43 protein-coding genes and 1 tRNA gene (1 of these 44 only partly in view) are annotated in these 41,892 nt (G+C 67.0%); 21 read left to right on the top strand and 23 right to left on the bottom strand.

Going from position 1 to position 41,892, the window contains the following annotated elements:
* Window positions 1-7: 7 nt before the first annotated feature.
* Both CEX88_RS08160 and CEX88_RS08155 read right to left on the bottom strand, forming a co-directional pair.
* Window positions 8-487 carry a DUF1707 SHOCT-like domain-containing protein gene (locus CEX88_RS08160; protein ID WP_094293080.1) on the bottom strand — a complete coding sequence of 160 codons (480 nt, stop codon included), beginning with the start codon at window positions 485-487 and terminating at the stop codon, window positions 8-10.
* Between the two features lie 93 nt (window positions 488-580).
* A complete protein-coding gene (locus tag CEX88_RS08155; RefSeq protein ID WP_094293079.1) occupies window positions 581-1,342 on the bottom strand; it encodes an SDR family oxidoreductase in 762 nt (253 codons plus the stop codon).
* Window positions 1,343-1,459: 117 nt separating this feature from the next.
* On the opposite strand from CEX88_RS08155, the gene CEX88_RS08150 reads away from it, so the two are divergent.
* Complete coding sequence (locus tag CEX88_RS08150; RefSeq protein ID WP_126315821.1) at window positions 1,460-2,035, top strand: hypothetical protein; 576 nt, start codon at window positions 1,460-1,462, stop codon at window positions 2,033-2,035.
* The gene (locus tag CEX88_RS08145) at window positions 2,032-3,000 is read left to right on the top strand and encodes an HTTM domain-containing protein (protein WP_094293077.1); all 969 of its coding nucleotides are present in this window, start codon (window positions 2,032-2,034) and stop codon (window positions 2,998-3,000) included. The genes CEX88_RS08150 and CEX88_RS08145 overlap by 4 nt, the downstream gene beginning before the upstream one ends.
* Here the strand turns inward: CEX88_RS08145 and CEX88_RS08140 are convergent.
* The 6 genes from CEX88_RS08140 to CEX88_RS08115 form a co-directional block, all read right to left on the bottom strand.
* Window positions 2,997-3,776, bottom strand: coding sequence for an enoyl-CoA hydratase family protein (locus tag CEX88_RS08140; protein WP_094293076.1), 780 nt, complete (start codon window positions 3,774-3,776; stop codon window positions 2,997-2,999). The two genes, CEX88_RS08145 and CEX88_RS08140, sit on opposite strands and share 4 nt — an antisense overlap.
* A 13-nt stretch (window positions 3,777-3,789) precedes the next feature.
* On the bottom strand, window positions 3,790-4,974 hold the full coding sequence (locus tag CEX88_RS08135; RefSeq protein WP_274381094.1) for an acyl-CoA dehydrogenase family protein: 1,185 nt from the start codon (window positions 4,972-4,974) through the stop codon (window positions 3,790-3,792).
* Window positions 4,956-6,893 (bottom strand): acetyl/propionyl/methylcrotonyl-CoA carboxylase subunit alpha, encoded by a 1,938-nt coding sequence (locus CEX88_RS08130; RefSeq protein WP_094293074.1) that lies wholly within the window; start codon window positions 6,891-6,893, stop codon window positions 4,956-4,958. The genes CEX88_RS08135 and CEX88_RS08130 overlap by 19 nt, the downstream gene beginning before the upstream one ends.
* A 91-nt stretch (window positions 6,894-6,984) precedes the next feature.
* Window positions 6,985-8,580 carry an acyl-CoA carboxylase subunit beta gene (locus CEX88_RS08125; RefSeq protein ID WP_094293073.1) on the bottom strand — a complete coding sequence of 532 codons (1,596 nt, stop codon included), beginning with the start codon at window positions 8,578-8,580 and terminating at the stop codon, window positions 6,985-6,987.
* Window positions 8,577-9,725, bottom strand: coding sequence for an acyl-CoA dehydrogenase family protein (locus CEX88_RS08120; RefSeq protein WP_094293072.1), 1,149 nt, complete (start codon window positions 9,723-9,725; stop codon window positions 8,577-8,579). Before CEX88_RS08120 ends, CEX88_RS08125 begins: the two co-directional genes overlap by 4 nt.
* Window positions 9,722-11,437, bottom strand: a complete 1,716-nt coding sequence (locus tag CEX88_RS08115) for an acyclic terpene utilization AtuA family protein (protein WP_274381093.1) — start codon at window positions 11,435-11,437, stop codon at window positions 9,722-9,724. The genes CEX88_RS08120 and CEX88_RS08115 overlap by 4 nt, the downstream gene beginning before the upstream one ends.
* Window positions 11,438-11,637: 200 nt before the next feature.
* Between CEX88_RS08115 and rpmF the strand changes: the two genes are divergently transcribed.
* The 7 genes from rpmF (at window position 11,638) to CEX88_RS08080 (ending at window position 18,547) form a co-directional block, all read left to right on the top strand.
* Window positions 11,638-11,811: a 50S ribosomal protein L32 gene (gene rpmF, locus CEX88_RS08110; RefSeq protein ID WP_064350598.1), complete on the top strand. Its 174-nt coding sequence runs from the start codon at window positions 11,638-11,640 to the stop codon at window positions 11,809-11,811.
* 72 nt (window positions 11,812-11,883) lie between these two features.
* Window positions 11,884-12,570: a response regulator transcription factor gene (locus CEX88_RS08105; protein ID WP_064399516.1), complete on the top strand. Its 687-nt coding sequence runs from the start codon at window positions 11,884-11,886 to the stop codon at window positions 12,568-12,570.
* Window positions 12,570-14,039 (top strand): HAMP domain-containing sensor histidine kinase, encoded by a 1,470-nt coding sequence (locus CEX88_RS08100; protein ID WP_094293070.1) that lies wholly within the window; start codon window positions 12,570-12,572, stop codon window positions 14,037-14,039. The genes CEX88_RS08105 and CEX88_RS08100 overlap by 1 nt, the downstream gene beginning before the upstream one ends.
* Window positions 14,040-14,224: 185 nt before the next feature.
* Window positions 14,225-15,595, top strand: a complete 1,371-nt coding sequence (locus CEX88_RS08095; protein WP_094293069.1) for a trypsin-like peptidase domain-containing protein — start codon at window positions 14,225-14,227, stop codon at window positions 15,593-15,595.
* Between the two features lie 23 nt (window positions 15,596-15,618).
* Window positions 15,619-16,164, top strand: coding sequence for a MogA/MoaB family molybdenum cofactor biosynthesis protein (locus tag CEX88_RS08090; protein WP_094293126.1), 546 nt, complete (start codon window positions 15,619-15,621; stop codon window positions 16,162-16,164).
* Window positions 16,165-16,733: 569 nt separating this feature from the next.
* A complete protein-coding gene (locus CEX88_RS08085) occupies window positions 16,734-17,378 on the top strand; it encodes a porin MspA (protein WP_066841601.1) in 645 nt (214 codons plus the stop codon).
* A 524-nt stretch (window positions 17,379-17,902) separates the two neighbouring features.
* Window positions 17,903-18,547 (top strand): porin MspA, encoded by a 645-nt coding sequence (locus CEX88_RS08080; protein WP_094293068.1) that lies wholly within the window; start codon window positions 17,903-17,905, stop codon window positions 18,545-18,547.
* A gap of 60 nt (window positions 18,548-18,607) precedes the next feature.
* Here CEX88_RS08080 and mscL read toward each other — a convergent pair whose 3' ends face one another.
* The 4 genes from mscL to CEX88_RS08060 all read right to left on the bottom strand — a co-directional run bounded on the left by mscL (window position 18,608) and on the right by CEX88_RS08060 (window position 20,915).
* The gene (gene mscL, locus CEX88_RS08075; protein WP_066841603.1) at window positions 18,608-19,066 is read right to left on the bottom strand and encodes a large-conductance mechanosensitive channel protein MscL; all 459 of its coding nucleotides are present in this window, start codon (window positions 19,064-19,066) and stop codon (window positions 18,608-18,610) included.
* A 101-nt stretch (window positions 19,067-19,167) separates the two neighbouring features.
* Window positions 19,168-19,818: an SAF domain-containing protein gene (locus tag CEX88_RS08070; RefSeq protein WP_066841604.1), complete on the bottom strand. Its 651-nt coding sequence runs from the start codon at window positions 19,816-19,818 to the stop codon at window positions 19,168-19,170.
* 69 nt (window positions 19,819-19,887) lie between these two features.
* Window positions 19,888-20,241, bottom strand: a complete 354-nt coding sequence (locus CEX88_RS08065) for an FmdB family zinc ribbon protein (protein ID WP_082961573.1) — start codon at window positions 20,239-20,241, stop codon at window positions 19,888-19,890.
* 59 nt (window positions 20,242-20,300) lie between these two features.
* Entirely contained in the window at window positions 20,301-20,915 is a 615-nt protein-coding gene (locus tag CEX88_RS08060; protein ID WP_066841606.1) for a 5-formyltetrahydrofolate cyclo-ligase, read from the bottom strand.
* Window positions 20,916-20,991: 76 nt separating this feature from the next.
* Here CEX88_RS08060 and CEX88_RS08055 point away from each other — a divergent pair, with 76 nt between their 5' ends.
* The 5 genes from CEX88_RS08055 to CEX88_RS08035 all read left to right on the top strand — a co-directional run bounded on the left by CEX88_RS08055 (window position 20,992) and on the right by CEX88_RS08035 (window position 25,245).
* Window positions 20,992-21,903: a UTP--glucose-1-phosphate uridylyltransferase gene (locus CEX88_RS08055; RefSeq protein ID WP_066841607.1), complete on the top strand. Its 912-nt coding sequence runs from the start codon at window positions 20,992-20,994 to the stop codon at window positions 21,901-21,903.
* A 28-nt stretch (window positions 21,904-21,931) separates the two neighbouring features.
* Window positions 21,932-23,197, top strand: coding sequence for a molybdotransferase-like divisome protein Glp (gene glp / locus CEX88_RS08050; protein ID WP_094293067.1), 1,266 nt, complete (start codon window positions 21,932-21,934; stop codon window positions 23,195-23,197).
* Between the two features lie 17 nt (window positions 23,198-23,214).
* On the top strand, window positions 23,215-23,868 hold the full coding sequence (locus CEX88_RS08045; protein WP_094293066.1) for a GNAT family N-acetyltransferase: 654 nt from the start codon (window positions 23,215-23,217) through the stop codon (window positions 23,866-23,868).
* A gap of 221 nt (window positions 23,869-24,089) precedes the next feature.
* Window positions 24,090-25,100, top strand: a complete 1,011-nt coding sequence (gene sepX, locus CEX88_RS08040) for a divisome protein SepX/GlpR (RefSeq protein ID WP_094293065.1) — start codon at window positions 24,090-24,092, stop codon at window positions 25,098-25,100.
* A 72-nt stretch (window positions 25,101-25,172) separates the two neighbouring features.
* Window positions 25,173-25,245: transfer RNA gene (locus CEX88_RS08035), tRNA-Ala, on the top strand.
* Between the two features lie 252 nt (window positions 25,246-25,497).
* On the opposite strand, the gene CEX88_RS08030 is transcribed toward CEX88_RS08035, so the two are convergent.
* Both CEX88_RS08030 and CEX88_RS08025 read right to left on the bottom strand, forming a co-directional pair.
* Window positions 25,498-26,298, bottom strand: coding sequence for an SDR family oxidoreductase (locus tag CEX88_RS08030; protein ID WP_066846024.1), 801 nt, complete (start codon window positions 26,296-26,298; stop codon window positions 25,498-25,500).
* A gap of 54 nt (window positions 26,299-26,352) precedes the next feature.
* Window positions 26,353-26,973 carry a superoxide dismutase gene (locus tag CEX88_RS08025; protein WP_094293064.1) on the bottom strand — a complete coding sequence of 207 codons (621 nt, stop codon included), beginning with the start codon at window positions 26,971-26,973 and terminating at the stop codon, window positions 26,353-26,355.
* A 355-nt stretch (window positions 26,974-27,328) separates the two neighbouring features.
* On the opposite strand from CEX88_RS08025, the gene CEX88_RS08020 reads away from it, so the two are divergent.
* Together CEX88_RS08020 and CEX88_RS08015 are read left to right on the top strand one after the other, a co-directional pair.
* Window positions 27,329-28,327, top strand: coding sequence for a GNAT family N-acetyltransferase (locus CEX88_RS08020; protein WP_094293063.1), 999 nt, complete (start codon window positions 27,329-27,331; stop codon window positions 28,325-28,327).
* Window positions 28,327-29,145 (top strand): shikimate 5-dehydrogenase, encoded by an 819-nt coding sequence (locus tag CEX88_RS08015; RefSeq protein ID WP_202931401.1) that lies wholly within the window; start codon window positions 28,327-28,329, stop codon window positions 29,143-29,145. Before CEX88_RS08020 ends, CEX88_RS08015 begins: the two co-directional genes overlap by 1 nt.
* Window position 29,146: 1 nt before the next feature.
* On the opposite strand, the gene lpqN is transcribed toward CEX88_RS08015, so the two are convergent.
* Window positions 29,147-29,851, bottom strand: coding sequence for an envelope biogenesis lipoprotein LpqN (lpqN, locus tag CEX88_RS08010; RefSeq protein WP_094293061.1), 705 nt, complete (start codon window positions 29,849-29,851; stop codon window positions 29,147-29,149).
* Between the two features lie 188 nt (window positions 29,852-30,039).
* Here lpqN and CEX88_RS08005 point away from each other — a divergent pair, with 188 nt between their 5' ends.
* Window positions 30,040-31,806: a PE-PPE domain-containing protein gene (locus CEX88_RS08005; protein WP_238381992.1), complete on the top strand. Its 1,767-nt coding sequence runs from the start codon at window positions 30,040-30,042 to the stop codon at window positions 31,804-31,806.
* Window positions 31,807-31,811: 5 nt separating this feature from the next.
* Here CEX88_RS08005 and CEX88_RS08000 read toward each other — a convergent pair whose 3' ends face one another.
* Window positions 31,812-32,123, bottom strand: coding sequence for a hypothetical protein (locus CEX88_RS08000; protein WP_066846004.1), 312 nt, complete (start codon window positions 32,121-32,123; stop codon window positions 31,812-31,814).
* 24 nt (window positions 32,124-32,147) lie between these two features.
* Here CEX88_RS08000 and CEX88_RS07995 point away from each other — a divergent pair, with 24 nt between their 5' ends.
* Together CEX88_RS07995 and CEX88_RS07990 are read left to right on the top strand one after the other, a co-directional pair.
* Entirely contained in the window at window positions 32,148-32,837 is a 690-nt protein-coding gene (locus tag CEX88_RS07995; protein ID WP_238381991.1) for a DUF5642 family protein, read from the top strand.
* A 29-nt stretch (window positions 32,838-32,866) separates the two neighbouring features.
* Window positions 32,867-33,529 (top strand): DUF5642 family protein, encoded by a 663-nt coding sequence (locus CEX88_RS07990; RefSeq protein ID WP_094293060.1) that lies wholly within the window; start codon window positions 32,867-32,869, stop codon window positions 33,527-33,529.
* On the opposite strand, the gene CEX88_RS07985 is transcribed toward CEX88_RS07990, so the two are convergent.
* Complete coding sequence (locus CEX88_RS07985) at window positions 33,526-34,122, bottom strand: alpha-ketoglutarate-dependent dioxygenase AlkB (RefSeq protein ID WP_094293059.1); 597 nt, start codon at window positions 34,120-34,122, stop codon at window positions 33,526-33,528. The genes CEX88_RS07990 and CEX88_RS07985 overlap by 4 nt on opposite strands.
* A 33-nt stretch (window positions 34,123-34,155) precedes the next feature.
* Window positions 34,156-34,590: a redox-sensitive transcriptional activator SoxR gene (gene soxR, locus CEX88_RS07980; RefSeq protein ID WP_094293058.1), complete on the bottom strand. Its 435-nt coding sequence runs from the start codon at window positions 34,588-34,590 to the stop codon at window positions 34,156-34,158.
* A gap of 37 nt (window positions 34,591-34,627) precedes the next feature.
* Between soxR and arcA the strand changes: the two genes are divergently transcribed.
* Window positions 34,628-35,839 (top strand): arginine deiminase, encoded by a 1,212-nt coding sequence (arcA, locus tag CEX88_RS07975; RefSeq protein ID WP_094293057.1) that lies wholly within the window; start codon window positions 34,628-34,630, stop codon window positions 35,837-35,839.
* 49 nt (window positions 35,840-35,888) lie between these two features.
* On the opposite strand, the gene CEX88_RS07970 is transcribed toward arcA, so the two are convergent.
* Together CEX88_RS07970 and CEX88_RS07965 are read right to left on the bottom strand one after the other, a co-directional pair.
* Window positions 35,889-36,752 carry a type IV toxin-antitoxin system AbiEi family antitoxin gene (locus CEX88_RS07970; RefSeq protein ID WP_094293056.1) on the bottom strand — a complete coding sequence of 288 codons (864 nt, stop codon included), beginning with the start codon at window positions 36,750-36,752 and terminating at the stop codon, window positions 35,889-35,891.
* Between the two features lie 156 nt (window positions 36,753-36,908).
* Window positions 36,909-38,450: a dolichyl-phosphate-mannose--protein mannosyltransferase gene (locus CEX88_RS07965; protein WP_094293055.1), complete on the bottom strand. Its 1,542-nt coding sequence runs from the start codon at window positions 38,448-38,450 to the stop codon at window positions 36,909-36,911.
* Between the two features lie 23 nt (window positions 38,451-38,473).
* On the opposite strand from CEX88_RS07965, the gene rsmI reads away from it, so the two are divergent.
* Entirely contained in the window at window positions 38,474-39,310 is an 837-nt protein-coding gene (gene rsmI / locus CEX88_RS07960; RefSeq protein WP_094293054.1) for a 16S rRNA (cytidine(1402)-2'-O)-methyltransferase, read from the top strand.
* Here the strand turns inward: rsmI and CEX88_RS07955 are convergent.
* The 3 genes in view from CEX88_RS07955 to CEX88_RS07945 are tightly spaced (at most 12 nt apart) and all read right to left on the bottom strand, a layout consistent with a single transcriptional unit that may run on beyond the window.
* The gene (locus CEX88_RS07955) at window positions 39,266-40,519 is read right to left on the bottom strand and encodes an aminodeoxychorismate synthase component I (protein WP_094293053.1); all 1,254 of its coding nucleotides are present in this window, start codon (window positions 40,517-40,519) and stop codon (window positions 39,266-39,268) included. The genes rsmI and CEX88_RS07955 overlap by 45 nt on opposite strands.
* 12 nt (window positions 40,520-40,531) lie before the next feature.
* Window positions 40,532-41,434: an RNA polymerase sigma-70 factor gene (locus CEX88_RS07950; protein WP_066845980.1), complete on the bottom strand. Its 903-nt coding sequence runs from the start codon at window positions 41,432-41,434 to the stop codon at window positions 40,532-40,534.
* Window positions 41,431-41,892, bottom strand: partial view of an NAD(P)/FAD-dependent oxidoreductase gene (locus CEX88_RS07945; RefSeq protein WP_094293052.1) — the end only. It continues 714 nt past the right edge of the window; only the last 462 of its 1,176 coding nucleotides appear in the window; its start codon lies off the right edge, out of view — the gene reads right to left on this strand; its stop codon occupies window positions 41,431-41,433. The genes CEX88_RS07950 and CEX88_RS07945 overlap by 4 nt, the downstream gene beginning before the upstream one ends.

Genomic DNA, 41,892 nt, shown 5'->3' with positions numbered 1-41,892 from the left:
GAGCAAATCACGTGCCGTCAACGACACCCCGAGCGAACAGGAGGCCACGCCGGCGGCACTGACCGCCTGAACCATCACCTCGAAGAATCACCCGACGACGTCGTACACCACGTCCCTGGACTTGACCGAAGTCGGCGTACCGCAAATCCACCACTCCGCCGCCGAAGAGGGCGAACGTGGTCATCCGCCTCGGCACGTTCCAGCGACCGCGGCGCTCGAAGCCGCTCATGATCGCCAGCAGCATCGTCGACGGCGCAGGCCGGCACGGGCCGCCGCTGCGCCCCCGGGTGATCGCGCCGGGCAGGTCAGCCGACAAACGGTCCAGCTCGTCGTACGTCTGCGCGGCATACGCCCTGGTCAGACGGTCCTCGTACTCATTGAGTTGAAGTCGGCCCTGGGCGGCGGCATCAGTGAGCAGCTGTGCCACCTGAATTCGATCGGTGTCAGCAGCACGCATCGGACCGCTCCGCGACGCTGGATTGCTCATCGGATACGAGCGTACGACGAACCGTGGCACATGCAAGCAAGTAGGCCAAACTGTGGCCTGACTCGCGAGGGCGAAGAATCTAGATGGGCGAACTTATTGCCCGGCTGCCAGAAATTCGGCGAACCCGAGCACGCCCGTCCGGTTCTGCGGAACCAGGTTGGCGCCCGACCGCAATGCGTTCCCGATTCGTCCAGGCACGGGCACCGCTAGGGTCCGGCGCCGGCTCGCCGTGGCCTCGAGATACATGCGCGCCAACTCCGGGTGGGTGTGCACCTCGGGCCCACCGACGTCGGGCGCCCGGCCCGCCGGTTCGGTGCCGACCAGTTCCACCAGCCGAGCCGCGACGTCGGCGGTGTCGATGGGCTGAAACCGAACCCCGCGAAACGTCCACATCACGGGGGAGTACCGCTGCAGCGCGAAGATCGTGTGGATCAGGTCGTGGAACTGTGTCGCCCGCAGCACCGTGTGGCCGACGCCGGACGCCTCGAGGACCTGTTCGGCGCGCAGCTTCGTGCGGTAGTACGGCAGCGGAATGCGGTCGATGCCGACGATCGACACGTGCACGATGTGCGCGACGCCGGCCCGGCGGGCCGATGCGACGAGGTTGCGCATCGCCGTGACGTCCTTGTCGCCGATTGGTTGCGTCGCGCAGTTGACCACGACCTCGATACCGTCGACCGCCGCGTCTAGGCCCGCACCCGTCAGCAGGTCGGCCTGGGCCCAGTGCACGCCGGTGTATCCCACATGGCTTTTGCGGCTCAGCGCCCGAACGTCGTGGCCGGCGTCGATCGCCTCCGGTACCACGCGGTGGCCCAGTGTGCCCGTTGCCCCGGTGACGAGAACCGTACGTGACATCAGCCTCACACTATGCCCGCGGTCAAGCCCTTCGGGGACGCCGAGTTCTGCGCAGACGCGCCGACACAGCGAGAATCACACGGTGAATTAGGGTGTTCCCGACGAGAGGCGAGAACCGTGACGCCAGACCAGCAGGAGCAGCAGGAGCGCAGCTCTCGCCTTGGCGGCTTGAACACTCTGCAACAGCGGTTCGAGAGCTCGCCCGTGGGCAGGGTGGTCATCAGTGTCGGCATCGTGGTCTTCGTGGTCGTCGGAATCGTATGCAACCTGCCCGACTCGCCGATCAAGCGTGAACTGCTTCCCGTCGTCGAGCCGATCGCGGTGCCCGCCGCGCTCGACCAGAGTTGGGCGATGTATGCCAACCCGAGCAGGCGCCAAGACTCCGTCGAGGTGCAGGTGCGCTTCGCTGACGGTCAGACCCGGGTGTGGACGTTCGAGCCTGGCGCCAGCGGCGTCGGGTGGTGGGACCGTTGGCTGCTGCTCAGGTATGCCGCCCTTCTGGACTCCGACTTCCGGCGGCAGCTGGCCCACTGGGTGGTCCGCGAGGTGAGTCGGCCGAACGACAAGGCCGTCGGCGTCACGATGCTGCTGCACACCGAGACGTTGACGGCGCCGGGTGAGGAGTCGGCCGAGACCCGGCGTCCCGTCGCCTCCAAACTCCTCTACCAAGAGGTTCTGGTGGGCGCGCGATGACCGCCGGGGATCGAGTCCGGTCGGCGTGGGGTTCCGCCGCCGACCGCTGGAACGCCTTTTTCTTCACCGCTCGGCCCGCCTACCCGCTGGGTCTCGTGCGGATCGGGTTCGGTCTCGTCATCGTCGCCTGGTGCCTGACGCTGATCCCAGATCTTCTCGGCGTCTTCGGAAGTCAAGGGGTGGAGCCCGAGCATCCCCGGGTGAACTTCCAGTGGAGCGTCTTCCAGATATGGCCGGGCGACAATGCGCTTCTCGTCGGGTGGGTGGTGCTGCTGGTGGCCGCCGTCGCGATGACTGTCGGTTGGCACAGCCGGGTGGCGGCGGTCCTCGTTTTCGTTCTGCTGCAGTCGTTTCTGCGACGCGGTGAGCATTTCTTCAACGCCGGGGACTCGATCCTCACCGTCACCGCATTGGTTCTGGCGCTTTCCTCGTGCGGTGCGGCGTTGTCGCTGGACCAGCGACGGCTCGCCGGTGCGTTCTGGTCTGCGCAGACCAGGGCGGTATGGCCGGTTCGGCTGCTGCAGATCCAGCTGTCGATCATCTACCTGGTGACCGTCCAGGCGAAGCTGGCGAACAAGAGCTGGGTGGACGGCTCCGCGGTCTTCTACGCATGGGGGACCGACGGCCGATGGGCGCTGTTGCCTGCTCCGGAGTGGTTGGCGGCCAACGCGATTCTGGTGAACCTCATCGCGTGGGGCACCCTGTTGATCGAAGTGGCGCTGGCGATCCTCGTCTGGAGCAGACGCTGGCGGTACTGGGTGCTGGGGGCGGGCGTGGTGATGCACCTGGCGATCATGGTCAACCTGAACGTCGCGTTCTTCAGCGTCGCGATGTTCGTGCTGTACTTGGCGTTCGTTCCCGGCGAGGCGATCGAGCGGCTCCCGACGCGGTGGAAAGCCAAGCGCGACAACCGCTTGTCAGATCAGCCGCCGCCACCGCCGTCCGAACAGTCGGCGGTGCCCTAGGACTCGGCGGAGCTGGCCCACCTCGGCTGGCGCTTCTCGAGGAAAGCGAGCATGCCTTCGCGGGCCTCCTCGGAGACGAACAACTGGGCGCTCTGCGCGGTGAGCTCTTCGGCGCGACGGTCGAAGGATTCCAGGATGGGCGCTGTGACCAACGCCTTCGAGGTCGCCAACCCCTGCGGCGACGCCTTGCCGATCGCGGCGGTCAGTTCGGCGACGGTGGCATCGACATCGTCGGAGGCGATCGTGATCAGCCCCATGTCGGCCGCCTCCGCGGCTCCGAACTTCTCGCCGGTGACGAAGTAGCGGCTCGCCGCGCGACTGGTCATCCTGGGTAGCAGGGTCAGCGAGATGATCGAGGGCGCGACACCGATGCGTGCTTCGGTCAGCGCGAACGTGCTTCGGCGGCCGGCCACCACGATGTCGCATGCGCCGACCAGCCCGAGCCCGCCGGCGCGGACGTGCCCGTCGATGGCGCCCACCACCGGGACCGGCAGCTCGAGGATGCGGCGCAGCAGCCGGGTCATCTCACGGGCTCGGTCGACGGCCAGGTCACCCGGGTCCCGCCCCGCGGCTTCACTGAGATCGGCTCCCGCACAGAATGTCCCGCCGGTATGACCCAGTACGACGACCCGCACGTCGGCATCGGCGACGGCGTCGGTGAAGCCCTGGTGCAGCTGTTCGACCAGCGCGGTCGACAAGGCGTTGCGGTTGTCCGGTGAATCGAGGGTGAGTTGGGCGACGGCCCCGTCGACCGCATAACCGACCAGTGCGCTCATCAGTGCGGCCCCATCAGTAGGAACGGGGCAGCCCGAGCGAGGTCTGCGCGATGAAGTTCAGGATCATCTCCCGGCTGACCGGCGCGATGCGGGCGAGCTTCGACGCCGTGACCGCGGCGGCGATGCCGTACTCCTTGGTCAGGCCGTTGCCGCCCATCGACTGCACCGCTTGATCGACCGCGCGCACCGAGGCCTCACCTGCGGCGTACTTGGCCATGTTCGCCGCCTCGGCGGCACCGACGTCGTCTCCCGCGTCGTAGAGCGATGCCGCCTTCTGCATCATCAGCTTCGCCAGTTCGATCTCGATATGGTTCTGCGCCAACGGGTGTGACAGCCCCTGGTGAGCGCCGATCGGTGTCTTCCAGACTTGACGGGTCTTGACGTAGTCGACGGCTTTGTTGATCGCGAACCGGCCCATGCCGACCGCGCTCGCGGCGCCCATGATGCGCTCGGGGTTCAAGCCGGCGAACAGCTGCGCGATCGCGGCGTCCTCGGAGCCGACCAACGCGTCGGCGGGCAGCCGGACCTCGTCGAGGAAGAGCTGGAACTGGTTCTCCGGGCTGACCAGTTCCATCTCGATCTTGGTCGCGCTCAACCCTTTTGTGTCGGTCGGCACGATGAACAGCGCCGGGCGAAGAGATTCGGATTTGTGGGCTCCCTCTTTATAGGCACGGCCGACGACGAGCACCGCCTGCGCTTGATCGACGCCGGAGATGTACACCTTCTGGCCGGACAGGATCCAGTCGGCGCCGTCGCGGCGCGCGGTGGTGGTGATGCGGTGGCTGTTGGAGCCGGCGTCGGGTTCGGTGATCGCGAACGCCATAGTGATCGACCCGTCGGCGATGCCGGGCAGCCAACGCTTCTTCTGGTCGTCGGTGCCGAACTTGGCGATGATGGTGCCGTTGATCGCGGGCGAAACGACCATCAGCAACAGCGGGCAGCCCGCCGCCGACATCTCCTCCATCACGATCGACAGCTCATACATGCCTGCGCCGCCGCCACCGTACTCTTCGGGCAAGTTCACCCCGATGAACCCGAGTTTACCTGCCTCCAACCATAACTCGTCGGTGTGTTCGTCGGCGCGCGCCTTCTCCAGGTAGTAGTCCTGGCCGAAGTTCGCGGCCATCGCGGCGACCGACTTGCGTAACGCCTGCTGCTCTTCGGTCTCGACGAAACTGCTCACTGTTCTCCTTCGGATCGGGCGACGACTCGGGCGATGACGAAGCCGACGTCGACTTGCTGACCGGGTTCGACGTTGAGTTCGGCGACCACACCGTCGCTGGGTGCGGTGACGGTGTGCTCCATCTTCATGGCTTCCAGCCACACCAGCGGTTGGCCTGCGGTGACGGTGTCGCCGGCCGCGGCGCCGACGCGCAGCACCGAACCGGGCATCGGCGCCAACAACGAGCCGTGTGCGACGGCGTCGTCGGGGTCCCCGAACCGCGGTCTGGCGATGAGATGCACCGGGCCCGAGGGTGAGTCGACGAACATGTCCTGGCCGTAGCGCGCCACTTCGAACGGTCGGTCCACGCCCGCCACGGTCAGCACGACCCGCGTCGGTGATGCCGAAAGGAGCGACACGTCGTCGTGGCCGGGCAACTCGAGACCCGAGCGGGTGAACCGGTATCGGACGTCGTGCTCGGTGCCGCCGGTGTCCGCGTACCGCTTGATCTGGTGGCCCGACACCAGATTTCGCCAACCGCTGGGGGCGGCCGCGAATGCCGTCGCAGCGCTGCGGTTCGCGGCCGCATCGGCCAGGGCGGCGGCAACTGCCGACAACGCCACCGTGCGGTCGTCGGTGAGCGGTGCCGACAATGCTCCCAGCCCGTGGGTGTCGAAGAACGCGGTGTCGGTGGCGCCGTCGAGGAACGCCGGATGACGAAGCACGTTGACCAGCAGATCGCGGTTGGTGCGCACGCCGTGAATGCGACTGCGCGACAGTGCATCGGCGAGGATGGTGGCCGCCTGGCGACGGTGAGGCGCATAGGAGATCACCTTGGCCAGCATCGGGTCGTAGAAGATCGACACCACCGATCCGTCGACCACCCCGGAATCCACCCGGACGTTGGCCGGGACCTCGAACCGGTGCACGGTGCCCGCCTGCGGCTGCCAGCCCTTCGCCGGATCCTCGGCGTAGAGGCGCGCCTCGATGGCATGGCCCCGTGACGGCGGCGGTTCGGCGTCGAGCCTGCCCCCGTCGGCGACAAGCAATTGCAGCTCGACCAGATCCAGGCCGGTGGTCTCTTCGGTCACCGGGTGTTCGACCTGCAGCCGGGTGTTCATCTCGAGGAAGTAGAAGTCGCCGAACGCGTCGGCCATGAACTCCACGGTGCCCGCTCCGGTATAGCCGATCGCGGTCGCGGCCAGCCGCGCGGCATCGAACAGCTTGGCGCGCATGCCTGGTGTGCGCTCGACGAGTGGCGAGGGCGCCTCTTCGATGATTTTCTGGTGGCGCCGCTGGATCGAGCACTCGCGTTCACCGACCGCCCAGACGGTGCCGTGTTGGTCAGCGAGCACCTGGACCTCGACATGGTGGCCGCTGGCCAGGTAGCGCTCGCAGAACACCGTCGGGTCACCGAATGCGGATGCCGCCTCCCTGCGGGCGGCTTCGACTTGGCCCGGCAACTCCGACAACTCACGCACCACGCGCATACCGCGGCCCCCGCCGCCCGCCGAAGCCTTGATCAACACGGGTAATTGGTCGGAGGTCACGCCGTCGGGGTCCAGCTCGTCGAGTACGGGGACACCCGCGGCGGCCATCATCTTCTTCGCCTCGATCTTGCTGCCCATCGCGGCCACCGCTGCGGGTGGCGGCCCGATCCACGTCAGACCCGCCTCACCTACCGCGCGCGCGAATTCGGCGTTCTCCGACAAGAATCCGTATCCGGGGTGGACGGCGTCGGCGCCTGAAGCCGCAGCCGCGGCGATCAGCTGATCGGCGTCGAGGTATCCGGTGCGGCCGCTCAGGCGTACCCGCGCGTCGGCCTCGCCGACATGCGGGGAGTGCTCGTCGGGGTCGGTGTAGACGGCGACCGTGCCGATGCCGAGTCTCGTGCATGTCGCGAACACCCGACGGGCGATCTCACCGCGGTTGGCGACCAGAACTCGAGTGATCATGTGCTTCTCCCGCGCCGAGTCTGAGGATGTGATCGAGACATCCGGGAGATATAGCGCATAAGTTCAGTTTCGGGGGACGAGGACATCGCGCTCACATCCGGAAGACGCCGAAGTTCGACGTCCCCTCGATCGGGCCAGTGGCAATGGCGGACAGACACATTCCAAGGACGGTGCGCGTGTCGCGGGGATCGATCACTCCGTCGTCGTAGAGCCTGCCCGACAGGAACATCGGAAGCGACTCGGCGTCGATCTGCGCTTCGACCGCGGCCCGCAGCGCGGCATCGGCGTCCTCGTCCACGGCCTGGCCGCGGGCCTCGGCGGCAGCGCGGCTGACGATCGACAGCACTCCCGCCAGCTGTGTTCCGCCCATCACCGCGGATTTGGCGCTGGGCCAGGCGAACAGGAACCGCGGGTCGTACGCGCGGCCGCACATTCCGTAGTGACCCGCGCCGTACGAGGCTCCGATCAGCAGCGAGATGTGCGGCACGGTCGAGTTTGATACGGCGTTGATCATCATCGAGCCGTGCTTGATCATGCCGCCTTCCTCGTACTTGCGGCCGACCATGTATCCGGTCGTGTTGTGCAGGAACAACAGTGGGGTGTTCGAGCGGTTCGCCAACTGGATGAACTGAGTGGCCTTCTGCGACTCCTCGCTGAACAAGACGCCGCGCGCGTTGGCCAGGATGCCGATCGGGTAGCCGTAGAGCCTGGCCCACCCTGTCACCAGTGACGAGCCGTACATCGGCTTGAACTCGTCGAATTCCGACCCGTCGACGACGCGGGCGATCACATCGCGCGGATCGAACGGGATGCGCAGATCCGGGGGCACGATGCCGACCAGTTCTTCGGCGTCGTAGAGGGGTTCGACGACCGGTGCGGGCTTCGGGCCTCGCTTGTCCCAGTTCAGCCGGGCGACGACGCGCCGTCCGATGCGGATGGCGTCGGCCTCGTCGAGCGCGAAGTAGTCGGCCAGACCCGAGGTGCGGGCATGCATTTCGGCTCCACCGAGAGACTCGTCGTCGGCTTCTTCGCCGGTGGCCATCTTCACCAACGGCGGCCCGGCCAGAAACACCTTGGACCGCTCCTTGATCATCACGACGTGGTCGGACATGCCGGGGATGTAGGCTCCACCTGCGGTCGAGTTGCCGAACACCAGGGCGACGGTCGGAATGCCGGCCGCGGACAACCTGGTCAGGTCGCGGAACATCTGCCCGCCGGGGATGAAGATCTCCTTCTGTGTCGGCAGGTCCGCCCCACCGGACTCCACCAGAGAGATCAGCGGCAGCCGGTTCTGTAACGCAATCTGGTTGGCGCGCAGGATCTTCTTCAGCGTCCACGGGTTGCTGGTGCCGCCCTTGACGGTGGGATCGTTGGCGACGAGCAAGCATTCGACGCCCTCGACCGCGCCGATGCCGGTGACCACGCTGGCGCCGACGGTGAAGTCGCTGCCCCACGCGGCGAGCGGGCTCAACTCCAGAAACGGTGAGTCGGGGTCGATCAGCAGCTCGATGCGCTCGCGGGCGGTCAGCTTGCCGCGGTCGTGGTGCCGCTGCACATACTTCTCGCCGCCGCCTGCCAGCGCTTTGGCGTGTTCGGTGTCGAGCTCGGCGATCTTGGCGGTCATCGCGGCCGCCGCCTCACCGAACGTGGGCGACGCGGCGTCGAGCGTGGATCGAAGAGCGGTCATGATTGGAATCCCAACGTCTTGGCGGCCAGGGAGGTGAGTATTTCGGTTGTGCCGCCACCGATCCCGAGGATCCGCATGTCGCGGTACTGACGTTCGACCTCGGACTCGGCCATGTAGCCCATGCCGCCGAACAGTTGGACGGCCTGGTTGGCCACCCATTCGCCGGCCTCGACGGCGGTGTTCTTGGCGAAGCACACTTCGGCGATCAGGTTGGTCTCGCCATGAATCTGCCGTTCGACGACGTGGCGGGTGTACACCCGTGCCACGTCGATCCGCCGCGCCATCTCGGCCAGCGTGTTTTGGACCTGCTGTCGTGAGATCAGCGGGCGGCCGAAGGTTTCCCGGTTTCGGCACCACTCGACGGTGAGGTCGAGGCAGCGTTGCGCGCCGGCGTAGGCCTGCGCGGCGAGTCCGACCCGTTCGGAGACGAACGCCGCCGCGATCTGCAGGAAGCCCGAGTTCTCCGAGCCGACGAGGTTGGCGGCGGGGACCCGAACGTCGGTGTAGGACAGTTCGGCGGTATCCGAGGAGCGCCAGCCCATCTTGTCGAGCTTGCGGGTGACTTGAAATCCGGGAGTCCCCTTGTCCACGACAATCAACGAGATTCCAGCCGCGCCCGGCCCGCCGGTGCGCACCGCGGTCACGACGTAGTCGGCGCGCACACCCGACGTGATGTACGTCTTGGCGCCGTTGATGATGTAGTCCTCGCCGTCGCGATCTGCGCGGGTGGTCAGGTGTCCGACGTCCGAGCCGCCGCCCGGTTCGGTGATGGCGAGGCTGCCGATCTTCTCACCAAGCAGAGTGGGCCGCACATACGTGTCGATGAACCGCTCGTCGCCCGAAGCGATCATGTGCGGCACCGCAATTCCCGAGGTAAACAGCGAGGCGAACACTCCACCGGGTGAGCCGGCGTAGTGCATCTCCTCGCAGATCACCACCGCGTCGACCCCGTCGCCGCCGCCCCCGCCGACCGCCTCGGGGAAACCGGCGCCCAGCAGGCCGGCCTGGCCGGCCTTGAGGTGCAGGTCGCGCGGCAGTTCACCACGGCTTTCCCACTCGTCGACGTGGGGGAGCACCGCACGCTCGACGAACGTCCGCACGGTCTTGCGCAGTTGTTCGCGTTCGGGAGTGTGCCAAATGCTCACGCCAACAGCTCCTCTGGGATATCGACGATCCTGCTGCGCAGCCATTCGCCGAGCCCCTTCGCCTGCGGATCGAACCGTGCCTGGTAGGCGACACCCTCGCCGAGGATGTCTTCGATGACGAAGTTGACCGCGCGGAGGTTGGGCAGCACGTAGCGCGAGACCGGCAGATCCGCTGTCTCGGGCAGGAGTTCGCGCAACTTGTCGATAGTCAGCATGTGCGAGAGCCACCGCCACTGCCGGTCGGTCCTCACCCACACGCCGATGTTCGCGCTGCCGCCCTTGTCCCCGCTGCGGGCGCCGGCAATGAGGCCGAGAGGCTCGCGTCTCGTCTCGCCGAACGGAGTCGGCTCGGGGAGGGCGGCCGGCGGCACGGGCGCCAGATCCAGAGTTTCCCCCGCGGGCGGTATGTCGACACGGGAACCGTCGGCGTGCACCGCGACGTGGGGCACCTCGGCGGCAGCGACGTAGGCCGGCTTGAACACGCCGTAGACCTGCCCTTGCGAGGGCGGGCTGGTGGCGTGGAAGCCCGGATAGCTCGCCAACGCGAGTTCGACTGCCGCGGAGGAGAACTGGCGACCCACGTTTTCAGGATCGGGGTCACGGACCACGCAGCGCAACAGGGCGCTCGCGGCTTCTTCCGTGTCCGCGTCGAGGTGGTCGGTGCGCGCCAGGGTCCACTCGAGCTGGGCCGGTTTGACCGTCAGGGCCGCCTCGAGTTGGCGCCGTACCAACGCCGCCTTGGCCTCGATGTCGAGGCCCGTCAGCACGAGCGTCATCTCGTTGCGGAATCCGCCGATGCTGTTGAGCGAGACCTTCAGCGTGGGCGGCGGCGGCTCACCGCGCACACCGGAGATCCGCACCCGGTCCGGTCCGTCGCCGGACAGCTCGATGTTGTCGACGCGCAGCGTCGCGTCGGGGTTGGCGTAGCGCGCCCCGCCGATCTCGTACAGCAGTTGTGCTGTGACGGTGTCGACGGTGACCGCGCCGTCGGTGCCCGGGTGTTTGGTGATGACCGAGGAGCCGTCCGAATGGATCTCGGCGAGCGGAAACCCCGGCCGGGTCAAAGCGCCGAGATCGGGAAAGTCGCGGACGAAGAACGCGTAGTTGCCGCCGGTGGCCTGGGCGCCGCATTCGATGACATGTCCGGCCGCGACCGCGCCGGCGAGCCGGTCGTAGTCGGTGCGATCCCACCCGTGGTGTGCGGCGGCCGGCCCGACGGTCACGGATGCGTCGGTCACGCGCCCGGTAACCACCACGTCGGCGCCGGAGTCGAGGCACTCGGCGATGCCCCAGGCGCCCAGGTAAGCATTAGCCGCCAGGACCGAGCCGAAGCCGAACTCGTCCGCGCGCCCGAGCAGGTCGTCACCCTCGACGTGTGCCACGTTGACCGTCAATCCCAACCGGTCTGCGAGCGCCCGCACCGCGTCGGCGAGCCCGGCCGGGTTGAGCCCGCCGGCGTTGGTGACGATGCGCACACCCCGGTCGAGTGCCAGACCGAGGCACTCCTCGAGTTGGGCCAGGAACGTCTTGGCGTAGCCGCGGTCAGCCGACTTGGCGCGGTCGCGCGCCAGGATCAGCATCGTCAGCTCGGCGAGATAATCGCCGGTCAGGTAGTCGAGATCGCCGCCGGTGAGCATTTCGCGCATGGCCGCGAGCCGGTCGCCGTAGAACCCCGAGCAGTTGCCGATCCGGACCGGACCACGTGCAGAGATCACGCGGGCTCCCTTCGTCGCGGACGCTGCCAACCAACCGGTAGGTTAACGATGACCAGCGGTACCGCGTCAAGGTTCGGGGCATCGACTTCCGCTGTTTTGGAGGCTACGCAGGTCGTTGGCTATCCTGAAAGACACTTGCCGGGCGCCTCACCGCGCGCGCGGCGCCAGACTTACCCCCTCAAGAGGAGATCTCGACCATGGCTGTGCCCAAGCGCAGGATGTCGCGCGCGAACACCCGTAGCCGGCGCGCGCAGTGGAAGGCCAAGCGCACGGAGCTCGTGGGCGTCAACGTCGCCGGTCAGCAGCACAAAGTGCCGCGCCGGCTGCTCAAGGCCGCCCGCCTCGGCCTGATCGACCTCGACCGCCGCTAACCCGGCGCCGGGCGCACCGGGTCCCGGCGCGCCTCTCAGGTCACTCTCAGACAGGGGGTTGACACTGTGGCTGTGCGCATACTTGTCGTCGACGACGATCGCGCGGTGCGCGAGTCGTTGCGCCGTTCGCTCTCATTCAACGGATACTCAGTAGAACTGGCCGGGGACGGCGTCGAGGCGCTGGAACGAATCGCCAGCGATCGGCCCGATGCCCTGGTGCTCGATGTGATGATGCCGCGCCTGGACGGCCTCGAGGTGTGCCGTCAGCTCCGCAGCACCGGTGACGACCTGCCGATCCTCGTGCTGACGGCGCGCGATTCGGTTTCCGAACGGGTCGCGGGTCTCGACGCCGGAGCCGACGACTACCTGCCCAAGCCGTTCGCGCTCGAAGAGTTGTTGGCCCGGATGCGGGCGCTGTTGCGTCGCACCGGCCCCGACGACGGCGTGGAGTCGGCCGCGATGACCTTCTCCGATCTGACGCTCGATCCTGTCACCCGCGAGGTCACCAGGGGGCAACGCCAGATCAGCCTGACCCGCACCGAATTCGCGCTTCTCGAGATGCTGATCGCCAATCCGCGCCGGGTGCTGACGCGCAGTCGCATCCTCGAAGAGGTGTGGGGCTTCGACTTTCCGACGTCCGGTAATGCCCTCGAGGTGTACGTCGGTTACCTGCGCCGCAAAACCGAAGCCGAAGGAGAGCCGCGACTGATCCACACCGTACGCGGAGTGGGTTATGTGCTGCGCGAAACACCTCCCTGATGTCTGTTCCGAATTACGGGGCTGTGCCCCAACCCGAATCGCCTCGACCGCCGTCGAGAACCAGTTCGGTGTCGCTGCGGTGGCGCGTGATGCTGCTGGCGATGTCGATGGTGGCGATGGTCGTCGTCCTCACCACGGTGGCGGTCTGGGCGGTGGTGTCGCGCGCGTTGTACGACGACGTCGACAACCAACTGCGCAACCGGGCGCGGTTGCTCATGGAAAGCGGCTCGCTGCAAGCCGATCCGAGTAAGGCCATCGAGGGCACCGCGTACTCGGACGTCAACGCGATGCTGGTGATCCCCGGCCGAGCGATCTTCACGGCCAACCAACAGGGGCAGACGCTGCCGCTGGGCGAGCCCGAAAAGGCCGTCCTGCGAGGGGATCTGATCATGTCGCTGCGCACCGTCGATCATCAGCGGGTGCTCGCGATGCACCTGTCCAACGACAGCTCGCTGTTGATCTCCAAGAGCATGGTTCCCACCGCCGCGCTGCTCCGACGGTTGAGCACCGTGCTGATCATCGTCGGCGGGATCGGGGTTGCGGTTGCCGCGATCGCGGGTGGTGCCGTCGCGCGTGCGGGCCTACGTCCTGTGGCGCGGTTGACCCAGGCCGCCGAGCGCGTCGCGCGCACCGATGACCTGCGGCCTATACCGGTGTTCGGCAGCGACGAACTCGCCCGTCTCACCGAGGCGTTCAACATGATGTTGCGCGCGCTGGCGGAGTCGCGCGAACGCCAGGCCCGCCTCGTGACGGATGCCGGCCATGAGCTGCGCACCCCGCTGACGTCATTGCGCACGAACGTCGAACTGTTGATGGCGTCGATGGCACCCGGTGCGCCGCGGTTGCCGGAGGACGAGATGGCCGAACTGCGGGCCGACGTGATCGCCCAGATCGAGGAATTGTCCACACTGGTGGGTGATCTGGTGGACCTGACGCGCGACGACGCGGGTGTCACCGTGCACGAGACCGTCGACGTCGCCGAGATCGTGGACCGGTCGCTGGAACGAGTTCGCCGCCGCCGCAACGACATCGAGTTCGAGGCGACGACCACACCATGGCTGGTTTACGGCGACTCGGCTGGCTTGGCGCGCGCCGTGCTCAACCTGCTCGACAATGCCGCGAAATGGAGCCCTCCCGGCGGCCTGGTGACGGTCCGACTGATGCAGATCGACGCGATGAACGCCGAGTTGGTGGTCTCCGACTACGGCCCCGGCATTCCTCCCCAGGAGCGTCCGCTCGTGTTCGAGCGGTTCTACCGGTCCGCAACGGCCCGGGCGATGTCGGGCTCGGGCCTCGGATTGGCGATCGTGAAGCAGGTCGTGCTCAAACACGGCGGTTCGCTGCGAATCGAAGACACCGTTGGGGGCGGGCAACCACCCGGTACATCGATGCATGTGGTACTGCCGGGGCGGTCCGCGCATGAGCACGCCGCCGAGTGGGTCGTTCCCCGACACGCCCCTGCCGAGTAGCCCGGCGCGGGGACCAATGTCAACGATGATTGTCAGCGGCGGGAATGGGGGAGCGAGGTTTGGGTATCAACCGAACGTTCTCTAAGTGGATTCTCAGCCCGGCGGGGCACTGTTGACCTGAGTCGAACGTTGTCCATTTGGTCGGAACACGCAAAGAACGAGGGAAAAGGAAGAGCCCGAGCGACATGACGAACCACCCGAGGTATTCGCCGCCCCCGCCGCCCGGCCGCCGGCCGATGGGCGCTGAGCATGGGACGCCCGGCTACCCTGGTGGCGCCCAGCGCCCCGGCCCGTACCAGCAGCAGCCCTACGACTGGCGCTATGCGACGCAGCATCAGGTGGCTCACCAGCATCCGACTCAGCAACAGTTCCGTGCGCCTTACGATCCCTACCGCGGCGCGGCTCAGCCGCTGCCCGGTCAGCCGCGGCAAAAGCGTTCCCGCGCAGGGGCATTGACGGCTGGAGCGCTTGCCGTAGCGGTCGTGTCGGCCGGCATCGGCGGCGGGGTGGCGCTGCTGGCGCAGCCCGACCGGCCCTCGGCATCGTCATCGATCGACGGCGCGGCGCCCAGTGTGCCCGCTGCCAGCCTGCCGGTGGGTTCGGTGGAGCAAGTCGCGGCGAAGGTGGTTCCGAGCGTCGTCAAGCTCGAGACGGATATGGGGCGGGCATCCGAAGAGGGGTCGGGCATCATCCTGTCCTCCGACGGATTGATCCTGACCAACAATCACGTGGTGTCGGCGGCCCAGGGCGGTCCCGGCGGCCCCAGTGGCCCCTCAGCGGGCCCGGGCGGGGCCCAGACCAAGGTGACCTTCTCGAACGGTCGCAGCGCCCCGTTCACCGTCATGGGCACCGACCCGAGTAGCGACATCGCCGTGGTGAAGGCTCAGGGCGTCTCCGACCTCACCCCCATCACCATCGGTTCGTCGGCCAACCTGCAGGTGGGTCAGGACGTGGTCGCCGTCGGTTCACCGCTCGGCCTCGAGGGCACCGTCACGACCGGGATCATCAGCGCGCTGAACCGTCCGGTCGCCGCCAGCGGCGACGCTCGGAACCAGAACACCGTCTTGGACGCGATCCAGACCGATGCCGCCATCAACCCCGGCAACTCCGGTGGCGCGCTGGTCAATATGAACGGCGAGCTGATCGGCGTCAACTCCGCCATCGCCACACTGGGCGCCGACGCCGGGCCTCAAGCGCAGGGCGGTTCAATCGGCCTCGGCTTCGCGATCCCGGTGGACCAGGCCAAGAGGATCGCCGACGAATTGATCAAGAACGGCACCGCGGCGCACGCCTCGCTGGGCGTGCAGGTCGGTAACGACGCGTCCATCGACGGCGCTCGGATCGTCGAGGTGACCGACGGTGGCGCTGCTGCCGCGGCGGGGCTACCCAGCGGGGTCGTGGTCACCAAGGTCGACGACCGGGTGATCGGCAGCGCCGATGCGCTGGTCGCCGCCATCCGGTCCAGGGCGCCCGGGGAAAAGGTCACGCTGTCGTATCTCGACCCGTCGGGCAAGCCGAAGTCGGTCCAGGTCACGCTGGGTAAGGCGCAGCAGTGATGACGCCGACCGACGTGAGCACCCTGAGAGTGGCCGCGCCGCTGTCACGGGCCGCATATACGGTTGCAGTCATGGAGCAGCCAGGGGAGTTGGTGGGCCGAGCACTGGTCGTCGTGGTCGACGACCGCACCGCACACGGCGACGAGGAGGACCACAGCGGTCCGCTGGTCACCGAACTGCTCACGGAGGCCGGATTCGTCGTCGACGGGGTCGTCGTCGTGTCGTCCGACGAGGTCGAGATTCGCAACGCTCTCAACACCGCGGTCATCGGCGGGGTGGACCTCGTGGTGTCGGTCGGCGGAACGGGTGTCACCCCCCGCGACGTGACGCCAGAAGCCACCCGCGACATTCTCGATCGTGAACTCCTCGGCATCTCGGAGGCCTTGCGCGCCTCGGGGTTGTCCGCGGGGATGGTCGATGCGGGTGTTTCCCGTGGCCTCGCCGGAATCTCGGGTAGCACGCTCGTCGTCAACCTTGCCGGCTCCCGCGCGGCGGTCCGCGACGGCATGGCGACCCTCAATCCGCTCGCGGTACAGATCATCGGCCAGCTGTCGAGCCTCGACATCTGACCATGAGCGGAAAGCGCGGAAATGTGATCTTAGTCACAATTGGACGTCATCGTGGGTGACCGGTCGAGGCCTGGTCGCGATCTAATCGACAACGTTTTCGGCGAGGTCATCCCAGGAATATCCGCCGCTGAGCGCGACGCCTCGACTCCCGACGACGACGCCGAGCGCGAGCGTTGGATGCGGGAAAATCGTCCGCCGCATCACAATTGACTCATCGAGCCACCAGTCGACGCCGCTCCCGTAGCGCGGCGGCCGCTTGCTGCGGTGAACCCGACCGACCGGTTCACGTTACGTCCAGGTTACGGCCCGAGCGCGGGAACGCGAGGTGTCCGCGCGGCGAACCGGCAGCCCCGGTAACGTCCCTCGCTCGTGTGGCGATCTCCCGTTGCCGGGTTTGTGCCCGACCGTTATGTTCCTCGTGTCACAAACGATGAACAGCACGTAACAGCGACAGTGAGATCTCTCATCGAGTCGCGGGGGTCTCGGACCTCTGGGACTAGAGGTGGGCCAGGCACCAACTGCAGAGCACGGTGAGCCGGGGGCTGACCGTCGACACAGCTAGGGAGAACATGAAGGTTTTCGGTCGGGTGCTGATGGCGCTGGTTTTGGCGATAGCCGGAGCCCTCGCGTCGTTGTTCGTGAGTTCGGGCACCTCTCACGCGGGGCTGGACAATGAGTTGAGTCTGGTCGACGGCAAGGACCGGACGCTGACGATTCAGCAGTGGGACACGTTCCTCAATGGGGTGTTTCCTCTTGACCGCAACCGGCTGACCCGTGAGTGGTTCCACAGTGGCCGCGCGAAGTACATCGTGGCCGGCCCGGGTGCCGACGAGTTCGAGGGAACCCTGGAGCTGGGCTACCAGATCGGCTTCCCCTGGTCGCTGGGCGTGGGCATCAACTTCAGCTACACCACCCCCAACGTTCTGCTCGACCAGGCGCCGCCGAACCTCGACCCAAGCGCGGGCTTCTTGACCACCCCGAACCTGTTCCCCGGGGCGTCGATCAGTGCTGATCTCGGTAATGGTCCGGGTATTCAGGAGGTCGCGACCTTCTCGGTGGACGTGGCCGGCGCCGAAGGTGGTGTGGCGGTGTCCAACGCGCACGGCACGGTCACCGGCGCTGCCGGTGGTGTGTTGTTGCGCCCGTTCGCGCGGCTGATCTCCTCGGCCGGTGACAGCGTCACCACCTACGGCGAACCGTGGAACATGAACTGACAAACGCTCTCCCGAGCAACAGAACAGCCCCCGGAACCCTCCGGGGGCTGTCTTGTTTCTGACCGCAGGTGGAACCGGACATTGCCATTAGGTAAACAGCAAAAGCACTTTGCTAGTGATCTTGATCACTGCGCGTTACAGCACAGAAACTGTGACCGCGCCGTGCGTAGCGGTCCGATGTGCCGCAGCACACGGCGCGACGATCGGCGCAGCCGAAACAGCGAGCTTGAAGTCCCGCGATACCCGCGGGATGGGTGCGGAATCCGGTCGTGGCAAGCCTTATTCGCGGCATGAACCAAATTGGGCCGCGCTTGGGCGGTGCCGATAACCCGCGCGCTCGCGTTGCCGGTTTCCGTCAGCGCCGTTATGTTCCTCGTGTCAACGGATGGGCAAAGCGTAAGAGCAGCATATGAGGTCTCTCATTTGCTCAAACGCCACTCATGCGTCGTGCGGCGCTAGCGCCAGCTACGGCTGACACCAGTTGCGGGTCCACAGGGGGTCCGCATCGACTAGCTAGGGAGAACATGAAGGTATTCAGTCGGGTGCTGATGGCGCTGGTTTTGGCGATAGCCGGAGCCCTCGCGTCGTTGTTCGTGAGTTCGGGCACCTCTCACGCAGGGTTGGACAATGAGTTGAGTCTGGTCGACGGCAAGGACCGGACGCTGACGATTCAGCAGTGGGACACGTTCCTCAATGGTGTGTTTCCTCTTGACCGCAACCGGCTGACTCGTGAGTGGTTCCACAGTGGCCGCGCGAAGTACATCGTGGCCGGCCCGGGTGCCGACGAGTTCGAGGGAACCCTGGAGCTGGGCTATCAGATCGGCTTCCCCTGGTCGCTGGGCGTGGGCATCAACTTCAGCTACACGACCCCGAACATCCTGCTCGATCAGGCGCCGCCGAACCTCGACCCGAGCGCGGGCTTCTTGACCACCCCTAACCTGTTCCCGGGTGTGTCGATCAGCGCCGATCTCGGTAACGGCCCGGGCATCCAGGAGGTCGCGACCTTTTCGGTGGACGTGGCCGGCGCCAACGGCGGTGTGGCGGTGTCCAATGCGCACGGCACGGTCACCGGCGCTGCCGGTGGTGTGTTGTTGCGCCCGTTCGCGCGCCTGATCTCGTCGGCCGGTGACAGCGTCACCACCTACGGCGAGCCGTGGAACATGAACTGACAGACGCTCTCCCGAGCAACGAACAGCCCCCGGAACTCTCCGGGGGCTGTTCCGTTGCGATCAGGTTTTGTCGGCGCTCGTGGTTTTCGCGGTGTCGGGGTCGGGACCGGTGCCGGGGGCTGCGCTGTGTGCGCCCGAGGATCCGTTGGTCTCGGCGAGGATGTTGCGGATCTCGGTGAGCAGTGTCAGCTCGGTGTCCTGGGCCTGCTCGACTTCACCCTTTTTGCGCAGCCGGTTGTAGGGCAGCACGACGAGGAAGTAGACGACCGCCGCAACCAGGATGAAGTTGATCACTGCGGACAGCAGAACATTCAGGTCTATCGTCTGGCCCCCGCCGATGCCGATGCGCAGAATGCCGTAGTCGGATTCACCGCCCGCGCCGATGCGGCTGATCAGCGGCTCGATGATGCTGTCGGTGAACCTGGTGACCAGTCCGGTGAACGCCGTACCGATGACCACCGCGACCGAGAGGTCGACGATGTTGCCTCTGGCGAGGAAATCTTTGAAGCCCTTCAACATGTGTCTAGATCCTCCCTGCCTGGTATGTGGTCGACAGCTACGCACGTTAGCCGCGTTGCCACCGGACAGGGCAGGAATACCCGGCGTGGAGTGGCCCGCCCTCAGTGCAGCGTGAGCGTCACCGTCTCCACCAGCGTCGCGGCGGCCAACTCGTTGGCGGCGTGGGCGGGCAGCGCCACCAGAACCACGCGATCAGTCCCCGCGCCGGTCCCCGTGGGCTTTTCAGACACCAACACGACGATCGCATCGCTGGCCACCACCCGCGGCCGGGTGTCGGAATCGCCACCGGCGGCCAGCACGTCGACCACATCGCCCGGGCGGATCAGATCGAGCACCGCGGTCTCGTCAAGCGACAGCGGCACGATGCGCGCAGTCGGGCCCGCCGCCGCTTCGGCGAGCCGGGGCGTCAGCAGGCGGACATCGGTGAGCGCCTCGCCGCGGCGGACGGGGCCGGCCAGTGTGGCGCCCACGACCGCGGCGGCATCAGTCTGAACACCATCGGGAACCGTTGCTGCGTCGAGCTTTTCGCGCCGAACGTCGTCGGCGGTCAGCTCGCTTCCCGGGCTCAGGTCGCGCGCGGCGACGACGGCGTCGACGTGCTGGTCATCGGGGTCGGGACGCACCGCGGCGACGGCGGCGAGCACCACAAGAGCGCCCGCGGCGATGCGGCGGGCAAGCACCGTGCGCGTCCAATCGGGCCGCACGATCTCGGTGATCCGATGCAGCGGCGACAGATTGAGTGAGTCCCCCATGCGGCCAAGTTAGGCAGCGCATCGGGAGGGTGGGCGAGGTACTCGCCGTCCTGTGGATAACTTCGAGCGTCAGCTCGATGCGGCGGCCGCTGCCGGAGAGCCCGACGAGCTCGAGGAAGTGCTAGAGGTGCTCGAACTTGCCGAGTCTGACGTTTTCTTCTCTGTCGACGAAGTCTTCTCCGACGAGGAACTCGACTCCGAGGAGCTGGACCCGTTGCTGGAGCCGTTTGACGAGCTCTTGGCGGATTCACGGCTGTCGGTGCGGTAGAAGCCGCTGCCCTTGAACACCACGCCCACGTTCCCGAACAGCTTGCGCAGCCGGCCGTTGCACTTTTTGCACGTGGTCAGCGAGGCGTCGCTGAACGCCTGGACTGCGTCGAACTTGTCGCCGCACTCGGTGCACGCATAGGAATACGTAGGCACGGGACCCCTCCCTGGTGGTCAGATCTGTTAGCACTCTACCGACTCAAGTGCTAGAACCGCTACGTGGCGTGCGTCATTCCCGGCCCGGCCGCCCGGTCGAGGGCCACAAACCCGCGCCGCGGTGTCAGCGCGTGGGTCATCGACACGTCGTGCGGTTCGGTGGGTAGCCGGTCGACGAGTTCGTCGTCGCGCACGACCGCCACGAGCCGCGCCGACCGCGATGCCAACCGCAGTGACCGGTCGTAGAAGCCGGCACCGCGGCCCAGCCGCGCACCGCCGCGATCGACCGCGAGCGCGGGGATCAACAACGTCGTGGCAAGCGAGATGGTCTCCGGTTCGAGCCGCGGCCCTCCGGGTTCCCGAAGGCCGAACCGCCCCTCCGTCAATTCGCCGGGCACGTACTCGCCCCACTGCAACGGCTGCGGGATACCCGAGACGTCGTACAAGGCGACCGGCAGCAGCACCCGCACGCCGTGCCGGTGAAGAGCGTCGATCATCTCGGGGGAGCCGGGCTCGGAGCCGACCGGAACGTAGGCGCAGACAGTCGTTTCGGTCGAGACGAGTGCCGACACATGCTCGGTCAACGCGTATGCCTCGGTGTCGTGCTCGTGCGCGGGCAGGGCCCGGCGAGCCACCAGAATCGAGGCCCGTAGCTCCGCCTTGGTCGCGCTCACGTCATCTTCCCCAATCGGTCTCAACACGCCCGACCTCGCAACGTTCAACCTGCCCATGGACGTTAGTGTGTGAACGATGACACGGCCTCTGGTCTCGATCCCCCACACGGCGGTGGTTCCTGCGGCTGGCCTGGGCACTCGGTTCCTGCCGGCCACCAAAACGGTCCCCAAGGAACTGCTCCCTGTCGTCGACACACCGGGCATCGAACTCGTCGCCGCGGAAGCGGCCGAGGCGGGCGCGGAACGGCTGATCATCATCACGTCCGAGGGCAAGGACGGGGTCGTCGCGCATTTCGTCGACGACCTCGTGCTCGAGGGCACTTTGGAGGCCCGCGGCAAGAAGTCGATGTTGGAGAAGGTGCGTCGCGCACCGGCCCTCATCAAGGTCGAGTCGGTGGTGCAGGCCGAGCCGCTGGGCCTCGGCCACGCGGTCAGCTGCGTGGAACCGAAGCTGAGCCCCGAAGAGGACGCGATCGCGGTGTTGCTGCCCGACGACCTCGTGTTGCCGACCGGCGTGCTGGAGACCATGTCGAAGGTGCGGGCCAAACGCGGTGGTTCGGTGCTGTGTGCGATCGAAGTGCCACGCGACGAGATCAGCGCTTACGGCGTCTTCGACGTCGAACCCGTCTCCGACACGAACAACCCGAACGTGTTGCGTGTGAAGGGGATGTACGAGAAGCCGAAGGCCGAGGACGCCCCGTCGCCGTACGCCGCGGCCGGTCGATACGTGCTGGACCGGGCCATCTTCGATGCGCTGCGGCGCGTTCCGCGCGGCGCGGGCGGTGAAATCCAGCTGACCGACGCCGTCGCGTTGCTCATCAACGAGGGACACCCGGTGCACGTCGTCGTGCACCGTGGCTCTCGACACGACCTCGGAAATCCCGGAGGCTACCTCAAGGCTGCGGTTGACTTTGCGTTGAAGCGCGATGACTACGGGCCGGAACTCCGGCGGTGGTTGGTGGAGCGATTGGGGCTGATCGACTGCTGATGAGCCCCGACGCATAGATAGGGGTGCAGTGCGTTCGGTCGAGGAACAGCAGGCACGAGTCGCGGCTGCGGCGGTGGCGCCGCGGCCGGTACGCGTGGCGATAGCCGAGGCGCAGGGGTTGATGTGCGCCGAGGAAGTGGTCACCGAGCGTCCGCTGCCCGGATTCGATCAGGCGGCGATCGACGGGTATGCGGTCCGCAGCGTCGACGTGCTCGGCGTCGGCGAAGCCGGCGACGCGGCAGACGGGGACGAGCCGACCGACGGCGAAGTGAGCCTGCCGGTGATGGGACTGATCGAGGCCGGCGCCCGGACACCGAGCAGACTGCAGCCGCGTCAGGCCGCGCGGGTCCAGACCGGCGCCCCGATGCCGACGCTGGCCGACGCGGTGCTCCCGCTGCGCTGGACCGACGGCGGCGATGCCCGGGTGAGGGTGCTGCGTGGCGTGCGCTCGGGCGCCTACGTCCGGCGAACGGGCGACGATGTCCAACCGGGCGACGTCGCGGTGCGGTCGGGCACGATCATCGGCGCGGCGCAGGTCGGCCTGCTGGCCGCGGTCGGCCGGGAGCGGGTCCTGGTGCATCCGCGGCCGCGGTTGTCCGTCATGTGCGTGGGCGGTGAACTCGTCGACATCTCCCGCACACCGGGCAACGGTCAGGTGTACGACGTGAACTCCTACGCGCTGGCCGCCGCGGGGCGTGACGCGGGCGCCGAGGTGAACAGGGTCGGCATCGTCGACACCGACCCCAAGCGACTGCGCGAAGTCGTCGAGGGTCAGCTCAATCGCGCCGAGGTGGTCGTCATCGCCGGGGCGGTCGGCGGAGCGGCCGCCGAGGGGGTCCGTTCTGTGCTCGCCGAACTCGGGGAGATGGAGGTGACCCGCATCGCCATGCACCCCGGCTCGGTGCAGGGGTTCGGCCAACTGGGCCGCGACGGCGTTCCGGTATTCCTGTTACCCGCCAACCCGGTCAGCGCGCTGGTGGTGTTCGAGGTCATGGTGCGTCCACTGATCCGGTTGTCGCTGGGCAAGCGGCATGCGCACCGCCGCATCGTGCAGGCTCGTGCGTTGTCGCCGATCGAATCGGTCGCGGGCCGGACGGGATATCTGCGCGGTCAACTAATGCGGGATCAGGACACCGGCGAGTACCTCGTCCAGGCGCTCGGCGGTGCGCCTGGCGCGTCGCACTTGCTGGCCACGCTGGCCGAGGCGAACTGTCTGGTCATCGTGCCCACCGAAGCCGAATCGGTTCGTACCGGCGAGATCGTCGACGTCGCTTTCCTGGCACAACGCGGCTGATCCGCGCGGGTATCGACGTGAACCTGTGGCGGTCGAGTTCGATACATCCGGGTTGGCCCATGTCTGCGGGTCCGCTGCGGGTGGCCGCCGGCGTTGTGCGGTTGCGCCCGGTCCGGCTGCGCGACGGAGCGCAGTGGAGCCGCATCAGGTTGGCCGACCGCGCGCACTTGGAACCGTGGGAACCGGCCGCGGGTGTGGACTGGGAGACGCGACACGCGATCACGTCGTGGCCCTCGGTGTGTTCGGGGCTGCGGTCCGAAGCGCGCAAGGGCCGGATGGTGCCCCTCGTGATCGAATTGGACGACCAGTTCTGCGGGCAGCTCACGATCGGCAACGTCACGTACGGGGCACTGCGATCGGCCTGGATCGGGTATTGGGTGGCCAAGGCGGTGAACGGCGGCGGGGTCGCGACAGCGGCCTTGGCGTTGGGTGTGGACCATTGTTTCGGTCCGGTCGGACTGCACCGGGTCGAGGCGACGGTGCGCCCGGAAAACGCAGCTAGCCGAGCGGTTTTGACGAAGGTCGGCTTTCGGGAGGAAGGGCTGCTGCGCCGGTACCTAGATGTCGACGGCGCCTGGCGCGACCACCTGCTGGTGGCCATCACGATCGAAGAGATCACCGGCTCCGCGGCCGCGACGCTGGTGCGACAGGGGCGCGCCGAGTGGGCATAGTCGTGTGATTTCGCGAGACGTACACCGGGGTCGCGAACCACGGCGAAACACCGCCCTGGTGTACGTCTCGCGAAAGCCGAACGCCCTCCGCTGTTACCAATGTGACATTTGTGACTGTTGGTGCTTGTCTTGTGTGAATTACAGGTGTGTAATTGCTTCGGCGCGCCGCCCACGGATGCGCAGGTCACAGACCTAGCCTTTAGGGGAAAGGAGCAGGCGACATGCCAAGCATCCCCCAATCTCTTCTGTGGATATCTCTCGTCGTTCTCTGGCTCTTCGTGCTCGTGCCGATGCTGATCAGCAAGCGCGACACCGTGCGCCGGACCAGTGATGTCGCGCTGTCCACACGCGTCCTCAACGGCGGCCGCAATTCGCGGCTTCTGAAACGACGCGGTCCGGCGGCCGGCCATGCCAGCGATCCGGACTGGCGCCCCTCCGAAGAAGACCTCGACGAGGAGATCGAACCCGAACCCGAACCCGTCAGCAGTCGCGCGGTGGTGCGCGCCGCCGCGGTCGCCGTGGAGGAGAAGGCCGCACCCGACTACCTCGACGTCGATGTTATCGGCGAAGACTCCGGCGCCCTGCCCATCGGAGTGTCCGACCGTCCGGAAGCCGAAAAAGAAGAGCTGACACTGCAATTCGACGAGCCGGCGGATGAGGCGGTCGACGAGGCGGCCGTCGAAGAGCAGGAACCCGAGCCCGAGGACGTCGACGCCGACGACGAGTACGAGACCGTTGACGACTCATCCGGCTTGGAGGCGCCGTCCGAAGCCGACCTGCGGATGGCCGACTCGCTGTCCGAGGCGCGTCGGCGCAGGCATGAGTCCAAGACGGCGGCCGCGGTGAGCGAGCGCAAGTACCGGTTCCGCAAGCGGATGTTGACAGCGCTTGGCGTGCTGTTGGTGGCGACGGCGGCCGCGGCGTTCACGCTGAGCGCGACGTTGTGGTGGCTGTGCGGCGCTGTCAGCGGGTTCACCGTCCTGTACCTGGGCTACCTGCGGAGGCAGACCCGGATCGAGGAGCGGCTGCGTCGCAGGCGTGCGCAGCGCATCGCTCGCTCGCGGCTGGGCGTCGAGAACACCGATGACCGCGAGTTCGACGTGGTGCCTGCGCGCTTGCGGCGGCCGGGTTCGGTGGTGCTGGAGATCGACGACGAGGATCCGATCTTCGAACATCTGGACTACGCGCCGTTTGCGCGGCACTTCGACCTGCCGCGGGCTGCGGGGCAGTAAGCCGACCGCAGAACATCGGGGCCGTCGATTTTCGGCGGCTGTCCGGTGACTGGTAGCCTGCTACCGGTATCAGGGGCTATGGCGCAGTTGGTAGCGCGACTCGTTCGCATCGAGTAGGTCAGGGGTTCGATTCCCCTTAGCTCCACAGAATTTGATCAGGTCAGAGTCGAGGCTTCCGCCGGCCGATGATCGCACCGGAAGTCACCGGAATCTCGCGGCCGGCGTGACGACCCACCTTCGTTTTATGGCTCGGTTTACCGACTTGCGAAGTGGGGCACAGTTCGCGGCAGTGGGTGGCGATCGGTGAGGGTTGCACCGGTGCCACCCGCGAGGCGGTCAGCGGGGTCAACCTCTTTGTTGAGCAGACAGCTCTGCCTCGCTGCCCGTCGCCCGCGAGTCACTTGCTCGCAGTCGTGGCCAGTCCGCCGTCGACGGGGATGATCGCCCCGGTCAGGAACGCTCCGGCGCGACTGGCGAGGTAGACCGCGATCCCGGCCATGTCGTCGTCGCGTCCGATGCGACGCAGCGGCGCCGACGCCGCGATCTCATCGCCGAACGCATCCAAGGTCGCGGCCATCATCTTCGACGGGAACGCGCCTGGCGCAACGGCATTGACCGTGATGTGCTGCGGCCCCAGTTCGCGGGCGAGTACACGGGTGAGCTGATGGACGGCCGCCTTACTGGCGCTGTAGGAGTACGTCGGCAGTTCGGGCACCCGGATGCCGTCGACACTGCCGAGGTTGATGATCCGGGCCGGATCGTCCGCGGTGCCTGCGGCACGAAGCGCGGGCAGGAACGCCTGAACGAGCCAGAACGGCGACTTGACGTTGACGTTGAGGATCTTGTCCCACGCGGAGTCGGGGAAGCTTTCCAGTGGCTCGCCCCAGGTCGCACCCGCGTTGTTGACGAGGATGTGCACCGGCTCGCCGCCACCGGTCACCTCGTCGGCGAGCCGCAGGCACTCGTCGTGTCGTGAGAGGTCCGCAGGGATCGCGCGCACCTGGCCGAACCGGGACAATTCTTCCTGCGCGCGTTCGCAGGCGTCGGCTTTTCGCGAGCTGATCACCACGCTGGCACCGGCCTGCAGCAGACCGCGGCTCATCATCACGCCGATGCCGCTCGTGCCACCGGTGACGACGGCGCGCTTGCCGGTGAGGTCGAAAAGTTCTGTATGCGTGCTGAACTGACCGTCACTCATCGACAAGCGCCTCCATCATCGCCATGGCGGCGCGCGAGGCCGCCCCGCTAGAGACTAGAAGATGAGCCCGGATGTCTTGCTGGTGGCCGCGGCGAACCGGTTCTGGACGTCCTCCCAGTTCACTACATTCCAGAATGCCTTGACGTAGTCGGCTTTCACGTTCTTGTACTGCAAGTAGTACGCGTGCTCCCACATGTCGACCTGCAGCAGGGGGATGATGCCCAGCGGGACGTTGGCCTGCTGGTCGTACAGCTGGAAGGTGAGCAACCGCTGACCCAGGGTGTCGTAGCCGAGCACACCCCATCCGGAGCCCTGCAAGCCGTTGGCCGCGGCGGCGAACTGCGCCTGGAACTTGTCGAACGACCCGAACTGGTCGTCGATCGCGGCAGCCAGCTCGCCGGTCGGCTTGTCACCACCGTTCGGTGAGAGGTTCTTCCACCAGATGGTGTGGTTGACGTGTCCGCCGAGATGGAACGCGAGGTTCTTCTCGTTGAGGAAGATCGCCGCATGGTCGCCGTTGGCGCGGGCCTCTTCGAGTTTGGCGATTGCGTCGTTGACGCCCTTCACGTAGGTGGCGTGATGCTTGCTGTGATGAATTTCGTTGATCTGACCCGAGATGTGCGGTTCCAGTGCGCCGTAGTCGTAGTCAAGATCAGGCAGGGTGTACTCAGCCATGAGCTTCCTTTCTGGAGGGGGTCGACGCTGTGTACCCGCGCTGGCCGAGATTCCACAGATGGCCTCGGCGTCGCGCAGAAGGGCTCCGCGCAGCCTATGCGGGAGGCCCAATATCTGTCTAGGTGTTCAGATGTTGTGCTAACTTGGCGGTTGCGGGCGGCCGCCGAGTACATCGATGCAGCACATCATGTAACGACTTGTCTTCCGACGGGTGGCGGAGCGCCGCGGCCGACCCGCGCCAACCCCGACGATTTGCTGGTCGATCGATTCGGTGATTGCCGTGCGACCGACGCCGCTGACGGGTGACTCGCGCGGTTCCTTGCTCGTGGCGAGGAGCAGCCCGTAGCCTCGTGAGGTGGCCGGCCTGACCGGCGTTCGCGCCGACGAACTCACTGCGCTGGAAATCTTTCGTGGCTATCGGTCCGAGGATCTCGTGCCGCTCGCGGCCCAGCTGACGCCTCTGAATGCCGCCTCCGGCCAGGTGCTCATGCACCAGGGCGAACTCGCGTTGTCCTTCTTGTTGATCGGCTCCGGCGCTGCCGAGGTCACGCACGTCGGCGACGACGGGCACGACACCGTCGCGCGGCTGACGCCGGGCATGATCGTCGGCGAGATCGCATTGCTGCGGGACACCACCCGCACCGCGACGGTGATTGCCACCGAACCGGTGCGCGGTTGGGTCGGGGCGCGCGACGCGTTCGCGATCCTGCTCGAGATCCCCGGCATGCTCGACCGGCTGCTGAGCACCGCCCGACAGCGCCTCGCCGCATACGTCAGCCCCGTTTCGGTCCGCATGCGTGACGGAACGGAGTTGTTCTTGCGGCCGGTGCTGCCGGGCGACAACGAACGGACATCCAAGGGTCCCGTCGAATTCTCCAGCGAGACGCTCTACCGGCGTTTCCAATCGATGCTCGTTCCGAGCAGGTCGTTGATGCGCTACCTGTTCGAGGTCGACTACGAACACCACTTCGTGTGGGTGATGACCGACGGTCCCGACGGACCGGTGGTCGCAGATGCGCGGCTCGTTCGCGACGAAGCGGATCCGGCCGTCGCCGAGGTCGCGTTCACCGTCGCCGATGCATACCAGAACAAAGGCGTCGGATCGTTTCTCATGGGGGCGCTCGCGATCGCGGCGAAAGGCCTTGGTGTACAACGTTTCACCGCGCGTGTGCTCGCCGAGAACTACCCCATGCGCACCATCCTCACCCGCCACGGCGCACACTGGCAGCGAGATGACCTCGGGGTGGTCACCACGACCATCGACGTGCCGCGCCCGGCCAATCCGCCGTTCTCGACGGAACTGACCAGGCAGATCCGCGATATGGCCACTCAGGTCGTGCGGGCGGTCGGCTGATGCGCGTTCCGCTGTCCAAGGACACCAGGCTGTGCATCTCGTTGGCGGGTCGGCCGAGCAACATCGGCACCCGGTTCCACAGCTACCTCTACGACCTGCTCGGCCTGGACTTCATCTACAAGGCATTCACCACAACGGATATCGCCGCTGCGATCGGGGGAGTGCGGGCGTTGGGCATCCGCGGTTGTTCGGTGTCGATGCCGTTCAAGCAGGATGTGCTGGGGCTCGTCGACGACATCGAGCAGTCGGCTCGCTCCATTGGCGCCGTCAACACAATCGTCAACGACGACGGTCGGCTCACCGCGTCGAACACCGATTACCTTGCGGTGCAGGGGCTTATCGCCGAACACGGTTTGCAACCGTCACAGTCCGTGCTCGTGTACGGCAGCGGGGGGATGGCCAGTGCGGTCGGGACCGCGCTCCGCGACGCCGGATTCGACCACGGCACCATCGTGGCCAGGAATCCTGAGACCGGTCGTTCCTTGGCCGACCGGCTCGGCTACGACTACCTCGCCGAGGTCGGCGCGCGCACCGCGGACGTACTGGTCAACGTCACTCCGGTAGGGATGGCCGGTGGGCGTGAGGCCAACGAAACGGCGTTCGGCGAAGAGGCCATCGCCAACGCGCACACCGTCTTCGATGTGGTCGCGATGCCGTCGGAGACACCGCTCATCAAGGCCGCGCGCGCGGCGGGCATCGGCGTGATCACCGGTGCTGAGGTGATCGCGCTGCAGGCCGCCGAGCAGTTCGAACGCTATACCGGGGTTCGGCCGACCGCCGAACAGGTCATGGCCGCGTCCGCGGTCTCGCGCGCCTGAGTCACGGGGTGATCTTGGTCTGTTCGTCGATGACCCCCGTGGCGTCCATGAGGGCTGTCATCTGATCCTCGCGGCCGTCGGCGTTGAGTTGCAAAACAAACAACCCGTCTTGTCCAGGGATCACGACGGTTTTCTGCGCGATCGCCCGTAGGACACCGTCTTTGGTGTACGTTCCGCCGATCTGCACCGCTTCGAAATCAGAGAGCGTGGAGGGCGAACCTTCCTGTGCGCCATCGTATCCGGGTAGGTTCATGATCTCGCCGGGCGCGAACTCGAGGATCTTCGCCGGGTCGACGTTGCCGGTCAGTTTCGACACCAGCGCGATGATGGTCGGGGGGTCTTGTGCCATGGCCGAGTCATCGGAAACTATTGCGGCATAAGCCCATTGGGGCTTACGTGGTCCGGCGTCGCTCCAGCCGGGCGGAATCGGCAGATCGATGGTCGGCGAAGCGGGGTCGCCGCGCTGAACCGGGGTCTCCGTGATGTCGTTCTCGCGGATGTAGTCGACGATTGTGTAGTTCGCGCCCTGGGCTTGCGGCGACGTGGGGGGTGCGGGCGAGGCACTGGTTTCCGATGTGGTCGCTTCCTCTGAGGTCGTCGTATCGGACGTCGCCTCGCCCTCGGTGTCCGAGCTGCAGCCGGCGAGGCCAAGGCCGAGTGCCACGGCCGCGACCGCGATGATGCCGGCCCTCATAGACGTACCCATTTGCTCCTCCATCGGTCTGGTCTGCGCCGTAGCCTACGGCCGCCATTCGGCGTTTGCAGTAGAAAACGCCCGTAACAGCGGTTACGCAGGTGTTGCCGTTCGGAACAATATTTTGCTACGGGCTTCCTACGTGGTTAGCTGGGAGACGTTTCTGCGTGACAGCGGCGATAGGGTGAGAGGGAGACGCGATGCGGGGTCGGAATGCTCGACTGAAGACGACAACGCGTTCGCTGGGGGCGATGGTTCTGGCGTTGTTCGCAGCGATCGCCGTGGCGGTGGCGTGGACGACCGCGACCGCGGTTCAACTGGCGGCGAGCGCGTTGATCATGGGCGGTACCGAACATCCGTTGACCTCGCCACCCGATGACCCCGCATACATCAGCCAGTACTTGAGCAACGCAGTTCTGGGATTCATCAATCCGGCCTCGGGAACTGCAATGACGAGTCCCGGCGTCCCGCCCATCGACGACGTCGACGGCAATGTCTATGCGGTCGTCTACCCTGCGGCATTCTTCCCGGTGTTCGGGAGCAAGACCTTCGATGATTCTGTGGACGAAGGCGTGACGAGTCTCAACGGCTGCGTTCGAGGAAGCAGTTCCGCCTGCGTCTACAACCCCGGCGCCAGCTACGACATCGAGGATCCGGATCAACCGGTGACAGCCCCTCCTGCAGATGAGGATTACGTCATCTTCGGCTATTCGCAGAGCGCCGTCGTGGCTTCGTTGGTGAAGCGGGACCTCATCGCGAACCCGAGGGACGCCGGCGAGACCTCGTTCTTCCTGCTGGCCAATCCGATGCGCCCCAACGGCGGCATCCTCGCCCGCGGCCCGGAAGGCCTCACGATCCCGATCATCGGCATCACCTTCTACGGCGCAACACCTACGGACAGCTGCGATCAGGGCCCCTGTATGCCGACGGTCGACGCCGCGGCCCAGTACGACCTTCTCGGAGGCGACGCACCCGCCAGCCTCACCAACGTGTTGGCTATCGCCAACTCACTGGCCAGTTACTACTACCTACACGGCGATCTGCAGAACGAGAACTTCGACGACGCCGTTTATCAAGGCTCTTACGGCGACACCGACTACTACCTGTATCCGGCTGAACGGCTGCCGATCCTGGTGCCGTTCGAAGCACTTGTGCCGTCGCCGATCCTGACGGCGCTGGATGCACCGCTTCGGGTGCTGATCGAGGGCGCCTATGCCCGCGACGTGAACCCGGGTGTCGCGACGAAGGTCGGCTTGCTGCCGTTCCGGAACCCGATCGCCACGGCGATCAATCTGGTGAAATCCATCCCGACGGGCCTCGACGACGCGATCGAGGAGGTCTCCGGGGACCGCCCGCTGGGCACCGAGGAGACCACCAGCCCCTTCGGCGTCGGCGGGCCCGAATTGCCCACGCACCCAGCAGAAGACAGCACTGCGACGACGGTCGAAGACAACGCCGTGACGAGGATGTCGTGGGCGCACGCGGGAGACGCTGACCGAAGCGAGCAGACCGTCGTCACCGACGGCCTAGCGCCCGTCACCGGTGACGCCGGACCCGAGGGTGACCAACTCGGCCAGACGCCTCCGGTCGAAGACACGACCATTCAGGTCGTCGAGAACCCGACACCGTCCGGCGACGAAGGTGCGACGACGAACCTCCGCGAGCAAGTGGTGGTCGAGGGAGGCGTCGACAGCACGGGCGCCGAGACGACCGGAAACGGCGCCGTCACCGGCAAGGCACCCAGGATGGGGTTCAAGCCTGCGCTTCCCAAGCTGCCGAAGCTGCCCAAGTTGCCGAAGCTGCGCGGACCGATCTCGTTCGACAAACCGGTTCGGCTGGGTCCCTCGCCCGCGAGTCGACCGGATCGCAACGAGGCCAGCAGCGCTGAGACGGTTTCGGAGCCGAACAGCACGCCTGCCGGCGGTGAGACGGGCGGCGAGTCCGACGCAAAGGACGCCGCTGCCTGACGCGATCAGCGGGAGCAGTTGAGCGAGACGGTGATCGATCTGCTCACCACGACCGTGATGAACTCGCGGTCTTCACCCTTGCCGACCGCGAACGTCTGGGTGACTTCCTGTGGGTTGCGCACGCTGGTGACGATGCACTCGTTGATCGGGCCACTGCCGACCCGGTCGATGACGACGTCGTAGCCCTGGTCCTCCAACTCGGCGATCGTGCGCGGCGCGTCACCCGGTTGCACCGGTTGTGCGGCGGCAGGACCCGCGGGCACCAGAATGGCGCCCGCCGCTGCTGCTGTTGCTGCCACACTCCGAAGAGCACCCATGACAGCCTCCAATCATGAGGGTCGATGCCCCCACTTGTTGATCGCCGAAGGGCCGCCGATCGTTGCATCGTCGCGGCCGCGGTGCTGATGATCTGCGTGGGCGCCTGCGGAACCGATCCCGGCTCGTCTCCTGCCGACCAGTCGTCGTCTGAGGGGCCCGCACAAGTCAACCCGGCCAGAATCGATCGCGCGCGCACCGCGCTGCCGGCCGGATACGAGGTGACCGACCTCGTCGGCCCCGTCGGCCCGATCACCGCGTGGGGATACGGTGCGAAGTGGACCACCGACCCCGAACGATGTGCCGCGCTGGCCGACCCCGCCGCGGGCGCAACCCGCACCGACGGATGGTCCGCGTCGGGGCCCGGCGGCATCGTCTACGCCGTCGTCGCCGCCGCGCCGGGAGAGCTCGACCCGGCGGTGGTCGACGAGTGCGCGCGCTGGACCATTGCGGGCGGACGCACGACGGGAACTGTCACGCTCGAACCCGCCCCGGCCATCGACGCGGCGTCGACCATCGCGATGGCGACGTCGAGCAGAACCGTCGTGGAAGGCGGCACTGAAACGCTGTCGCGCGCCGAGACCGTCACGGCTTACCTGGGTGACCATGTCGCCTTCGTCGCCGTCGTCACCGACCCCGGTTCACCCAATCCTCAACTCGGTCCGGATTTCGCCGCCCACCTGTTGACCGAAACGGTGTCCGCGTTACGGGGCTGAGCCGTCGTTGCCCGGTACATTGTGCGGCGATGTCGAAGAGGGCCATGGTCGCGGTCGCGAGCGCCGCTGCGCTCACCGCGTGTGGGAACGGCCAGCCGAGCGACGATCTGTCGCACGCCGACATCGGGCGAGTCAAGGATGTGCGGACCAGCTTCGGACCCGGCTTCAAGGTCACCGACGTCGGGCCGACCGGGATCGACCCGCGGTTGCTCGCACGCCAGGAACTGCCCGAGGGCGTGAAGTTCGAGCCATCCGACTGTGCATCGTTCGCCAACCAGCAGATGGTCCCGGCGGGCGCCAAGGGCAATATGGCGGCGACGACGGCCGAGGGCGATGGCAACCGGTTCATCACGATCGCCGTCGAGACGTCCGAAACCGCGTCGGTCAATGCACCGGCCGAGAACTGTCGCAAGGTCGGATTCGCGGGCGGTGCGATGCGCGGGCTGGTCGAGGTCGTCGAGGCGCCCCAGATCGAGGGTGCGCAGACGCTGGGAACTCACCGCGTGGTGCAGACGACGGTGGACGGTAAGCCTCGCACCGGCGAGCTCTACAACTACCTCGCCAGCTTCGGACCGTTCCTGGTGATCGTCACCGCGAACCCGTTGGTGCTGCCCGACAAACCCGTCGCGAAGGTCGACACGCAGCGCGCTCGTGACCTGTTGGTCGCGGCGGTGAACGCGGTCAGGGCCTAGCGCACGTCGTGCGGACGGAACTGGATGCTGATCCGGACACCCACGGGGCGCGTCGTCTTGGGGATCGCGTGCTCCCACGTGCGCTGGCACGACCCGCCCATCACGAGCAGGTCGCCGTGCGCATGTTGCAGCCTTAGCGACTTGCCCCCGCCGCGTGGCCGAAGCGCGAACGTCCTAGTCGCACCCAAGCCGATGATCGCGACCACGGTGTCTTCGGTACTGCTGCGACCGACGGTGTCACCGTGCCAAGCCACGCTGTCGTTGCCGTCGCGGTACAGGCACAGCCCCGCGGTGGTGAACGGCTCGCCGAGTTCACCCGCGTAGGCGTCGTTGAGGCGACGGCGGAGTTGTTTGAGGCGTGGATGCGGCGGCGGGTCATCGACCAGGTTGTGGAAGCTGACCAGGCGCGGGACGTCGACGACGCGGTCGTACATCGGCCGGCGCTCCGCACGCCACGGGACGACCTCGGACAGCTCGGTGAACAGCGAGTCGGCATCGTCCAACCACCCGGATCGAAAGTCGATCCAGGCCCCGTTGCCGAGATGGCGGCGTTCGGCGTGCTCGAACAGCGAGCTCTGCAGCGCCAGCTCCATAGCCGCGATTCTATCGCACAAGCGTTCGATGCGTCAGAGCCGCACCGCGCCGGGTCCTTGTTCGGCGAGAACGTCTCCGGGGTTGGTCAGCGCGCAGGTCTTCAGGCTCAGGCAGCCACAGCCGATGCAGCCGGTCAGGTTGTCGCGCAGGCGTTGCAGGTGCAGGATGCGGTCGTCGAGGTCTTGGCGCCAGCCCGCCGACAGCCTGGCCCAGTCCTTGCTCGTGGGCACCCTGTCGTCGGGCAGGGTGGCCAGTGCTTCTCGTATGCGGGACAAGGGGATTCCGAGCCGCTGTGACATCCGGATGAACGCGACACGGCGCAACGTCTCGCGGGCATAGCGACGCTGGTTTCCCGAGGTGCGTCTGCTCTGGATGAGGCCTTCGCGCTCGTAGAAGTGCAGTGCCGAGACCGCGACACCGCTGCGAGCGGACATCTCGCCGGGAGTCAGCTCGTGAATCAACTCCATAACATCAACCATAGTTGAGGTGGGGTTGCGGGTTACGGTGCTAGATGTGACGTTGGGCTGCGACTCCGAGGTGGGTCGGCTGACTGCGGCCATCCTGCACCGGCCCGGCGCCGAGTTGCAGCGGTTGACGCCACGCAACAACGATGCGCTGTTGTTCGACGGGCTGCCGTGGGTGGCCAGGGCTCAGGCCGAACACGACGCGTTCGCCGCGTTGTTGGTCGAGCGGGGCGTCGAGGTGATGCTGCTGGCCGATCTGCTGACCGAGGCGTTGTCGCACAGTGGCGCGGCACGGATGCACGGGATCGCTGCGGCGGTCGATCCACGACGGCTGGGTTTGCCGTTGGCGCAGGAACTTTCGGCGTACCTTCGCGCGCTGGAACCCGCACCGCTGGCCCATGTGCTGATGGCGGGTATGACGTTCAACGAGTTGCCGCTCTCGGGTGCGGAGCTGTCGCTGGTTCGGCGGATGCATCACGGGGGTGACTTCGTCATCGATCCGCTGCCGAATCTGTTGTTCACTCGCGACTCGTCGTTCTGGATCGGCCCGAGAGTGGCGATCACGTCGCTGGCGCTGCCGGCGCGGGTGCGCGAGACCTCGCTGACCGACGTGATTTACGCACATCACCCGCGATTCCTCGGTGTCCGGCGGGCCTACGAATCGCGGTCGGCGCCGGTCGAGGGAGGAGACGTGCTGTTGCTCGCGCCTGGTGTGGTGGCCGTCGGTGTGGGGGAGCGGACCACACCGGCCGGCGCGGAAGCATTGGCGCGCAGCCTCTTCGACGACGACCTCGCCCACACCGTGCTCGCGGTGCCGATCGCGCAGTCGCGAGCGCAGATGCATCTCGACACGGTGTGCACGATGGTCGACGTCGACGCGGTGGTGATGTACCCGCCGGTCGTGGATTCGTTGTCGGCGTTCACGATTCATCGTGACGGGAACGGCGGAGTGCGCATCGACGACGAGGTGCCGTTCGTCGACGCCGCCGCGACGGCGATGGGTATCGACCGGTTACGCGTCATCGCCACGGGGTTGGACCCGGTGACGGCCGAGCGTGAGCAGTGGGACGACGGCAACAATACGCTCGCACTCGCGCCGGGTGTGGTGGTCGCCTACGAGCGCAACGTCGAAACCAATGCGCGGTTGGCGGATGCCGGTATCGAGGTGCTGCCGATCCAGGCGTCCGAACTTGGCACCGGCCGCGGCGGCCCGCGGTGTATGTCGTGCCCGGCCGGCCGCGACCCGCTGTAGCATCTGCTGTTTCGCGAGACGTACACCAGGGCCGTCAGCTTTCCGGCTCTCACGACCCTGGTGTACGCCTCGCGAGCGGAGACCATCCGCGACGCTCAGCGGCTTCCCGTAGCCGGTGCAGCGTGAAGCCGCGGCTGTGCTCCTTGACCACATGGATGTCGAGCCAACCCTGATTCTCGACCATCGCGTTGCGTCCGATGTCATGAACGAACCGAGGTCGGTCGGTCTGATGCTGCTCACCGTCATAGTCCAACGCGATCATCGGCTCGTCCCAACCCATGTCGAGGAAAGCCTCGGCGGCACCGTCGCAAACCCGGATCTGTGTGCGAGGCCGTGGATACCCTGCGTCCAGGACGAGGAGGCGCAGCCACGTCTCCTTCGGCGACTGAGCACCGCCATCCATCAGGTCCAGTGCGATGCGAGCGCGCTTCATTCCCCGCCAACCGCGATACCGCTCTACGAGCGGCGCTACGTCGTCCACCTTCACGCCGGTCGCCGCCGCTAATGCGTCGAGGTGCCTTACGGCTAAGTCGCGGTTCAGGTGTCGAGCCAGATCCAGCGTCGTGCGAGCCGGCGTGGTGACTGCGAGTTCACCGATCGTGCAGATCTCATCCCAATCGATCCGTTCATTCCGAACGACCACACCTGATCTGAGTCGCTCGCGCGGGCCAATCAATTCGATTACCGTTCCGGGTGAGACCCATTGGGCTCCATGAAGTGAAGCCGCCGCTCGCCCGGCGACGATGCCCCGCCGATTGCTCCAGAGCCAAGCCGCGTGCGCCTCGAGCTGGAGCGATGGCAAGGCCGCCCGTGGCACGTATACGCGGGGGTGAACAGACCTGTAGCGCCAGCGTAGTTGGCTGCGAGTGAGACCGCCCTCAAGTAGTTCGTTGCCGAGAAATGCTCGTTCCATGCGTCGGATGCTGGGTGCGCGCACTGACAAGTCGACCCACGATTCGCGATATCTACACCAGGGCTGTGGATAACTCGTCGACTGCGACCCTCGTGTGTGTTTCGCGAAAACAATTAGTGTCGGAGAGCCGACTAGCGTGGCTTCCGCGCCGAACTCTCAACGCCAGGACGGCAGCCAGATCTGCATGTTCCAGGTATTCTGCGATATCGGGATGCCGGTCAGGATCGGGTACATCCACGCGAAGTTCGTCAGCACCAGTGCGACATAACAACTCACCGCGATCAGCCCGAGCGTTCGGCGTTCGGCGTTCTGGTTCGCCTTGTGCAGGATGTCGCCGAGAATCAACGCGATCATCATCACCAGGAACGGCGCCATCGTCGCCGCATAGAAGAAGTACATCTGGCGGTCGATGCCGGCGAACCACGGCAGGAAGCCCGCGCTGTAGCCCACCAGCGCGACTCCATAACGCCAGTCGCGCTTGACGAATGCCCGCCACACCGCCCAGCCCAGCACCGGCACCGCCAGGAACCACATCGCGGGCGTGCCGACCAGCATCACGGCCTTCACGCACGACTGCGCCCCGCACCCGGGCACGTCCTGGTTGTCGATCGCATAGAGCACCGGGCGCAACGACATCGGCCACGTCCACGGCTTCGATTCCCACGGGTGATGGTTTCCGTCGGCGTTGGTCAACCCGGAGTGAAACCGGTACGCGGCATGCGTGTAGTGCCACAGCGAGCGCAACGCATCGGGGATCGGCAACACGCTGTCCGGGCCGATCGACTGCCCGACTTCATGGCGGTTGGTGGCCGTCTCCGAGGCGAACCACGGCGTGTACGACGCGAGGTACACCCCGAACGGGATGAGCACCAGCGCGTACAGCGACGGCCCCAGATCGCGACGGAATGCGCCCAGCCACGGTCGCGGGACGCGGTACTGACGGCGCGCGAGGATGTCGAAGACCATCGTCATGACGCCGAAGAACGCGATGAAGTAGACGCCCGACCACTTTGTGGCGCAGGCCAATCCGAGCAGAACCCCCGCGCCGAACCGCCACCACCGGACCCCGAGCCGCGGCCCCCACACCGTCTCGCCGATGCGACCCTCCAACAGCGCGATATGCATGCGCTCGCGCACCTGGTCCCGGTCGACGATCAGGCAACCGAACGCGGCCACCACGAACGTCACCAGGAACCCGTCGAGCAGCGCGGTCCGCGAGGCGACGAAGCTGACCCCGTCGGCGATCACCAGCAGCCCCGCGATGCCACCCACCAGCGTCGAACGGCTGATGCGTCGCGTGATCCGCGCGACCAGGATCACGACGATCACGCCGCAGACGGCGCCGGAGAACCTCCAGCCCAGCCCGTTGTAGCCGAAAAGCGCCTCGCCGATCGCGATCAACTGCTTGCCGAGTGGCGGGTGCACCACCAGGCCGTAGCCCGGGTTGTCCTCGACGCCGTGGTTGTGCAGCATCTGCCAGGCCTGCGGCGCGTAGTGCTTCTCGTCGAAGACGGGGGTACCGGCGTCGGTCGGCGATCCGAGATTGAGGAACCGCGTCACCGCGGCCAGCGCGCCGATCACGGCGGTCATCACCCAGCCCTGCAGCCGGTCGACCGGGCCGAAGTCCGCGGCGGGCACCTGCGGCGCGGGGCTGATGACCGGGACCGCGCGCGGCTCTTTGGTGGCGGGGGCGGTCACGAGAGCGATCGTAGGCTGTCGGCATGAGCCCCGGACGACTGCTCATCGGCGCCACGCCCCTGGGTCAGCCCTCCGACGCCTCGGCGCGGTTGGTCGGCGCGCTGGGCAGCGCCGACGTCATCGCCGCCGAGGACACCCGCCGGGTCCGCACGCTGGCCCAGTCGCTGGAGGTGAGGCTGACCGCGAAGGTGGTCAGCCTCTACGACCAGAACGAGGCGTCGCGGATCGCGGGCCTGCTCGACGGGATTCGGGCAGGCGCGTCGGTGCTGATGGTCAGCGACGCCGGGATGCCGCTGATCAGCGACCCCGGCTATCGCCTGGTGACGGCATGCATCGAGGCAGGACTCCCGGTCACCTGCCTGCCGGGCCCGTCGGCGGTGACGACGGCGCTGGCGGTCTCCGGGCTACCGGCCGAGAGGTTCTGCTTCGAGGGGTTTGCGCCCCGCAAGCAGACCGCCCGCAAGACGTGGCTGACGACGTTGGCGACCGAGCAGCGCACCTGTGTGTTCTTCGAGTCGCCCCGCCGGCTGGCCGGCACGCTCGCCGACGCTGTCGAGGTGCTCGGGCCGGACCGCCGCGCCGTAGTGTGCCGGGAGCTGACCAAGACGCACGAGGAGATCCTCCGGGGCCGGCTGGACGAGCTCGCCGAATGGGCCGCCGACGGCGTGCTCGGCGAGATCACCGTCGTGCTGGCCGGCGCCGTCCCGAAAGCGGACCTCGAGACCCTGGTGGCCGCGGTCCACAAGCTGGTCGACGACGGCGCGCGGGTCAAGGACGCCTGCGCCGACGTGGTCGCGGCGAATCCGGGCTCGCCGTCACGGCGTGAGCTCTACGACGCGGTGCTGCGGTCGCGCACGTGAGGCAATGATCGGTGCCGCCTTGTGCAGGCACTCCTCCCACTCGCGGTCCGGATCCGAGTCCGCGGTGATACCGCCGCCGACACCGAGCACCGCATTCCCCGACGCGTCGAACTCCACCGTCCGGATCGCCACGTTGAGTTCGCACCCCGCCACAGGAGACGCCAGCCCGACTGTGCCGCAATAGATTCCCCGCCTGACCGGCTCCCACTGCTCGAGCAGCTGGCGTGCCCGCGTCTTGGGTGTCCCCGTCACCGACGCCGGTGGGAACGTCGCGTCGAGCACCGTCGACATCGGCACGTCGACGGGCACGCGCGCGGACACTGTCGACACCAGATGCCACACCCCGGGCGCCGGCTGCACGACCAGCAGTTCGGGCACGTTGACGGTGCCGACATCGGCGACGCGGCCCAGGTCGTTGCGCACGAGGTCGACGATCATGATGTTCTCGGCGACATCCTTGACCGAGCCGCGCAGCGCGTCCGGATCGGCCGAACGCGGCAGCGTGCCCTTGATCGGGCTCGACGCGATGTGCTCACCGCGCCTGCGCAGGAACAGTTCCGGCGACAACGACGCCACCGCCCCCCAGCTCCCCGCCAGGTACGCAGCACGCGCGGGCGACGTGCGGTGCACGGCGTCGGCGAAGAAGTCGAGTGGTGAGCCCTCGAGTCGGCCGCGGAACTGCGTGCACACGCACGCCTGGTAGACCTCCCCGGCGGCGATCGCATCGAGGCAGTCCAGCATCCCCCGGCGGTGCGCCTCGCGATCGGCTTCACCCCACTCGACGTGCGACGGCCGTGGCTCGACCGGCACCCGCAGCGCGTCAGCCAACCACCCGGGAAGCGTTGCGTCGGAGAGGCTTTCGAACCACCAACGCCCGTCACCGTCCTGGCGCAGCACGCAGTCCGACCAGCCGCCCGCAGCCTCGGGAATCCGCGGACCGAGACCGTCGGCCGCCGCATCCGGATACGACAGAAAACCGAACCAGCCGCCCCCGACCGCCTCGCCATCACCCGACCCGCAGGGAACGTCGAAGGCACGCGACGCGTCGACCGGCGCGACATCGACCGTCGGCGCGATGACCGCGCCCGAGCCGAACCACTCGCCGATCACGGCGGCAGGCGGCGCCAGCCCGCGATCGGCGGCGGCGTATCCGACGGCGCGCAGAACCGCTGGGGCGCTGCCGAGGTCGCCGAGCAGGTCGATGCGCACCGACTCAGCTTGTCAGATGCTCCGCGTGACTTCCCGCGGGATCTCCACCCCGGTCAACTTGTCCGGGTTGCGCATCACGTAGAAGTGCGAGATCCGGCCCTCGGTGATCTCGAGGTTGATGAGCCCCTCGAAGTGGTCGCCCAGGTAGAGCTTGAGCGCGGGCGCGTTGTTGTACATCGCCGGTTCTACCCGGCCGGCCTCGCCCGCCACCCGCACCAGCCCGATGAGCACCCTGGCGACCTTGTCGGCACCGACCACCGGTCGCCGCGCCGCGCTGACCTTGCCCGCCGAGTCGGCGGTCCACTGGACGTCATCGGTCAGCATCTCGAGCAGCGCATCGACGTCACCGGAGGACGCGGCCGCGAAGAACCGCTCCGTGATCTCCATCGACACCTCGGGATCGACGGGCTCGAACCGCTTCCGCCGCGACTGCACGTGTTCGCGCGCCCGGTGCGCCATCTGCCGCACGGCGGCCGCCGACTTGCCCACCGCCTCGGCGATCTCGTCGTGTCCGAAACCGAACACCTCGCGCAACACGAACACTGCGCGCTCGTCCGGGCTCAGGGTCTCCAATACGACCAGCATCGCCATCGAGACCGACTCGGCGAGAACGACATCCGATGACGGGTCGTGTGCGTCGAGCAGTAGCGGTTCGGGCAGCCACGGGCCGACGTACTCCTCGCGCCTCCGCGACTGTGCCCGCAGCGCGTTGAGTGACTGGCGGGTGACGAGCTGGGCGAGGTAGGCCTTGGTGTCGTGCACCTTGGCGAGGTCCACGTCGGCCCAGCGCAGGTAGCTCTCCTGCAGGACGTCGTCGGCTTCGGTTGCGCTGCCGGTGATCTCGTAGGCGATCGTGAACAGCAGCGGACGCAGCACCGTGAACCGCTCGGCGTGTTCGTCACCCGTGTCGCTCATCGGATCGCGGGCCTTTCACTCTGTGGCGCCACCACCACGTGCTCGCGGCGCGGGTTCGTCTTCCAGGTGTAGGAGCCCGCCTTGTCGGCCTCGCCGCGGATCCACTTCAGCGTCAAGCGGCACACCTGCTCTTTGACCAGGGCACCGGTGCGACCGCCGATGTACCAGCGACGTGGGGTGTCGTCGACGTCGGCGAACTGGAACGTACCTGCCTTGCGGCCCAGGCTGATGCACTGCCCGGCCATCGCGTGGTTCACCGAGGCGGGGTCCTGTCCGGCGAGCCGCGCCAGCACCGTGTTCGCGGCTTGCGCGCCGAGCGGAAGGGCGGCCTGGCAACTCATGCGCCACGGCACGTCCGACGGTGAGGCCGCATCTCCGGCACCCACGATGCGCACGTCGTCGACGCTGGTCAGCGTCTCGTCGGTGAGGAGCCGTCCGAGCTCGTCGGTGGCCAGGCC

It is taken from the genome of Mycobacterium neumannii (assembly GCF_002245615.1).
In the GTDB taxonomy this organism is placed as follows: Bacteria; Actinomycetota; Actinomycetes; order Mycobacteriales; family Mycobacteriaceae; genus Mycobacterium; species Mycobacterium neumannii_A.
The sequence above is the reverse complement of the archived record's forward strand: the minus strand, read 5'-3'. Positions and strand labels throughout refer to the sequence as shown.

Coding starts and splice junctions, on each gene's coding strand:
- CEX88_RS08160 (WP_094293080.1), bottom strand. CDS start 487: ATGAGCAATCCAGCGTCGCGGAGCGGTCCGATGCGTGCTGCTGACACC.
- CEX88_RS08155 (WP_094293079.1), bottom strand. CDS start 1,342: ATGTCACGTACGGTTCTCGTCACCGGGGCAACGGGCACACTGGGCCAC.
- CEX88_RS08145 (WP_094293077.1), top strand. CDS start 2,032: ATGACCGCCGGGGATCGAGTCCGGTCGGCGTGGGGTTCCGCCGCCGAC.
- CEX88_RS08140 (WP_094293076.1), bottom strand. CDS start 3,776: ATGAGCGCACTGGTCGGTTATGCGGTCGACGGGGCCGTCGCCCAACTC.
- CEX88_RS08130 (WP_094293074.1), bottom strand. CDS start 6,893: ATGATCACTCGAGTTCTGGTCGCCAACCGCGGTGAGATCGCCCGTCGG.
- CEX88_RS08125 (WP_094293073.1), bottom strand. CDS start 8,580: ATGACCGCTCTTCGATCCACGCTCGACGCCGCGTCGCCCACGTTCGGT.
- rpmF (WP_064350598.1), top strand. CDS start 11,638: ATGGCTGTGCCCAAGCGCAGGATGTCGCGCGCGAACACCCGTAGCCGG.
- CEX88_RS08100 (WP_094293070.1), top strand. CDS start 12,570: ATGTCTGTTCCGAATTACGGGGCTGTGCCCCAACCCGAATCGCCTCGA.
- CEX88_RS08095 (WP_094293069.1), top strand. CDS start 14,225: ATGACGAACCACCCGAGGTATTCGCCGCCCCCGCCGCCCGGCCGCCGG.
- CEX88_RS08085 (WP_066841601.1), top strand. CDS start 16,734: ATGAAGGTTTTCGGTCGGGTGCTGATGGCGCTGGTTTTGGCGATAGCC.
- CEX88_RS08080 (WP_094293068.1), top strand. CDS start 17,903: ATGAAGGTATTCAGTCGGGTGCTGATGGCGCTGGTTTTGGCGATAGCC.
- mscL (WP_066841603.1), bottom strand. CDS start 19,066: ATGTTGAAGGGCTTCAAAGATTTCCTCGCCAGAGGCAACATCGTCGAC.
- CEX88_RS08070 (WP_066841604.1), bottom strand. CDS start 19,818: ATGGGGGACTCACTCAATCTGTCGCCGCTGCATCGGATCACCGAGATC.
- CEX88_RS08055 (WP_066841607.1), top strand. CDS start 20,992: ATGACACGGCCTCTGGTCTCGATCCCCCACACGGCGGTGGTTCCTGCG.
- sepX (WP_094293065.1), top strand. CDS start 24,090: ATGCCAAGCATCCCCCAATCTCTTCTGTGGATATCTCTCGTCGTTCTC.
- CEX88_RS08030 (WP_066846024.1), bottom strand. CDS start 26,298: ATGAGTGACGGTCAGTTCAGCACGCATACAGAACTTTTCGACCTCACC.
- CEX88_RS08025 (WP_094293064.1), bottom strand. CDS start 26,973: ATGGCTGAGTACACCCTGCCTGATCTTGACTACGACTACGGCGCACTG.
- CEX88_RS08015 (WP_202931401.1), top strand. CDS start 28,327: ATGCGCGTTCCGCTGTCCAAGGACACCAGGCTGTGCATCTCGTTGGCG.
- lpqN (WP_094293061.1), bottom strand. CDS start 29,851: ATGGGTACGTCTATGAGGGCCGGCATCATCGCGGTCGCGGCCGTGGCA.
- CEX88_RS08005 (WP_238381992.1), top strand. CDS start 30,040: ATGCGGGGTCGGAATGCTCGACTGAAGACGACAACGCGTTCGCTGGGG.
- CEX88_RS08000 (WP_066846004.1), bottom strand. CDS start 32,123: ATGGGTGCTCTTCGGAGTGTGGCAGCAACAGCAGCAGCGGCGGGCGCC.
- CEX88_RS07995 (WP_238381991.1), top strand. CDS start 32,148: ATGCCCCCACTTGTTGATCGCCGAAGGGCCGCCGATCGTTGCATCGTC.
- CEX88_RS07990 (WP_094293060.1), top strand. CDS start 32,867: ATGTCGAAGAGGGCCATGGTCGCGGTCGCGAGCGCCGCTGCGCTCACC.
- CEX88_RS07985 (WP_094293059.1), bottom strand. CDS start 34,122: ATGGAGCTGGCGCTGCAGAGCTCGCTGTTCGAGCACGCCGAACGCCGC.
- soxR (WP_094293058.1), bottom strand. CDS start 34,590: ATGGAGTTGATTCACGAGCTGACTCCCGGCGAGATGTCCGCTCGCAGC.
- CEX88_RS07970 (WP_094293056.1), bottom strand. CDS start 36,752: ATGGAACGAGCATTTCTCGGCAACGAACTACTTGAGGGCGGTCTCACT.
- rsmI (WP_094293054.1), top strand. CDS start 38,474: ATGAGCCCCGGACGACTGCTCATCGGCGCCACGCCCCTGGGTCAGCCC.
- CEX88_RS07950 (WP_066845980.1), bottom strand. CDS start 41,434: ATGAGCGACACGGGTGACGAACACGCCGAGCGGTTCACGGTGCTGCGT.